General features: G+C 68.7%; 48 protein-coding genes (1 of these 48 cut by a window edge). 27 read left to right on the plus strand and 21 right to left on the minus strand.

Annotated features, from left to right (window positions below; genetic code table 11):
• Window positions 1-134: 134 nt before the first annotated feature.
• The 3 genes from ACYU7G_RS09885 to ACYU7G_RS09895 form a co-directional block, all read right to left on the minus strand.
• Window positions 135-4,943 (minus strand): Ig-like domain-containing protein, encoded by a 4,809-nt coding sequence (locus ACYU7G_RS09885; RefSeq protein ID WP_461107316.1) that lies wholly within the window; start codon window positions 4,941-4,943, stop codon window positions 135-137.
• 249 nt (window positions 4,944-5,192) lie between these two features.
• Complete coding sequence (locus ACYU7G_RS09890; protein WP_461107318.1) at window positions 5,193-5,969, minus strand: GTP pyrophosphokinase; 777 nt, start codon at window positions 5,967-5,969, stop codon at window positions 5,193-5,195.
• A gap of 78 nt (window positions 5,970-6,047) precedes the next feature.
• Complete coding sequence (locus tag ACYU7G_RS09895) at window positions 6,048-6,614, minus strand: dihydrofolate reductase family protein (RefSeq protein ID WP_461107320.1); 567 nt, start codon at window positions 6,612-6,614, stop codon at window positions 6,048-6,050.
• 139 nt (window positions 6,615-6,753) lie between these two features.
• On the opposite strand from ACYU7G_RS09895, the gene ACYU7G_RS09900 reads away from it, so the two are divergent.
• From ACYU7G_RS09900 to ACYU7G_RS09925, 6 genes are all read left to right on the plus strand, one after another.
• Entirely contained in the window at window positions 6,754-7,908 is a 1,155-nt protein-coding gene (locus ACYU7G_RS09900) for a PP2C family protein-serine/threonine phosphatase (RefSeq protein WP_461107322.1), read from the plus strand.
• Between the two features lies 1 nt (window position 7,909).
• Window positions 7,910-9,856, plus strand: coding sequence for a glycosyltransferase family 2 protein (locus ACYU7G_RS09905; protein ID WP_461107324.1), 1,947 nt, complete (start codon window positions 7,910-7,912; stop codon window positions 9,854-9,856).
• Window positions 9,853-10,185 carry an STAS domain-containing protein gene (locus ACYU7G_RS09910; RefSeq protein WP_461107326.1) on the plus strand — a complete coding sequence of 111 codons (333 nt, stop codon included), beginning with the start codon at window positions 9,853-9,855 and terminating at the stop codon, window positions 10,183-10,185. The genes ACYU7G_RS09905 and ACYU7G_RS09910 overlap by 4 nt, the downstream gene beginning before the upstream one ends.
• On the plus strand, window positions 10,175-10,582 hold the full coding sequence (locus ACYU7G_RS09915) for an ATP-binding protein (protein WP_461107328.1): 408 nt from the start codon (window positions 10,175-10,177) through the stop codon (window positions 10,580-10,582). The genes ACYU7G_RS09910 and ACYU7G_RS09915 overlap by 11 nt, the downstream gene beginning before the upstream one ends.
• 64 nt (window positions 10,583-10,646) lie before the next feature.
• A complete protein-coding gene (locus tag ACYU7G_RS09920) occupies window positions 10,647-11,639 on the plus strand; it encodes a DUF4185 domain-containing protein (protein WP_461107330.1) in 993 nt (330 codons plus the stop codon).
• Between the two features lie 89 nt (window positions 11,640-11,728).
• On the plus strand, window positions 11,729-13,261 hold the full coding sequence (locus tag ACYU7G_RS09925) for an SIR2 family NAD-dependent protein deacylase (protein WP_461107332.1): 1,533 nt from the start codon (window positions 11,729-11,731) through the stop codon (window positions 13,259-13,261).
• On the opposite strand, the gene ACYU7G_RS09930 is transcribed toward ACYU7G_RS09925, so the two are convergent.
• On the minus strand, window positions 13,258-13,926 hold the full coding sequence (locus tag ACYU7G_RS09930; RefSeq protein ID WP_461107334.1) for a maleylpyruvate isomerase family mycothiol-dependent enzyme: 669 nt from the start codon (window positions 13,924-13,926) through the stop codon (window positions 13,258-13,260). The two genes, ACYU7G_RS09925 and ACYU7G_RS09930, sit on opposite strands and share 4 nt — an antisense overlap.
• A complete protein-coding gene (locus ACYU7G_RS09935; RefSeq protein WP_461107336.1) occupies window positions 13,923-14,564 on the minus strand; it encodes a maleylpyruvate isomerase family mycothiol-dependent enzyme in 642 nt (213 codons plus the stop codon). Before ACYU7G_RS09935 ends, ACYU7G_RS09930 begins: the two co-directional genes overlap by 4 nt.
• Before the next feature lie 63 nt (window positions 14,565-14,627).
• Here ACYU7G_RS09935 and ACYU7G_RS09940 point away from each other — a divergent pair, with 63 nt between their 5' ends.
• Window positions 14,628-15,326, plus strand: a complete 699-nt coding sequence (locus ACYU7G_RS09940) for a winged helix-turn-helix transcriptional regulator (protein ID WP_461107338.1) — start codon at window positions 14,628-14,630, stop codon at window positions 15,324-15,326.
• Window positions 15,327-15,381: 55 nt separating this feature from the next.
• Here ACYU7G_RS09940 and ACYU7G_RS09945 read toward each other — a convergent pair whose 3' ends face one another.
• Complete coding sequence (locus ACYU7G_RS09945) at window positions 15,382-16,257, minus strand: serine/threonine-protein kinase (protein WP_461107340.1); 876 nt, start codon at window positions 16,255-16,257, stop codon at window positions 15,382-15,384.
• Window positions 16,258-16,547: 290 nt separating this feature from the next.
• On the opposite strand from ACYU7G_RS09945, the gene ACYU7G_RS09950 reads away from it, so the two are divergent.
• From ACYU7G_RS09950 to ACYU7G_RS09960, 3 genes are all read left to right on the plus strand, one after another.
• The gene (locus ACYU7G_RS09950) at window positions 16,548-18,155 is read left to right on the plus strand and encodes an SIR2 family NAD-dependent protein deacylase (RefSeq protein ID WP_461107342.1); all 1,608 of its coding nucleotides are present in this window, start codon (window positions 16,548-16,550) and stop codon (window positions 18,153-18,155) included.
• Between the two features lie 47 nt (window positions 18,156-18,202).
• Window positions 18,203-18,835: a nuclease-related domain-containing protein gene (locus ACYU7G_RS09955; protein WP_461109557.1), complete on the plus strand. Its 633-nt coding sequence runs from the start codon at window positions 18,203-18,205 to the stop codon at window positions 18,833-18,835.
• A gap of 311 nt (window positions 18,836-19,146) precedes the next feature.
• Window positions 19,147-19,524 carry a PH domain-containing protein gene (locus ACYU7G_RS09960; RefSeq protein WP_461107344.1) on the plus strand — a complete coding sequence of 126 codons (378 nt, stop codon included), beginning with the start codon at window positions 19,147-19,149 and terminating at the stop codon, window positions 19,522-19,524.
• 35 nt (window positions 19,525-19,559) lie between these two features.
• Here ACYU7G_RS09960 and ACYU7G_RS09965 read toward each other — a convergent pair whose 3' ends face one another.
• Window positions 19,560-20,243 (minus strand): AMIN-like domain-containing (lipo)protein, encoded by a 684-nt coding sequence (locus tag ACYU7G_RS09965; RefSeq protein ID WP_461107346.1) that lies wholly within the window; start codon window positions 20,241-20,243, stop codon window positions 19,560-19,562.
• Window positions 20,244-20,364: 121 nt separating this feature from the next.
• On the opposite strand from ACYU7G_RS09965, the gene ACYU7G_RS09970 reads away from it, so the two are divergent.
• Window positions 20,365-23,556 carry a carbohydrate-binding protein gene (locus tag ACYU7G_RS09970; protein WP_461107348.1) on the plus strand — a complete coding sequence of 1,064 codons (3,192 nt, stop codon included), beginning with the start codon at window positions 20,365-20,367 and terminating at the stop codon, window positions 23,554-23,556.
• 174 nt (window positions 23,557-23,730) lie between these two features.
• Here ACYU7G_RS09970 and ACYU7G_RS09975 read toward each other — a convergent pair whose 3' ends face one another.
• Window positions 23,731-24,867 carry a LacI family DNA-binding transcriptional regulator gene (locus ACYU7G_RS09975; protein ID WP_461107350.1) on the minus strand — a complete coding sequence of 379 codons (1,137 nt, stop codon included), beginning with the start codon at window positions 24,865-24,867 and terminating at the stop codon, window positions 23,731-23,733.
• Window positions 24,868-25,031: 164 nt separating this feature from the next.
• Here ACYU7G_RS09975 and ACYU7G_RS09980 point away from each other — a divergent pair, with 164 nt between their 5' ends.
• Genes ACYU7G_RS09980 through ACYU7G_RS10000 form a run of 5 tightly spaced genes read left to right on the plus strand, consistent with a single transcriptional unit; the run spans window position 25,032 to window position 29,893 of the window.
• Window positions 25,032-26,801, plus strand: a complete 1,770-nt coding sequence (locus tag ACYU7G_RS09980) for a DNA/RNA helicase domain-containing protein (protein ID WP_461107352.1) — start codon at window positions 25,032-25,034, stop codon at window positions 26,799-26,801.
• Window positions 26,794-27,150, plus strand: a complete 357-nt coding sequence (locus ACYU7G_RS09985) for a nucleotide pyrophosphohydrolase (protein ID WP_461107354.1) — start codon at window positions 26,794-26,796, stop codon at window positions 27,148-27,150. Before ACYU7G_RS09980 ends, ACYU7G_RS09985 begins: the two co-directional genes overlap by 8 nt.
• A 35-nt stretch (window positions 27,151-27,185) precedes the next feature.
• Window positions 27,186-28,133, plus strand: a complete 948-nt coding sequence (gene arr, locus ACYU7G_RS09990; protein WP_461107356.1) for an NAD(+)--rifampin ADP-ribosyltransferase — start codon at window positions 27,186-27,188, stop codon at window positions 28,131-28,133.
• A 31-nt stretch (window positions 28,134-28,164) separates the two neighbouring features.
• Entirely contained in the window at window positions 28,165-29,214 is a 1,050-nt protein-coding gene (locus tag ACYU7G_RS09995; protein WP_461107358.1) for a DUF4185 domain-containing protein, read from the plus strand.
• 31 nt (window positions 29,215-29,245) lie between these two features.
• Window positions 29,246-29,893, plus strand: coding sequence for a DUF2461 domain-containing protein (locus ACYU7G_RS10000; RefSeq protein WP_461107360.1), 648 nt, complete (start codon window positions 29,246-29,248; stop codon window positions 29,891-29,893).
• Here ACYU7G_RS10000 and ACYU7G_RS10005 read toward each other — a convergent pair.
• Both ACYU7G_RS10005 and ACYU7G_RS10010 read right to left on the minus strand, forming a co-directional pair.
• Window positions 29,887-31,038, minus strand: a complete 1,152-nt coding sequence (locus tag ACYU7G_RS10005; protein WP_461107362.1) for a GDSL-type esterase/lipase family protein — start codon at window positions 31,036-31,038, stop codon at window positions 29,887-29,889. The genes ACYU7G_RS10000 and ACYU7G_RS10005 overlap by 7 nt on opposite strands.
• Window positions 31,035-31,919 carry an SMP-30/gluconolactonase/LRE family protein gene (locus ACYU7G_RS10010; protein WP_461107364.1) on the minus strand — a complete coding sequence of 295 codons (885 nt, stop codon included), beginning with the start codon at window positions 31,917-31,919 and terminating at the stop codon, window positions 31,035-31,037. The genes ACYU7G_RS10005 and ACYU7G_RS10010 overlap by 4 nt, the downstream gene beginning before the upstream one ends.
• Window positions 31,920-32,156: 237 nt before the next feature.
• Here ACYU7G_RS10010 and ACYU7G_RS10015 point away from each other — a divergent pair, with 237 nt between their 5' ends.
• Entirely contained in the window at window positions 32,157-32,969 is an 813-nt protein-coding gene (locus ACYU7G_RS10015) for an SDR family NAD(P)-dependent oxidoreductase (RefSeq protein ID WP_461107366.1), read from the plus strand.
• Window positions 32,970-32,974: 5 nt separating this feature from the next.
• Here ACYU7G_RS10015 and ACYU7G_RS10020 read toward each other — a convergent pair whose 3' ends face one another.
• The 3 genes from ACYU7G_RS10020 to ACYU7G_RS10030 all read right to left on the minus strand — a co-directional run bounded on the left by ACYU7G_RS10020 (window position 32,975) and on the right by ACYU7G_RS10030 (window position 36,736).
• Window positions 32,975-33,838 carry an ROK family protein gene (locus ACYU7G_RS10020; RefSeq protein WP_461107368.1) on the minus strand — a complete coding sequence of 288 codons (864 nt, stop codon included), beginning with the start codon at window positions 33,836-33,838 and terminating at the stop codon, window positions 32,975-32,977.
• Window positions 33,838-35,637, minus strand: a complete 1,800-nt coding sequence (locus ACYU7G_RS10025; RefSeq protein WP_461107370.1) for a class I mannose-6-phosphate isomerase — start codon at window positions 35,635-35,637, stop codon at window positions 33,838-33,840. Before ACYU7G_RS10025 ends, ACYU7G_RS10020 begins: the two co-directional genes overlap by 1 nt.
• A 70-nt stretch (window positions 35,638-35,707) precedes the next feature.
• Window positions 35,708-36,736, minus strand: a complete 1,029-nt coding sequence (locus tag ACYU7G_RS10030) for a LacI family DNA-binding transcriptional regulator (protein ID WP_461107372.1) — start codon at window positions 36,734-36,736, stop codon at window positions 35,708-35,710.
• 120 nt (window positions 36,737-36,856) lie between these two features.
• Between ACYU7G_RS10030 and ACYU7G_RS10035 the strand changes: the two genes are divergently transcribed.
• From ACYU7G_RS10035 to ACYU7G_RS10055, 5 genes are all read left to right on the plus strand, one after another.
• Window positions 36,857-38,014 carry a DUF4185 domain-containing protein gene (locus ACYU7G_RS10035; protein WP_461107374.1) on the plus strand — a complete coding sequence of 386 codons (1,158 nt, stop codon included), beginning with the start codon at window positions 36,857-36,859 and terminating at the stop codon, window positions 38,012-38,014.
• A gap of 34 nt (window positions 38,015-38,048) precedes the next feature.
• Window positions 38,049-39,338 (plus strand): ABC transporter substrate-binding protein, encoded by a 1,290-nt coding sequence (locus tag ACYU7G_RS10040; protein ID WP_461107376.1) that lies wholly within the window; start codon window positions 38,049-38,051, stop codon window positions 39,336-39,338.
• Between the two features lie 69 nt (window positions 39,339-39,407).
• Window positions 39,408-40,334 (plus strand): carbohydrate ABC transporter permease, encoded by a 927-nt coding sequence (locus tag ACYU7G_RS10045; protein ID WP_461107378.1) that lies wholly within the window; start codon window positions 39,408-39,410, stop codon window positions 40,332-40,334.
• Window position 40,335: 1 nt separating this feature from the next.
• Window positions 40,336-41,151, plus strand: coding sequence for a carbohydrate ABC transporter permease (locus ACYU7G_RS10050; protein ID WP_461107380.1), 816 nt, complete (start codon window positions 40,336-40,338; stop codon window positions 41,149-41,151).
• A 12-nt stretch (window positions 41,152-41,163) separates the two neighbouring features.
• Window positions 41,164-43,287 carry a hypothetical protein gene (locus tag ACYU7G_RS10055; protein WP_461107382.1) on the plus strand — a complete coding sequence of 708 codons (2,124 nt, stop codon included), beginning with the start codon at window positions 41,164-41,166 and terminating at the stop codon, window positions 43,285-43,287.
• A 42-nt stretch (window positions 43,288-43,329) separates the two neighbouring features.
• On the opposite strand, the gene ACYU7G_RS10060 is transcribed toward ACYU7G_RS10055, so the two are convergent.
• Window positions 43,330-43,812 (minus strand): hypothetical protein, encoded by a 483-nt coding sequence (locus ACYU7G_RS10060; RefSeq protein WP_461107384.1) that lies wholly within the window; start codon window positions 43,810-43,812, stop codon window positions 43,330-43,332.
• A gap of 92 nt (window positions 43,813-43,904) precedes the next feature.
• Between ACYU7G_RS10060 and ACYU7G_RS10065 the strand changes: the two genes are divergently transcribed.
• Both ACYU7G_RS10065 and ACYU7G_RS10070 read left to right on the plus strand, forming a co-directional pair.
• On the plus strand, window positions 43,905-44,159 hold the full coding sequence (locus tag ACYU7G_RS10065; RefSeq protein ID WP_461107386.1) for a type II toxin-antitoxin system VapB family antitoxin: 255 nt from the start codon (window positions 43,905-43,907) through the stop codon (window positions 44,157-44,159).
• Window positions 44,156-44,554, plus strand: a complete 399-nt coding sequence (locus tag ACYU7G_RS10070; RefSeq protein WP_461107388.1) for a type II toxin-antitoxin system VapC family toxin — start codon at window positions 44,156-44,158, stop codon at window positions 44,552-44,554. The genes ACYU7G_RS10065 and ACYU7G_RS10070 overlap by 4 nt, the downstream gene beginning before the upstream one ends.
• 90 nt (window positions 44,555-44,644) lie before the next feature.
• Here the strand turns inward: ACYU7G_RS10070 and ACYU7G_RS10075 are convergent, their stop codons facing one another.
• Together ACYU7G_RS10075 and ACYU7G_RS10080 are read right to left on the minus strand one after the other, a co-directional pair.
• A complete protein-coding gene (locus ACYU7G_RS10075) occupies window positions 44,645-46,525 on the minus strand; it encodes an Ig-like domain-containing protein (protein WP_461107390.1) in 1,881 nt (626 codons plus the stop codon).
• Between the two features lie 329 nt (window positions 46,526-46,854).
• Window positions 46,855-48,072 (minus strand): PQQ-dependent sugar dehydrogenase, encoded by a 1,218-nt coding sequence (locus ACYU7G_RS10080; RefSeq protein WP_461107392.1) that lies wholly within the window; start codon window positions 48,070-48,072, stop codon window positions 46,855-46,857.
• A gap of 58 nt (window positions 48,073-48,130) precedes the next feature.
• Between ACYU7G_RS10080 and ACYU7G_RS10085 the strand changes: the two genes are divergently transcribed.
• The gene (locus ACYU7G_RS10085) at window positions 48,131-48,982 is read left to right on the plus strand and encodes a hypothetical protein (protein ID WP_461107394.1); all 852 of its coding nucleotides are present in this window, start codon (window positions 48,131-48,133) and stop codon (window positions 48,980-48,982) included.
• Between the two features lie 98 nt (window positions 48,983-49,080).
• Window positions 49,081-49,590, plus strand: coding sequence for a hypothetical protein (locus tag ACYU7G_RS10090; protein ID WP_461107396.1), 510 nt, complete (start codon window positions 49,081-49,083; stop codon window positions 49,588-49,590).
• On the opposite strand, the gene ACYU7G_RS10095 is transcribed toward ACYU7G_RS10090, so the two are convergent.
• The 3 genes from ACYU7G_RS10095 to ACYU7G_RS10105 all read right to left on the minus strand — a co-directional run bounded on the left by ACYU7G_RS10095 (window position 49,587) and on the right by ACYU7G_RS10105 (window position 52,446).
• Complete coding sequence (locus ACYU7G_RS10095; RefSeq protein WP_461107398.1) at window positions 49,587-49,841, minus strand: hypothetical protein; 255 nt, start codon at window positions 49,839-49,841, stop codon at window positions 49,587-49,589. The genes ACYU7G_RS10090 and ACYU7G_RS10095 overlap by 4 nt on opposite strands.
• Before the next feature lie 108 nt (window positions 49,842-49,949).
• Complete coding sequence (locus ACYU7G_RS10100; RefSeq protein ID WP_461107400.1) at window positions 49,950-51,560, minus strand: phytoene desaturase family protein; 1,611 nt, start codon at window positions 51,558-51,560, stop codon at window positions 49,950-49,952.
• 58 nt (window positions 51,561-51,618) lie between these two features.
• Window positions 51,619-52,446 carry an aldo/keto reductase gene (locus ACYU7G_RS10105; protein ID WP_461107402.1) on the minus strand — a complete coding sequence of 276 codons (828 nt, stop codon included), beginning with the start codon at window positions 52,444-52,446 and terminating at the stop codon, window positions 51,619-51,621.
• 96 nt (window positions 52,447-52,542) lie between these two features.
• Here ACYU7G_RS10105 and clpB point away from each other — a divergent pair, with 96 nt between their 5' ends.
• On the plus strand, window positions 52,543-55,116 hold the full coding sequence (gene clpB, locus ACYU7G_RS10110; RefSeq protein WP_461107404.1) for an ATP-dependent chaperone ClpB: 2,574 nt from the start codon (window positions 52,543-52,545) through the stop codon (window positions 55,114-55,116).
• 157 nt (window positions 55,117-55,273) lie between these two features.
• Here the strand turns inward: clpB and ACYU7G_RS10115 are convergent, their stop codons facing one another.
• Together ACYU7G_RS10115 and ACYU7G_RS10120 are read right to left on the minus strand one after the other, a co-directional pair.
• On the minus strand, window positions 55,274-56,248 hold the full coding sequence (locus ACYU7G_RS10115) for a Gfo/Idh/MocA family protein (RefSeq protein WP_461107406.1): 975 nt from the start codon (window positions 56,246-56,248) through the stop codon (window positions 55,274-55,276).
• Window positions 56,249-56,389: 141 nt separating this feature from the next.
• A protein-coding gene (locus ACYU7G_RS10120; RefSeq protein WP_461107408.1) for a MarR family winged helix-turn-helix transcriptional regulator crosses the window boundary here: on the minus strand, window positions 56,390-56,554 show its end. It continues 282 nt past the right edge of the window; the window shows 165 of its 447 coding nt (coding positions 283-447); its start codon lies beyond the right edge, outside the window — the gene reads right to left on this strand; the stop codon is at window positions 56,390-56,392.

Genomic DNA, 56,554 nt, shown 5'->3' on the forward strand with positions numbered 1-56,554 from the left:
AGCAGTACTGGGACTTGCTGCCGTGACTTGGTGGGCATGGGAAGCGCACTCTCATGCCGCGGTGTGCGAGGGTACGAAGCGCACGGCACCAAGCGGCCCCCGCCGGATGGTGGGGGCCGCAAGGTTGGATTGGGTCAGTTCGTCCGGAAGCGGACGATGTTGTTGAACACCCAGCCCTCCGTTGCCCGGTGGGCGTAGGAGCCGTCCGGCTGCTTGTCCGAGGCGATGAATTTCACCCAGGCGTACGAGCGGCATCCGCTGCGGCCCGTGGCTGCTGTGTCGCACTCGGTCTTCCACAGCCGGCCGTCAGCTGCCGTCCACTGGCCCGCATGCCCCAGCGGGTTGTCTGCCCACTGCTGGCGGGTCATGTGGGGCAGGTAGGTGAGGTTGTTGAACTGCCACCCGGTCTGCTGGACGAACTGTCCGTTCGCCATGCCGACGGTCGTGCCCCAGATCTCCGTGCGGCACCTGGTGGTCTGCGAGTACGGCTTGCACTGCGTGTACCACCAGCGCCCGTTGACGTTGTGGAACCCGGGCGTCGTGTACAGGTCACCCGGCTTCGGGGAAGTGGTCGAAGTTGGCGAGGGCTTCGTCGTCGGCCCGGTCGTCGGGGTGCTAGTGGGCTCGCCCGTGGGTCCGGAAGTGGGTTCCTCGGTGGGCTCTTCCGTCGGCTCCTCGGTGGGTTCCTCGGTCGGCTCCTCCGTTGGTTCCTCAGTCGGTTCCTCGGTCGGCCCGCCTCCGCCGTCGCCCACCACCACGGTGGCCACAGCCGCCTTGATGCCCGGGTGCTGAGTATCCACCACGCCGTCCACCTCGAAGGTGGCGTCCGTGGCGTAGCTGGCGGGGTCGACGTCGTCCCAGGTCACCGGCAGGCTCTCGCGGGAGCCGTCGTTGTAGAGGACGACGACGTTGGCCGGCAGCGGCGGTGCCACCCCGACGGCGGTGGTGACCTCCACCGGATCCACCTGGTTCACCGTCACGGCGCTGCCGGAACGGACCCAGACGGTGGCCGTCGACAGCTGTGAGGTGCCCTCCACGATGCCGTTGACCGTGAAGCTGCCCTCCTGCGCGATGCTCGATTCGGCCACCGGCTCCCACGTCACCGGCAACATCGCGGCCCCACCGTCGGAGTAGGTGGCGGCCACCTGCTCGGGAAGCTCGGGCAGCTCACCCACGAGGGTGCGCACGTGCGGGCTCTCCACCGACGTCGGCGCCACGGCGAGCACGTCCCACTCGCTCACGCCCACGCCGGAGAAGGAGCCCCGGCCTGGGTAGGCGTTGAAGGTGGCGCGCAACGCGGTGGTCTGGATGGTGTCGAAGGAGGTCACGTTCGAACCGGTCCGCTCGGTCCCGTACCCCGACGGGTTGGGGACGTCGACCCACTCGTCGTCGACCAGGTACTGCAGCTTCCACGACTCCGGGACGGCGACGTTGTCGCCGGTGCCTGCCGCCGCGTCGGTCCAGAACGTGATCTCGGAGCCGTTGATCCGCACCGGGGACGGCCACGTGTACTGCAGCCACTGGCTTGCGGGACGGTCCCCGGACCAGGTGCCCCACAGGTTCTCCTGGTTGCCGTCGGAGTTGAACGCCACGCCGTCGTTGATGGCGGCGACGCGGTTCCAGCCGGCGGTGTAGGAGGCAGAAGGCGTGCCCAGCGGGCCGACGTCGACGCCGTCGTCGCTGGCCTGGCCGGTGAAGGTGACGTCCGCCGAGGTCTCGGCGGCGCCGTCGGAGGCCGTGAGCCGGAGCGTGTATTCGCCGGAGGCGTTGAACCGCACGGACGCGTTGGGGTTGGACGGGTCACTGATGATGGTGGCGGCACCGTCGGGGGCGGAGACGACGCTCCACGTGCTCGTCAGCTCGCCCCCGGGCAGCCCGTCGTCCTTAACGATCCCGGTGAGCTGCGCGAGGTTGGCGCTCAGCTGGGTGGGGTCGACGAACGCGGTGACCGTGGGGGCCTCGTTGGTCACCGACGGCGCCGCACTCCCGGTGCCGTAGGCCTGCAGTTCCTTGATGCCCGTGCGGGCACCCGCGGCGTGGGTGGCAACCAGGCGCAGCTTGGAGGTGGTGATGCTGGGGAAGCGCACCTCGTTGAGGTTGGCGCGCGGCGAGGCCGGGAACTTGGCCTGCGACGGCACCGGCAGCCACTGGTCACCCGAGAGGTACTCGACGCTGTACATCGCCGGCTCCTGGTAGCCGGCCGCGGTGCTGCGTGAGGTGGTGTCGTAGAAGTAGACGCGGACCGTGTCCACGGCCTGCTCCTCGCCCAGGTCCACCTCGAGCCAGTCGGAGGCGTTGGTGGAGCCCACGGTCCCCCAGAAGGGTTCGTTGACGGTGGAGCCGTTCACGGCCGCCGAGGCGGGGCGGTTCTGCGCGCTGAACGAGGCCTGCACGGCTGCACCCTCCGCCAGATTCGGCGTCGCGTCCGAAGAGACGTCCCGGCCGGCCTTGGCCAGCAGGTCCACCACGCGGGCGTCGTCGTCGTAGGCGACGTCGATGGCGGCGTCCAGGTCGGCGACTTGGGCCTCGACCACGGTGGGGGACTCGACGTCGTTGACGATGTCCTCGGCGAAGCTGACCTCACCGGTGGCCGGGTCGTAGACGAGGTGCGTCAGGGAGTCGACGGTGAACGCGAGCTCGCCGTCGAGGAAGGCTGAGTAGCCCTCGGGAACGACCTCACCGTAGGGGCGCTCGCCGTCGCCGGGCTCGTCCCAGTAGATGCTGAGGGTCTTGCCGCGGTATGGCAGGTCCACGGCGGCGAAGTGTGACCAGTTGACGTCGATGGGGTAGAGCTCGATCTTCGCGTCGGTGCGCGGGCGCAGGCCCACGACGTCCTCGATCATGGTGAAGTTCGTGGATCCCAGGATGGTGTGGTGGATCCAGGAGCGGTAGCCGATCTCCTGCGGGTCCGTCTGGCCGTCTGCCCAGAACTCGTTGGCGTCGGGGAGGCGGTTGTCACCGTCGTTCATGTAGTGGCTCCAGGCGTTCCAGTACAGGAGCTTCTTGTACCACTCGGCGTCGAAGGCCTCGCTGGGGTAGTCGCGCAGCGCGCGGGAGACCAGGCGGAACGTCACCGTCGAGTTGATGATGGAGAAGTTGTTGGTGCCCGGGTGACCCTCCGCGGCGGCGAGCGCCTTGTCGTGCTGGTTGGCCGTGGCGAACGGGAAGATCGGGTACTCGGCGGCGTCTGCGTAGAGGCGCAGGGCGTCCACGTAGTCATCGTCGTAGTCGGCGTCGCCCTCCTGGGGCACCAACCCGACCGAGAACGGGTAGTAGTTGTTGATCTCCTTCCAGGGGATGAGGTCTCCGGTCTGTAGGTCGCGGTGCTTGAACAGGTGGTCCTCGGGATCCCACAGGTCGGTCAGGATGCCCGTCTTCACCTTGTCCGCCACGGCGTCCATCTCGGCGGCCTTCTCCGTCTCGCCCAACAGGTTGTAGGCCTCGGAGGCCACCTGGGCACCGCTGTAGACGTAGGCCGATTCGGCACGCTCGTTGGTGCGGCCGTAGTAGTCGAAGGAGACGGCGTCGGCGTCGTTGCCGGTCCAGGCGTTCCAGTTGGTCTCCAGCACGCCGTTGCCGTTGGAGTCGTAGGACTCCAGTTGGCCCTTGGCGTCGCCGGCCGCGTAGCCGGCCAGGTTCGCGACGACCCCCTGCGGGCCGCCGTGGACCTGGTAGGAGCGCCAGGCCGCCTCGGAGATGTACTGGGTGTGGCTGGCGTTCCAGTTGGCCGGGTCACCGGGATTGTCGACGAACCGGCTGCCCTTGGCCACCTCACCGGCAGACAGCCAGCCGCCGAAGCTGTAGCTGGGATCTCGCAGATACTTCAGGTCGTCGATGAACATGCCGACGGTGAGGTCGATGGCGTTGTTGTAGCCGAAGACGCCCTCCATCGCCGTGGGGAACTGGTAGGTGTTGCCGGGCATGTCAGCGTCGAGGTAGTTGAAGCGCAGCAGCCACCAGCGGTAGAACAACGTCTTGTCGATGTTGTCCTCGGGCGTGTCGATGAACGGGATGTTGTCCGCCCACCACTGGTTGTATGCGGTGACGTGGTCCGTGTAGGCGGCGGCGCCGGACTTGGCACGGATGGCGTCGTACTCGGTGCGGGAGTCCTCGATCTCGTCGGTCACAAGGCCCAGCTGGACCTTGACCTGCTGGGACTCGGCGCCGACAGTGAGGGTGCGCTCCAGCCCGCCGTCGACGGCGGTGAAGCCGTCCGCCGAGAGGCGCGGGTGCACCAGCGTGACGTCGTTGAACGCGCGGACCGTGCCGGTCAGCTCGTCGCCGACGGCGGTGGTGGCGTGGGGCGAGGTGACGCGGAGGGTGACCTCGGTGGCCGCCGTGCCCGTGACGTCGAGCGTGGTGACGAGCACGTTGGCATTGGTGATGAACTTCGTCTGCGTGACCGTGATCCCGGAGTCGTTGTTGCTGTGGACACTGCGCCAGTAGCTGGGCGTCTGCTTGCGCTGCTGGGTGTCCTCGGTGAGTTGGAGCTCCTCACCCTCGACGAGGGCAGTGATGGCGTACGCGGCCTGGCCGCTGATGGATTCCCAGTAGGCCAGGTCACCGCCGAAGCCGAGGACGGCCGGATCGTGGGTCTTCATGAATGCGGCGCGACCCCTGGAGAACAGCCACTGGTTGTTGTCCCCCGAGCTGCCGGCCGTGCCGGTGCGGGCCAGCATCTCGTCCATCCAGAAGTCTGCTGCCGGGCTGCTGCCCGCGCCTGCCGCGACGTCGGCGTCGAAGATGGCCTGGAGCTGGTTCAGCGTCACATGCTGCGCGCCCAGGTCCGGGATGGGGTTCTCGCTGCCCGTGAACGTCGGGTATCCGATCAGCGTGTTGTCGGCCTGTGCCACCGGGGTCCCCAGCAACGGACTGAGGAGCGCGATGGCCCCGACGGCCGCAACGGCCCGACGCGTGCTTCGGGTTCTGGCGTTTCTCTGCATTGGTGTCTCCGACAGCCTTGGCGGTTGGAGCCCCAACTTAACCGGCGTCAGACGCCGACCGCAAACCTTTTCGATAACTTTCGGTCGCAAGGTGCAATTAGACGGGTAGCCGCGAGCTTGGCAGTTGCAGTCCTCGGTTGCAGCGACGTGTGCCTGGGTCAGGGAAGGTCGTGGCCCCGGAGGAGGAGTGTCCGGTTACGGCCGTGGCAGTGCCGCGCTGCGAAGGCAACTCCGCCTGCTCGGGCAGGATCAGCCTACGGCGTCCTCGCCGGAGCGCAGGAACAGCTTGGAGATCTGCAGCATGGTGTCGGCGTCCAGTTCTCCGGTGGTGTTGTCGTGGTGCTGGGCGCCGTGGATCTCCGAGTGCAGCCGTTCCATGCGGGAGTCGAGGTCGGCAGCTGTTGCTGCTGCGTCGCGGAGGTCCTCCACCAGGTGGGGCGGGACGTCGCCCTTGTACTTGTAGAAGATCTTGTGTTCGAGGCTGGCCCAGAAGTCCATGGCGATGGTACGGATCTGCACCTCGACGTTCACGAGCACCGGCCCGGTGGAGAGGAAGACCGGGATCTCCACGATGGCGTGCAGCGACTTGTAGCCGTTGGGCTTGGGGTTCTTGATGTAGTCCTCGACCTCGAGCACCCGAACGTCGTCCTGCGACGTCAGCGCATCGAGCATCTGGTAGGTGTCGGCAATGAAGCTGCAGGTGATGCGGATGCCCGCGATGTCTCGGATGTGCTCGCGGATGCACGAGATTGTGGGCTCGCACCCCACACGGACCACCTTCTCGAGGATGCTCGGCATGGTCTTGACCCGGGAGCCCACGTGCTCGATGGGGTTGTAGCGGTGCAGGCGCTTGAACTCCTCACGCAGGATGTTGACCTTGGTGAGCACTTCCTCCACGGCGAACTGGTGCTCCATCAGGAGGCGTTCCGCGTCGGCGCGGACCTTGCTTGCGAAGTCCAGCAGCTCTGGGTTGAGCGACTTCAGCCCGTCGGGCGTCGAGGCTGACGGTGCGGGCGAATCGAGCATTCTTCAAGTGTATGTGGGACTCACGACGTGCCATTGAGGGGGTCTGGCAACGACGTCCTGAGGTTGCTGGATTCCCTGTCAGGCACCGCTTCGTACCGCGTGGCGCACGTAGACCACACCGTTGCGGAATCGTCGGCTCTCGAGAAGTTCGAGGTCGAGGCGCAGGCCGCGGGGAAGCGCCGGTTTGCCACCGCCGACGATCACCGGACACAGGACCAGCACGCACTCGTCCACCAGCCCGTGGCGGAACGCCTCGGCGCCGATGGTGGCGCCACCGATGCTCAGGTCCGAGTCGGAAGTCTCCTTGAGTTGCCGCACCGCGTCGGGGTTGAACCGTCGCTCGATCCGCGTGCGCGCCGTCGACACCTCCTGGAGCGACGAGGAGTAGACGACCTTGTCCGCGGCCCGCCAGATCTCGGCGTACTCGCGGACGACCGCCGGTTCGTCCTGCAGCCAGTCGTCCTCCTCCCAGACGCGCATCGTCTCGTACATGCGGCGGCCGTAGAGCGAGGTGCCGATGTGGCGTTCGTGCTCGTTCCAGAATTCGTGCACGTTGTCGTCGGGCACGGACCAGTCGAAGGCGCCGGCCTCGTCCTCGAGGTAGCCATCCAGTGACATGTTGGCTGCGTAGATCAGTTTGCCCATGGTTGCCTCCGGCAGGATCAGGTGATTCAGGCTACCTCTCGAGCGGCCCCGGAAGCCGACGGCAGCTGCGAATTTCTTCTGGCAGACCCCGAAGCGAGACCATGTCCTCCTACGATGGTCACGACTGACAAGGAGTTCCGTGATCGACGAGCAGCGACGGCAGGCAGCACTGGACGCGATGCAGGTCCTCGACACTCCGCCCGACGAGCGCGTGGACCGCGTGACCCGTCTGGCGCAGGAGATCTTCGACGTACCGATGGTGAGCGTTTCGCTCCTGGACCGGGACCGGCAGTGGCGCAAGTCCCAGATCGGGCTGGGCGGCTCGGAAGCACCGCGGAAGGACTCCTTCTGTGACTACACGGTGGGCCAGGATGCCAGCGTCGTCATCGAGGACGCCCTGGATTCTGAGGAGTTCGCCGCCAACCCGTTCGTCATCGGTGACCCGCGCCTGCGGTTCTACGCGGGCCACCCCCTGCATGCCCCGGGCGGCGAGCCGGTCGGCACGTTGTGCATCGTCGACACCGCGCCCCGCCCCTTCAGCGACAAGCAACTCGCGATGTTGCGCGATCTGGCGTCGTGGGTAGAGTGCGAGCTCGCCCGCGACGTGGAACTGGACCACGCCGCCGTCGTGGAACAGTCGCTGCGCCCCCAGGAGCTTCCGGTCATCGACGGCTACACGCTCGCGGCCGGCACGACTCCCAGTGGCCGTGTCTCGGGCGACATGTTCGACTTCACCCTGCGGGACTCCGTGCTGCGGATCACCCTCGCCGACGCCATGGGCAAGGGCCTCGGTCCGGCGATGGCCGCCGTGTTCCTGCGGGCATCCCTGCGCACGGCACCCGAGCGCAGCGTGCTGCGCGCAGTCGAAGAGGCCGACGCCCTGCTTGAGTCTGCGCAGGAGTGCACCTCGATGTTCGTCACAGCTGTGCACGCCGACGTCGACACGGCCACGGGCGCGGTAGAGCTCGTGGACGCCGGCCACGGCCTCAACTACGTCCTGCGCGCTGACGGCTCCTGGGAAGAGCTGCGTTCCACCGGCCTCCCGCTGGGCATGGGGTCGTCCCTGGTGGGCGAGCGCGAGGTGACCCGCACACGCCTGCACCCCGGCGACAAGTTCATCAGCTGCAGCGACGGCCTGCTCGACGTCCTCGAGCTCGGTGATCCCTACGGCCACGTGGCCCGCGTGCTGCGCGAACGCGGTGCGAAGGGAGCGGTGGAGGAAGCCATGCGCCTGGCGCGAGGCAGCGCCGCCACCGATGACACCACCGTCATCGTCGTCGAGAGAAACCCCTGACATGCGCTTCGTCGTGATCCGCGTCCTCGCCGTCCTCACGGTGCTCGCCGGCACCAACTACGTCGTGTGGCGGTGGCTGGACTCGGTCAACTGGGAGGCCTGGTGGATCGCCGTCCCGCTCGTCCTCGCCGAGACCTACAGCCTCGTGGACACCATCCTCTTCGCCATGACGATGTGGCGCGCCAAGGACCGTCCCGGTCCGAAGTCGCCGCCGCAGGGCACCGTCGACGTACTGATCACCACCTACAACGAGCCCATCGAAATGGTCATGGACACCGCCCGCGCCGCCGAGCGGATCGCCTATCCACACACCACCTGGATCCTCGACGACGGCGCCCGACCCGAGCTGGAGGAGCGGGCCCGCGCGGCCGGCCTCGGGTACATCACCCGCTCGGCCGACTGGGTCGGCAAACCCCGCCACGCCAAGGCCGGCAACCTCAACGGTGCCCTCTTCCAGACCGACGGCGAGTTCCTCCTCATCCTCGACACCGACCAGGTGCCCGACCCGCTCATCCTCCACCGCACCCTCGGCTACTTCGCCGACGACCCCGAGGTGGCGCTCGTCCAGACGCCCCAGTGGTTCGGCAACGTCGATGCCGCCGACCCCCTCGGAAGCCAGGCACCCCTCTTCTACGGACCCATCCAGCAGGGCAAGGACGGCTGGAACGCCGCCTTCTTCTGCGGCTCCAACGCAGTCCTGCGCCGCGAGGCGCTCATGCAACTCGGCATCGTCGGCTACGTCCGCAACGTCGAGGAGTCGACGAAGAAGGTCCTGCGCGCCTCCGAGAAGGTCCTGGCCAAGGAGACCCGCGGCCTCGAGGACCCCCAACTCCGCGAAGAGCTCACCGGCCTGCGGCAGGCCGTCGCCGCCGCCCGTCGACGCATCACAGCCGGAGAACCGCTCGCCGAGGTCACGTGGGAGCTGAGCGAACGCGTCGACGCCGCCTCGCGCCGGGTCTCCAACCGCGACATCGCCGCCATCACCGCCGATCTGGCAGCCATCGGTCACCTTCCCGTCGAGCGCGATGCAGAGCTCGACGCCATCGTCATCGACGAGGCCGGGCTCCAACACCTTGCCGACGCAGACCTCTCGCCCGTGAGCTCCATCCACGCCGTCGGCCAGCTCCTGGAGGCGCTGCGCATAGATCGCGCCGACGAGGCCCAGCCCGTCCTGCCATTGGCGACCATCTCCGTCACCGAGGACATGGCCACCGCCATGCAACTCCACTCGCTGGGCTGGCGCAGTGTCTACCACCACGAGGTGCTCGCCACCGGCCTCGCCCCCGAGGACCTCCGCACCATGCTCACCCAACGCCTCCGCTGGGCGCAGGGGACGCTGCAGGTCCTGCTCCGCGACAACCCGCTCGTGAAGGCGGGCCTGTCCGTGGGGCAGCGGCTCATGTACTTCGCGACCATGTGGAGCTACCTGTCCGGGTTCGCCGCCATCGTCTACCTCGCCGCGCCGTTCATCTACCTCGTCTTCGGCGTCCTTCCGGTGACCGCGTGGAGCGTCGACTTCTTCGCCCGCTGGGTGCCGGCGTTCGTGATCAACCAAGTCCTCTTCCTGGTGGTCGCCCGCGGCGCGAAGACGTGGCGCGGTCAGCAGTACTCGCTGGCCATGTTCCCGGTGTGGATCAAGGCGTGCTGGACCGCATTCGCCAATGTCGTGCTCAAACGCCCGCTCGGCTTCGCCGTCACCCGCAAGGACGGCCGCGACGAGTCGGGCGTCCCGTGGCGCGAGATCTGGCCGCAACTCACCGCGATGGTGCTGCTCGTCGTCGCGCTGGTCATCGGCGTGGGCCGGGTCATCGTCGGCACCGGCGACGGCCTCGGGACCGCCGTCAACACCGCGTGGGTGCTCTACGACCTGGTGGTGCTGAGCGTCATCATCCAGGCCGCCCGCTACCGCGGCTACCAACCCCCAACCCCCATCGGAGGACCCAAGTGAACCTGACCACCGACCACCGGGACGGCTACGCGGTCGTCGCCGTCACCGGCCGCTTCACCGCCGCCGGCGCCCCCCAACTACGGCAGGCCGCCGGCGACGTCGTCGCAGCGGGGAAGTGCAGGATCGTCGTGGACCTGGCCGGGTGCACCTTCATCGACTCCTCGGGCCTCGGCGCCCTCATCAGCGCCCTCAAGGCGGCCCGTGTCGCCGGAGGCGACCTGAAGATCGCCGCCGCTCCCGACAACGTGCTGTCCGTCCTGCGCCTGACCAACCTGGACCGGGTGCTTCACAACCATCCGACGCCCGAGTCGGCCTTCGATGGACGATGAATCCCAGCGGGTGGTGATCGAGGGCGGCGCCACGCTCGCGCTGCTCGACGAGGTCCTGGACGCCCTTGAGACGCTCCTCGCGGGCGCTGCCGTCGGGAGTGACGAGGACCGCAACTTCTTCATGCTCGCGGTGAGCGAGGTGGTCACCAACGTCATCCAGCACGGCCCCGACGTGCCGCAGCCACACGTCGTCGTCGAGCTTTCGGCGGACCCGTCCGCACTCAGAGCGACCGTGAGCGACGACGCCCCGCCGGCGCAGATCCCCTGGGGTGAGGGGGCCACGGACGAACTGAGCGACTCGGGGCGCGGTCTGGCCATCGCAAGGGCGGTGCTGACCGAACTCAGCCACGTCGCCACCACAGCCGGCAACGTCTGGCGCCTGGCCCGGCGCTTCTGACGAGAGCGAGCGCCTCCCCCGCGTCGCCACCGACCGCGGCGGGTGCGTCCTGTTACGTTGGGGCATGGCACTTCGAGACAGCCCGCTGATCGCATCCGTGCGAGACCTGGGCGTGCAGTTCCTGGACAACGACGTCGACATCTCCGGGCAGGACGCGGTCACCTCCGTCGAACTGCCGAACGACGAGACGTTCTGGATCTTCGGTGACACGCTCGAGGGCCCGTTCGAGACGGTCCGGTACTTGTCGCTGACCGAGGTGCTCTCCAACACCGGCGCCATCGTGCCCAAGCAGGACATCTCCGAAGGGATCAAGCAGTTCACCTACCTCACCGAGCCTGACGGTCGGCGGGCGCGACAACTGATCCGGTTCGTGCCACCCGAGCACAAGTCCACCCAACGCTTGTGGGCCATCCACGGCAGCCACCAGGGCGGCCACCTCGACCTCTACTACCACCGCATCACCATGGACCAGAAGCTCGACGTCTTCGAGACCTTCCAGCTCGACGGCATGGGCATCGCGAGGGCAGACGAGAACTACCAGTTTGAGCGCCTCGTCGCGCCGGACGGCACGCACATGTTCTGGAAGGGTGACGAGCCCGGCTTCGGTGTCTTCATCCAGGAGGTCGACGGCTGGCTCTACCTGTGGGGCTCGGTCCAGCCGGAGGAGAAGTCCAGCGGGGAGATGTACCTCGCTCGCGTGCGCCCGGACCGGCTCGAGGACCTCGAGGCGTACGAGTACCTCGTCGCCGCACCCACGCTCGCCGATCCTGACGTCAAACCCGAGTGGGCGCGGACCTGGGCACCCACCGCCTGCCTGTTCGACGACGTCCCCAACGAGATGTCGGCCGCCTGGAACGACCACCTCGGCTGCTACGTCTCGCTCACCACCTACCGCCGTGACAACATCCTCGTGATCCGCACCGCACCGCAGATGTGGGGGCCTTGGAGCCAACCCGAAGTGGTCCACCGGCCCGAGATGACCAACGAGAAGTCCCTGTTCAACGCCGGCAAGGAGCATCCCGAGTTGCCCGCGACGGCGGCAGGGTCACCTACATGACGTTCATTGACTCCGAGGTCTACGTGCCACACCTGATCGAGATCACCTACGCCTGAGTCGGCCGCTGCCCAGAGCGATAGCGTTCGGCCATGGGAACCGGACACGTCTTCGTCGCACGTGGCGACATCAGGAATCTCAACGTTGATGCCTGGTTGCTGCCCACCGACAGACAACTCACCATCACCGACAAATGGCGGTCACCAGCGATTGATGCCGTGGTGGCCCGCCTGAAGCTCTCCGGTGTGCCCGACGAGTTCACGAATGAGGGCCGCTTTGCGGTGGCCGCACCCAATCCATCGGGGCCGACGCCGGTCCTCACGGCGGTGCCATTCGAGGGAGCCGAGGGCTTCGAGGGCCTCGAGGATCGGCTGCGGGCGGGACTCGGAGAAGCGGCCTCTGTCGCCAAGTCCGCTGACGCCTGGAAGGCGACGAATGGCAGGTCCCGCAGGCTCATCGCCACCCCAGTGTTCGGAGTCTCCGGCGGTGGGGCCGACGCTGCGCGTGGTGATGTGATCGCCGGCATTCTGCGAGTCGCCGGGGAGGTTGCCGAGCGCGAAGGCGTCGATGTCGTCGTGTGCGTGTGGCGAGGAGTGGATCACGCGCTGGCCCAGTCGCTTCGCGTGAGGGCATGGCTGGACGAGCTTCCGGTGGCCCAGGACAAGTGGGATCGGGTGAATGAGCTGGCGGCCAAGAGCAGGGCCGGGAAGCTGGTCCCGTTCATGGGTGCTGGCGTCTCCGCATCGGCAGGGCTGCCCACATGGCGCGCTCTGCTCGTCGGGCTTTCCCAGGGTCGGATCACGGAAGAGGACGCCTCGGGCTGGTTCCAGAAGCTCTCTGCGCTCGACCAAGCCCAAGTGGTGCGTGGCGATCGAGACCGAGAAGAGTTCGGGAAGTCAGTCAGGGAACATACCTCCGCCGAGCGGTATGGGCTCGCGCCGCTCCTGTTGGCCGGACTGCCGGGTGATGAGGCAGTGACCCTGAATTACGACGACCTGTACGAACGGGCGTCCGCCGATGCCGGCCGCAGCGTCGCCGTGCTCCCGTTCGATGGCCTGGCAGACTCCGATCGCTGGCTGCTGAAGATGCACGGGTGTGTGACGAGGCCGAAGTCCATCGTGCTGACTCGTGCCGACTACATCGACTTCAGGTCACAGTCAGCCACAGCCGCATCCCTGGCGCGGGCAATGCTGATGACCAAGCACCTCCTGTTCGTCGGCTTCGGGCTGTCCGACGACCACTTCCACGACCTCGTGCATGACGTGGGCACCTCCCGTGAGGAGTCCACGACCTTCGGGACCGCGCTCGTGCTCGGCGACGGCCGGGGCCACCGGGCCGTGTGGGGAGAGCGCATCGAGTTCGTGACCTTCCAGGACGGAGCCTTTGCGGACCAGGCGCGCGAACTGGAGATCTTCCTGGACGTGCTCGGTGCCATGTCCACGGAGACGGATTCGTTCGTGTTGGACGGCAGGTTTGACTCACAGATCGACGAGGACGAACGCAAGGCGAAGGAACTCTTCCTCCAACTGCTCGCAGAACATCGCTCAACATTGGATGGAACGGTCGTGGGAAGGGCGCTGGATGAGGTGAGGCTGCGGCTCGCCGGTGGGCCAGCAGGCCGCTAGGCGGCTGCCGCGTGTCGTTCGAGGAGGATCGCGACGCCGGGCCCGGCCAGCTCGTCGAAGTAGCTCGACCTGCCCGCGAGGCTCATCACCAGCGCCAGAGTCGAGCCCGTCACCGCCTCACCGGCTCCCGCGCGGAACGGCCCGTCGTCGGCCCGTAGCGCCAGCCCGGAGGCCAACCGGCGGCTGTTGACGGTGAAATCCCTGCGGGCGAAGAACTCCGCCACGGGAGTCAGCGCCTCGATGGCCGGGACGCGTTCAAGTCCGAGTGGCCGTCGGATGTCCTGGGCGTGCACCACCACCTCGCCGAGGTAGGCCGCCACATGGTTCGACGGCAGGGTCCTGCTGTGGATCACGGCCCGGAACCGCTCGAGGGTCTCGGCGGGGCTCGCGCCGAGCTGCTCCTCGAGCCTGCGCTGGTTGTGCACGTCCGGCCGGAGGCGGGACCCGAGGATGCTGCGCAGCCACTGCCACTGGTTCAGGCTCGCGCCCGCCACCAGGTGGGCGACCACCTCCTCCACGTCCCAGCGGCCACAGAGCGTCGTGTGCCGCCACTGCTCCTCGGCGAGGTGCTCGAGGTCCTCGGCCAGTGCCGCCCGCTCGGTGTGGATGAGGGACATCAGTCCCTCGTCAGCCTGCTTGAGCGCACCCGCGCCTCCGCTGCTCACAGTTGCCCCGCGAGCGTGGCCACGAATCGCGCCGCGCCGTCGCAGCTGAACCGCTCCGACTCGACGCGCCTGCCCGAGACTGCCAGCAGCAGATCGATGGCCTCGCCCTCCACGACGGCGCCGTCACCCCAGGCGTCGCCGCTGCGCCGGTCCACGAGGCATAGCCCAGCCGCGCGCTCCTTGCCGCCGCCGAAGGAGACGGTGGTGCGGAGTTGGTGGGCGAGCGCCTCCGAGATTGCGTCATCCGGGTAATGGCCGACCATCCCCAGCGGCCGACGGATGTCCTCGCCGTGCACGATCGCCTCCACGAGCCGCGTCGCCAGACTGACCGGCGGGGAGAGCGTCAGCTGGACTGCCTCCCGGAGCGCCGCCAGCGTCTCGCGCGGATCCGGCCGCTTCTCGCGGGCGATCCCGTTCTCGTTGGCCCTGTCGAAGTCCATCCGCGCCTCCACCAGTGCCCGGACGAACCCGAGCCGACCCGTCCTGGCGGTGTCCACCAGGTGCGCGACCACGTCGTGGACGTCCCAGGCCGGGCACAGCGACGGGGTGACCCATTGGTCATCGGTCAATCCCTCCAGGTCGGCCACCAGCAGCCGTCGCTCCTCGTGCACCACCGGCCACACCGTCGTGAACTTCATCGGGCACCTCCCTCGTCGCTACTAATACAGAAGTAGAGGCTACTGGAATGATAGTCTGTGTCAATGGCTGGGCGAAGAACTTACGGCTCCTACAACGACGGTTGCGCGGCGGCGCACGCGCTGGACCTGGTGGGGGAGCGGTGGACGATGATCGTCGTGCGCGAACTCCTCCTGGGGCCCAAGCGGTTCTCCGACATCCAGCGCGACGTGATGGGCATCGGCCCCGCCGTCCTCACCCAGCGGTTGCAGGAACTCGAGGCCCACGGGATCCTGCAGCGCCGCCAACTCCCCGTTCCGGGCCGACCCGACGTCTATGAGCTGACCGCCTGGGGGCGACGACTCGAGGACGTCAACACCGCACTGTCCATGTGGGCCGTGGCCTCGCCCGAACTGCCACTCGATGCCGACATGAGCCCCGACACCGTGGTGCTCGCCATGCGCGCCCACGCCCGCCCCGTCCCCGGCGACCGGCGAGAGCGACGGGTGGCGCTCACCCTCACCGACTCCCGCCGAGCCGATTCCGAGCCCGTCAACTACCTGGCGGTGATGTCCGAGGCCGGAAGCAACGTCGAGAGGCTTGCAGAGCCGGGTGAGACCGATGCCACAGTGTCAGCCGTTACGCGGGACTGGAAGGCGTGCATCATCGGGGCAGTACCGCTGGAACAGTTGGCAGGCGTCCGGAGCGGCGGTGACGGCGAGGCCGTGGTTCGGCTGGTGCAGGCGTTTGCGCTGAAGGACCCCGGCGCAGGCCCGAGGAGATAGCCAGCGCCCCCGCGAAGCCGCTGACGTTGATCAGGAGGTTCGCGAGATGCGAGGGTCAGCCGTCGACGGCGGCGCGACGTGGGATCGTCGGGTCCTCGGCGTCCACGGGGGCGGCGTGGAACTCCCCGATTGATGCTTCGAGGAGTTCAGCGGCCAGCGCGGACGTGGGGCGCTCGTCGGGTTCCTTCGCCAGGGCGGCCGTGACCAGCGACTCGAGCACGGGCGGCAGACCCGGCGGCAGTGCGGGCGGGTCCTCCTGGACGTGCGCCAGCGCGGTGGCTATGGGGCTCCCCTTGTCGAAGACCTTGGTGCCCGTGAGGACCTCGTGGGCCAGCAGACCCCAGCCGTACATGTCGGTGGCGGGGCCGACGGGTTGCCCGAGGGCCTGCTCCGGGCTGATGTAGTAGGCGGTTCCGAGGAGTTGCCCGGGAACTGTGTGGGAGCCGCCCTCAATGGAGCGGGCGATGCCGAAGTCCGTCAGCTTCGCGCCGCTTTCGGCGACCAGCACGTTCGCAGGCTTGAGGTCGCGGTGGATGATTCCTGCGGCGTGCGCCTGGGCGAGCGCCGAGGCGAGTTGGTGCAGCATCGCGCGGGCCTCCTCCAGCGTCACCGGGCCGTCTGCCAGGAGCTCTGAGAGCGTCGGGCCCTCCACCAGTTCCATCACCAGGCACGACAGGCCCTCGTGATCAACGTAGTCGTGGACCGTCACGATGTTGGGGTGCGCGAGCTGTGCTGCGAACCGCGCCTCGTCGCGGAACCGCTCCGCCAGCGCGATCTCGTCGCGGGTGTGTGGGTGCATGATCTTCATGGCGACGCGTCGCTCGAGAATGCTGTCGGCAGCCTCCCACACCTGACCCATCCCGCCTGAGGCAATGTGGCCGACCAAACGGTAGCGATCGGCGAGCAGGAGCCCGGGCCGTAGACGTTCCATCCAACCTCCCAGCGGCAGGACGCGATCGCAGTGATCATGGCCCTCAGGAAACTATCTGGGATGCTAGCATGCGCCCTCCCGGAACCCCGCCCTGGACCGACAGGCCGTCGGGATTCCGGGACCCGAGGATCAGCCGAAGTCCCGGTTGAACCGGAACCGGTGAGCCCGCCGTCTCAGCAGCGCCCGACGTCCATGACGATCCGGGCCACCTGCTGCTGTGCCCAAGAGTGGCCTGTAGAGCCTTGGGTGTACTTGACTGTCTGCCACTGCTCAGGCGTTAGCGTTCGACCATGGGAACTGGACACGTCTTCGTCGCCCGTGGCGACATCAGGAGCCTCAACGTTGATGCCTGGTTGCTGCCGACGGACAAACAGCTGACCATCACCGAAACGTGGCGGTCGCCGGCGGTTGACGCTGTGGTGGACAGCCTGAAGATGTCCGGTGTGCCAGACGAGTTCACCAACGGTGACCGCTTTGCGGTGGCCGCGCCCAACCCGTCAGGACCGACGCCGATCCTCACAGCGGTGCCCTTCGAAGGAGCTGAGGGCTTCGAGGACCTCGAGGCTCGGTTGCGGTCGGGACTCAGAGAAGCAGCCTTGGTGGCCAAGACTGCTGACGCCTGGACGGCAACGAGTGCTCGGTCCCGCAGGCTCATCGCCACCCCTGCGTTCGGGGTCGGTGGCGGTGGGGCCGATGCTGCGCGTGGTGACGTCATTGCCGGAATCCTGCGAGTGGCCGGGGAGGTTGCAGAACGCGAAGGCGTCGACATCGTCCTGTGCCTCTGGCGAGGAGTGGACCATGCGCTGGCCCAATCGCTGCGTGTGAAGGTGTGGAAGGACGAGCCTCCGGTCGATCAGGAAAAGTGGGACCGGGTGAATGAGCTGGCGGCTAAGAGCAGGGCTGGAAAGCTGGTCCCGTTCATGGGCGCAGGTGTCTCCGCGTCGGCTGGGCTACCAACTTGGCGGGCACTGCTCGTTGGGCTTTCCCAGGGGCGGATCACGGATGACGACGCCTCGGGATGGTTCCAGAAGCTCTCTGCGCTCGACCAAGCTCAAGTGGTGCGCGGGGGTCGGGGTCGTGAGGAGTTCGGCGAGTCTGTCCGAGAGCACACCTCCGCCGAGCGTTACGGGCTCGCGCCGCTGCTGTTGGCTGGGCTGCCCGGTGATGAGGCCGTGACCCTGAACTACGACGACCTGTACGAGCGGGCGTCCGCTGATGCCGGTCGGAGTGTCGCGGTGCTTCCGTTCGACGGGCTCGCTGACTCGGATCGCTGGCTGCTGAAGATGCACGGCTGTGTGACGAGGCCCGAGAGCATCGTACTGACTCGTGCCGACTACATCGACTTCAGGTCCCAGTCGGCGACAGCTGCATCCCTGGCGCGGGCAATGCTGATGACCAAGCACCTCCTGTTCGTCGGCTTCGGGCTGTCCGACGACCACTTCCACGACCTCGTACATGAGGTGGGCACCTCCCGTGAGAAGTCCGCGACCTTCGGGACTGCGCTCGTGTTGGGCGACGCTAGGGGACACCGGGCCGTTTGGGGAGATCGCATCCAGTTCGTGACGTTCCAAGATGGACAGTTTGCGGACCAAGCCCGCGAGTTGGAGATCTACTTGGACGTGCTCGGTGCGCTGTCCACGGAGACGGATTCACTTGTGCTGGACGACAGGTTCGCATCAGTGATCCAGGAGGAAGAGCGCAATGCGAAGGAACTCTTCCTCAGACTGCTCAAGGAAAACGGCCCAGTACTGGATGGAACGGTTGTGGGCAGGGCGCTGCTTGAAGTGAAGGATCGGCTAACCGGCCAGTCGTGCAGTTCACCCGCTGGCAACGCTTCGGGCACGACCGGCTCTACGTCCGGGATGACCTCGGTGTGGAGCTGGGCTATTGGGAGATAGGGGAGGGCCGGGCGTATCCCAAGAATGCTGCGACTGCCCCGCTGCTGATGCAGACGATCGCAGCATGGCGTGCAGGGAACCCCATCCCGGATGTCCATGTGGCTCCTGCCCAAACACCTTCAGCGGTCCGAGGACCGGACTTTGTGGCCCCTGCGGCGACAGATCCTTTGTCTAGCAGCCACGATGTGTCAGAACCTGATGGGCAGCCCAAGGGACGAGTCGCCGACCTCATCTTCAACGCTCCGGGTCAACAGTTGAGCGGGCAGATCGCAGCGGCGCATGCGGCGGGGGAGCGGCCAACCTTGCTACGACGACTGTTTCTGGGAAAGCACGCCTACTCGACTTGGGAGCGGGGCGCGATTGGGGAACAGTTGGTGGCCGAAGAACTCAAAGGGCTTGTCCTGAAGGATTATCGATGGGGATTCTTGAACTTCATCCCGGTGGGCGACCACGGTGCAGACATCGATCATCTGGTGATCGGTCCAGGGGGTGTCTTCACCGTGAACTCGAAGTACCACAGGGGATCGAACCTTTTGGATCGCCGGCAACACCTTCATGGTCAACGGCCAGCGGCAGCCCTATGTCCGAAAGAGCAGGCACGAAGCCCAGCGGGCCTCGCGGCTACTGAGCCAGGCGTGTGGATTCGGGGTGCGGGTGACGGGGATGGTGGTTCCTGTTGATGCGCGGAACATTACGATCAAGGAACAGCCAGAAGGTGTCCTCGTCGTCAAACGTATGCGCCTCGCGCGCCATCTTCTTGACACTCCAAGCTTGCTGGGTCGTGAGCAGATCGAGCGTCTGTATGCATGTGCTCGGATCGAATCGACGTGGGTCCAATAGGACGCGCAACGGTGTTCGTGATCGCTGTCCATGTCCAGGCTTGTCATCGGGTCTCGCAAGTGGGTGAGGAGAGGGATGGCGACCCAGTGAGGTGGACTTTGCGATACCTTGGGCTCTGGCCACACGGACGTGGGTTTTCGAGGGGGAAGAGATGTCAATGGAGACCGAAGCGATCACAGCCTGGACATTCCAGGCCGAAGTGCCGGTTCCTCAGGATGTGTCACAATTGCTGGTGAGGAATGAAAGCGCGGTCGCCGCCTTCAAGACCTTCCGTGACGTTGCGATCTTCACAACAAGGCGCCTGATCGTCCGGGACGCACAGGGCCTCACGGGCAAGAAGGTCGAAGTCTATTCACTGCCCTACACAGCCATCAACATGTGGTCGTCGGAGAATGCGGGGACACTCGATTTCAATGCTGAGATCGAATTGTGGACGCGGGCGGGCCACATCAAGATCAAGCTTGGCAGAGGGGTGGACATCCGCCGATTGGACAACCTGATTGGGCACGCCGTCCTGGGCGTCCTGTAGGACGGATCACCGTCAGTCGTGGGCCCACGGCATGATCATCCATGCCGTACGTCTATGACGATCCGGGCAGGATCGGAAAGGGCGAAGACACGGTAGGCGCTCTGCTCACGAAGACCGAGCACCACCTGCTGCTGGCCCTCGAACAGGCCACCGAAGACCACCTCGGTGACGACGACGAGGCCATCGCCCGGGACGGTGTCGCCGGAGTAGCGCTCGGGTGACTCGTTCAGCCAGTCGATCCCGAAGACACCAAGTTGAAGGAAGGCCACACCGTCGACCTCGAGCGGCTCACCCGTGGGATCCTCCACCGCCTCGTCGGTGAAGCCGGCGAACCAACCAAGGACCGGTTCCTCGTCGGAGAGGTCCAGCACCACGCGGTCGAAACCGGGGTGCGCGCCAGTCCGGACGCCGATGATCTCCTGGCTGTCGTCGGGGATTGCAGCACCCGGCTCCTGACTGGAGGCGTCGGTCAGCCACGGCGCGCTCGACTCGTCGGGCACCGTCGCGGTGGGTGTTTCCGGTCGTGGGCTGGAGGTCGGGGCCTCGGTGGCAGAGGTCGTCGGCGCTGTGGGCTCGGGTTCGGCCGGGGAAGAGGTGCCCTCGGCGGTGGTCGGTCCCATCACGGTCGGAACCGGCGGTGTCTCGTCAGGTTCCGGCGCGCCGGTGCACGCGGTCAGCAGCAACGCTGCACCGACGATGGCCACCCCCGTGCGCCTCATCACCCAAGAATACGCTCAACGTAGGAACAGCGACAGATCCCGGGCGCCCGAGAATTGGGCCTTGAATGCTCTCTTCCGCCCGATCTACGGTTCCCCGGTAACTGACTAGATCGGAGAAACAATGAAGTCCTCCACCACCGGAACCGGCAGGCGCGCGACAGCGCTGCTGGGGGTCGTGGCGCTGCTGCTCAGCCTCCTGGCGATCAACCCAGCCCCTGCCGCAGCCGCGGAGAACCTCGTCACCAACGGCACGTTCGACGACGTCGACGCCACCACCGGCCTCCCCGCGGGCTGGACCACCTGGGCCCCCGCGGGCACCACCACGTTTGCCGTCGAGCCCACCGCCGGGCCGGTGGGGGACCGCGCGCTGCGGATCTCCGCGGAGCCCGCCTCCGACCTGACGGCGCGCCGCGCACTGGTGCAGCACATCGCCATCGACGACACCACGCCCCGCACCCTGCGCCTCACTGGCTACATCAAGGGTGAGGGCCTCGCGTCCACCAACTGGACCTCCATCCGGCTCCAGGGTCGCGACGCCGCGAACAGCGTCACCATCCCCGTCGCCTACCACGGCCGCTCCGCCGGTACCTTCGGCTGGACCGCCGTCGACGCGCTGATCGCCGTGCCCGAGGGCACCACCCGCCTCAGCATCGAGCCCATGCTGGACCGCTCCGGCGGCACCGTCTGGTTCGCCGACATCGCCTTGGAGGCAGTCGACGCGACCAACGCCGGGCTGCTGAACGGCTACCAGCAGCTGCGCGGTGCCTCCGCCGCGGTGCTCGAGTGGAACTTCGGCGACGTCGTCGCCGACAGCTACGCAATCCACCGCGCCGAGGGCGAGACCGAGCCCGCGCTCGACGGCAGCGCCGTCATTCGTACCTCCTTCGCCGACCGTCTGGCCGACGAGACCGTCGCCGCCGGCAGCACCCACACCTACGTCGTCGAGGCCCTCGCCGCCGACGGCACCTCGCTCGGCCGCTCCAACGCCGTCACCGTCACCATCTCCGACGAGGTGGTCAACCGCCAGCTCCTCAACGTCATCAGCGCCTTCGCCGGCGGTGACGGCGTGCGTCTGGACTGGTCCCTAAACGACGCAGCACTCGCCGGCGGCGACGTCACCGTCCGCGCAGGCGCATCCGAGGGCGCCGCGGTCACCGACGTCGCTACTGTCCCGGCGGCCGACGGCGGCATCACGCTTCCCGCTGGCACCGGCCCCTACCTGGAGCTCGTCCAGGCCGGCACCGTCCTGGACCGCACCGTCGCCGGCACCTCCGCACACCCCCGCGCCATGGTGACCGAGGACCAGCTGGCCGACGTGCGGGAGCGCATCGCCAACGACCCCACCACCAAGGCCGCGTGGGAGGACCTCCTGCGCCGGGTGGAGACCAACGACTACTCCGGCGGCGCTTCCCAGATGTACCGGGCGCGCGACGCCGCGTTCGCCTACGCCGTCACCGGTGAACAGTCTTACGCCCAGCAGGCCCACGAGTTCACCATGGCGGATGCCGACTGGGTCACCTGGCGGGCCACCAACAACGGCCTCGAGCTGGGCCGCGCGCAGCTGCTGCTGGCAGCCATCTACGACTGGGGCCACAACGGCTTCACCGAGGAGCAGCGCGCCGACGTGCGTCGCCTGATCTCCGAGGGCAGCGACATCATGACCGCCGACAACCACGACAACCTCGAGGGCGACGACAAGGCCAGCAACTGGGTCGCGGTCGCGTCCACCACGGAGCTGGCGGCGTTGCTGTCGGCCCGCGGCGACGCCGACTTCGGCCTCCACCACGAGCGCATCAACTACCTGTCCAACCTGGTGCGCCAGCACCTGCAGCAGGGCTACACCGACACCGGCTACACGCAGGAGGGTTGGGACTACTTCCACTACGCCGGCCTGTACATGCTGCCCTCGGCGCTCGCGGCCATCGGCTCCGGCCACGTCAGCCTCGCCGACGAACTGGAGCGGCCCGACTTCTGGAACCTCGCCCTGCACAGCCTCTCCGCACGCGAGAGCCTGGACATGGTCCAGTGGGGCGTGGGGACGCCGCGCAACCAGTCGCAGGGCATCATGCCGATGCTGTTCCCGATCACGCCCGACGAGGCCACCTCCGGCCTGCAGTGGCTCTACGACACCACCCGCGGTCTGGGCCGCAGCGACGCCCCGATCTTCGACGGCGCCCACAACGCCTACACGGTGCTGTTCTACCCGGGCGGCAAGGGCGACCCGGCCGAGCTCACCGCGCCCACGGCGCACCGGGCGATCATCGACGACGGCCCCGGCTTCTACGCCTTCCGCAACGGGTTCACCGGCGCCGACGACGTGATGGCCACCCTCAACAACCGCAACAGCCAGCACAAGGGCTGGTCCGGTTCTGAGACCTTCGGGCTGTCCCTGATGGGTTACGACACCACCTGGGCGCTGATGGCCGGCAAGGGTGCCAACCCGCTGGACTTCTCCATCACGCTGGTCGACGGCCAGATCCAGGAGCGCGGCCAGTACAGCACCACCGACGGCCGCGGCGTCACCCTCGACTCGAAGGCCTACGAGGGCCAGGGCGGCGGCTACGTCCACCTCGACGGCTCGCTGAACTACGGCGTCGAGTCCGCCATCCGGCAGGCCGTCGTCGACATGGGCAACCGTGACGTCACGGTGCTGGCCTTCAACGACACCTTCGCCGATGCCGAGTCCCACACCTGGGACTGGCAGGTCAACCCCGGCGACGACGTCACCATCCACCTGGCCCACCCCTCCGGCGCGGACTTCGTCCTGACGTCGGCCGGCGGGGCGGTCACCGGCTGCGTCGTCGGCGACGGCGAGGTCACCATCCACGAGGGCAACACGCTGCGCGTGACCCAGGTGGGCACCGAGGCGAACTTCCGGATCGTCATGGCGGTGGCCGCCGACGTCGTGGCCATCGACTGCGCCGACACCGGCGTCGTCACCGTCGACGGCAGGACGCTGGACCTCGCGGACCTGGGTTCCTACGACCCCGCGCCCGCACCCCAGCACCCCGCCTACGACGCGAACACCGTCTACGACGAGGGCGACGTCGTCAGCCACGACGGCAAGACCTGGGTGGCGCAGTGGTGGACCAAGGGAGCCGCCCCCGGCAGCAGCCTCTACGGCTCCTGGATGGAGCAGGGCGAACTGGTGCCGTCAGCCGGCGACGACGTCCGCGCCTGGACCGCGTCGTGGGTCTACACCGGCGGCGAGACCGTCGCCCACGACGGCCACTTGTGGCAGGCCAAGTGGTGGACCCGCAACCAAGTCCCGGGCACGCCGTACGGTCCGTGGCAGGACCTCGGCACCTACTGATCGCTGTCCTGAGTGCTCGTCCAGTCGCCCTGAGGTGCGAGCGGCAGCGAGCCTCGAAGGGCCGCCGGTTGAGTAGGTCCGCGCGAGGAACGAGCCGGACCGTGTCGAAACCACCGTGACGCCCCCGCGCACGGTGGTTTCGGCATTCCCTGCTGGCTCGCTCGTCGCCCCGGCTCAACCAGCGCTGGCACCGCCGCAGGACTCCCGGATCACCAGGGTGGGCCGCAGCTTCACCTGCTCCATGGGCGCTGACTCTCCGCCGCGCAGGCGTCGAACGATGATGTCGGCTGCCAGCTTCCCCAGCTGGTACTTCGCAGGCGCGACGGCAGTCAGCGGCACGGCGGCGAGGTCGGCGGTCTCGTCGTCGTAGGAGACCATGGCGATATCCGCGGGCACCCGCAGGCCGCGGCGGTGGAGCTCGTTCTGCAGCGAGATCGCCTCGCGGTCGCCGAAGACGAGGATGGCGGTGATGCCGTCGCTGGCCATGGCGTCAGCGAGCGCGTGGACGTCGTCGGGGGAGACGTTGCGGCCGTGCTCGGACGGCAGTTCCCGCTCCCAGGGCTCCAGACCCAGGTCCTCGCAGGCGAACTTGTAGCCGTCGACGATGGCGTCGGTGGTGTTGGTGCCCAGCCGGTAAGCCAGCGCGACCCGATTGCGGCCGAGCCGGTGAAGGTGGGCGATCGCGTCGTAGGCGCCGCCGGAGTGGTCGCTGATGACATGTTCCATGGTCAGGCCAGGGCCGGCCCAGGGGACGCCGCGTTCGGCGAGGACCACGGGAACCGGCAGGGCGCGCAGTTCCCGGAGCAGGACGCGGGACTGCTCGCTCTCGGGGAGGTGAGGCGTGAGCACCAGGCCGTCGACCGCCGCGTCGAGCAGGGTGCGCAGCGCCTCGGCCTCGCGGTCCGGGTCCCACTCGTAGGTGGCCAGCAGTGTGGAGCCTGCGCGGGTTGCGGCGAGTTGGTCCTGCACGCCTTGGATCACGCGGTCGTAGTAGAGCCTCGTCTCCGGCACCATCACGCCGATCAGGAAGGTGGAGCGCTCCCGCTTGTCCACCCAGGGCTCGACGAAGCTGCCGGCCCCCACCTGCCGCCGGATCCAGCCCTCCTCGGCCAGCTGCTGCAGGGCGCGGCGCACCGTGGTGAGCGACAGCCCCGAGGTGGCCATCAGCTCCTTCTCCGTCGGGATCTTCTCGCCGACCGCCCACGTCCCCGCACGGATGTCCCGCCGGATGGTCGCGGCAAGGCCCGCGTACTTCAACTCGTGGGCGGGCACGCGAAGGGAGTCATCGCCGCCACCGACCTGCGGATCCATGCGCACCCCTCCCAGCTTCAATGATGGAAGCCCAAGGTAGCCCCTTTCGGAGGCCGAGTTGCAGGTGCAGGACCCACACGGGCAGGCGGGATCGATAGCCTTGGGGCGCGAGGGCTTCCGGCAGGTGGCCCGATGACACCGAACGGAACCCGAGGAGGAGCGGAATGCCAGGTGCGGGGCAGGCGCGCATCGAGCGGTTCGACTTCACCAAGGACGGCATCGGATCCTGGACCGACGACGCGGGTCGCCACCGGAACTGGCCCGTCGTCTACACCCTCAACAACACCAGGGAGGTCTACGTCGGGGAGTCCCTCAACGCTCTGGGCCGGATGAAGCAGCACCTCGAATCGCCCGACAAGAAGAGCCTCGAGGCTGTGCGCATCGTCATCGACGACACCTACAACAAGTCCGTGTGTCTGGACCTCGAGTCGTTCCTGATCAGGATGTTCTCCGGCGACGGGAAGTTGCAGGTGTTGAACCGCAACGACGGTGTGACCAACGCCGACTACTACAACCGGCAGGACTACCAGGCGAAGTTCAAGCAGATCTTCGACGAACTCCGTGACCAGGGCCTGTTCGCCAAACGCATTCCCGAGATCGAGAACTCGGACCTGTTCAAGCTGTCCCCGTTCAAGGCGCTCAACAGGGACCAGGAGGCGGTCATCGAGGACCTCCTCGACGGCCTCTTCAGCGACCTCACGGCGGCCAACGAGAGCACCGCCGTCGTGGAGGGTGGTCCGGGCACGGGGAAGACCATCGTCGCCATCTACTTCATCAAGCTGCTCCAGGACATCGCCCGCCGCACCGACCAGGACAACCCCGAGGCCGAGTCGGTGTTCAGCGACTTCTTCCTGCCCGGGCATGCGGAACTGCTGGCGGGAGCGAGAATCGGGTTGGTGGTGCCGCAACAGTCGCTGCGAAAGTCCATCCAGAAGGTGTTCGCCAAGACCCCCGGCCTCACCAAGGACATGGTTGTCACGCCCTACGACGTGGCCAAGTCCGGGGCCGACTACGACGTCCTGGTGGTGGACGAGACCCACCGGCTCACCCAGTACGGGGCGCAGGCACACGGCAGTCTGACGGCTCGCTTCAAGCAGCACAGCCAGGAGCTGGTCCGCGACGGTGAGGACTGGCGAGACCTCACGCAACTCGACTGGATCATGCGCAGGAGCCGCCACCAGGTGTTCCTCCTCGACGAGGGCCAGGGCGTGCGGCCGATCGACGTCCCGGAACTCGACCTGCTGCGGTTGAGGGAGAGGGCAGGGGAGGATCGGAGCTACCGCCTGCGGTCGCAGATGCGGGTCAGCGCGGGCGACGACTACGTGGCGCACGTGCGCGAGGCGCTGAGCGGGATCGGGCCCTTCACGGGCCGGGACTTCGGCGACTACGACCTCCGCTTCTACGGCGACTTCTCCGCCATGCGCCGCGCCATCCTCGCCCGGAACCGCGAGGAGGGCCTCGCCAGGCTGGTTGCCGGATACGCCTGGAAGTGGGTGAGCAACAAGGGGGCGGGGCACGACATCGAGATCGACGGTGTGGAGCTCTGCTGGAACCGGACGGCCACGGACTGGATCAACAGCGCCACCTCCGCGGAGGAGGTGGGCTCGATCCACACCGTCCAGGGCTACGACCTCAACTACGCGGGCGTCATCATCGGTCCGGACCTGTTCTACGACACCGCCGCGAACTCCATCCGGTTCGACCGCGACAACTACTTCGATGCCAAGGGCAAGGCGCAGGCCAACAACCTGCGCGGCGTCACCTACGGCGACGACGAGATCCTCGAGATGGTGAAGAACGTCTACGCCGTCCTGCTGACCCGAGGCATCCGCGGCACCTACGTCTACGTCTGCGACGACGCCCTGCGCGAGCACCTGCGCCCTTTCTTCACACCAGCCGCAGGACCCACCAGCGAGGAGTTCCAAGATGCATGATGACGACTCCCTCCGGAGCCTGACCGCCGATGTCCGCGAGTTCGCGAAGGAGCGGGACTGGGAGCAGTTCCACGACCCGAAGTCGCTGATCCTCGCGCTCACCGGTGAGGTCGGAGAGCTGGCCGAGCTGTTCCAGTGGATCAGGGCAGACGACGCCGTGGCCGAGTTCTCGGACCTGGCGCGCAAGCAGCGAGCCGCCGAGGAGATCAGCGACGTGCTGATCTACCTCGTGCGGCTGGCCGACGTGCTGGGCATCGACGTCGCCACCGCGGCCGCCGCCAAGCTCCAGGCGTCGCGTACCCGGTTCGACCCCGACGAGGTCAACGGCATCGCCCCCACCAAGGAATGACTCGGGAAGCGGCCAGTCCGGGTGATAATCGACGGATGAGCTCAGCGCCTGACTTCGAACTCACCCTTGACGAACTACGAGAAGTGACGCGATTCGCGGTGGACTGCGCCAGGCCGGTGCTGCGCATCTTCCACGATGCGGCACCCGACGACCAACGTCCGGCCGAGGCCCTCGCAGCGGCAGCTGCCTTCGCAGACGGCGGCCCACGCTCCCAGCGGCAACGCACGGCGGCCACCGACGCGCACCGCGCAGGCAAGGAGGCGCCGGACGACGCGGCCAGGCACGCGGCCACGGCGGCGGGCGACGCGGCGGCGTCGGCCTACCTGCACCCCTTGGGCAAGGCCACCCAGGTCCGCCACATCCTGGGCGCGGCCGCCCACGCTGCGCGGGCGGGAGAGTTGTGGCGCGGGGACGACCCGGTGGTGGCCGAGTACATGCTGCACGCCGCCGAACTCCGGATCACGCCCACGGTGCGCGACGTGCTGGAGCGCTACCCCAGAGCCGCCGGCGGCCAGTCCCGGGTGGACGAACTGATGCGCAAGCTCGACGGTCTCATCCGGGACCCGGCCCCCGAGCCCGTGCCCGCCGACGACCCGGGCCCGTTCTTCCATGGAACCAAGGCCGACGTCGCACCCGGCGAGCTGCTCACGCCCGGCTGGGACACCAACTACGGCTCGGGCAAGAAGTCGCGCCACATCTACCTCACCGCCACCCGGGCCGGTGCCCCGCTCGCCGCGGTGATGGCGTCGGGGGAGGGTCGCCCGAGGGTGTACAAGGTTGAGCCGCTCGGCCCCATCCACGACGACCCGAACGTCACCGACAAGAAGTTCCCCGGCAACCCCACGCGCTCCTACCGCACCACCGAGGCGCTGCGCGTGGTGGAGGAGGTGCTGGACTTCGAACTGCCGGATCCCAGCATCGTCGAGCACCTCAAACGGAGCTCGGATGAACTGAAGGTGCTGGGCATCGAGGCCATGGACTGAGCGGCTGGACCGTGGGCTGTTACGTTGAGGCATGGCTCTCAACGACAGCCCGCTGGTCGCATCGGTGCGAGACCTGGGCGTGCAGTTCCTGGACAACGACGTGAACATCTCGGGGCAGGACGCGGTGACGTCGGTCGAACTGCCTAACGACGAGACGTTCTGGATCTTCGGCGACACCCTCGAGGGGGCGTTCGAGACGGTCCGATACCTCTCGCTCACCGACGTCCTGTCCAACACCGGCGCGATTGTCCCGAAGCAGGACATCAGCGACGGCATCAAGGACTTCGCCTACCTGACGGAGGCCGACGGCAGCAGGGCACGGCAGCTGATCCGGTTCGAGCCGCCGGAGCACAAGTCCACCCAGCGGCTTTGGGCCATCCACGGAACGCACCAGGGCGGCCACCTCTACCTCTACTACCACCGCATCACCATGGACCAGAAGCTCGACGTGTTCGAGACCTTCCAACTCGACGGCATGGGCATCGCGAAGGCCGACGACGACTACAACTTCGAACGCCTCGTCGCGCCCGACGGCACGCACGAGTTCTGGAAGGGCGACCAGCCCGGGTTCGGCGTCTTCATCCAGGAGGTCGACGGCTGGCTCTACCTGTGGGGATCGGTGCAGCCGGAGGAGAAGTCCAGCGGCGAGATGTACCTCGCACGGGTCCTCCCCGCAGAACTCGAGGACCTCGCCGCCTACGAGTACCTCGTCGCCGCACCGACGCTCACCGATCCAGACGTCGAGCCCGAGTGGTCCCGAACGTGGGCGCCGACGGCGTGCCTGTTCGATGAAGTCCCCAACGAGATGTCCGCGGCCTGGAACGACCACCTCGGCTGCTACGTCTCGCTGACCACCTACCGCCGCGAGAACATCCTCGTGATCCGCACCGCACCCCAGATGTGGGGGCCGTGGAGCGCCCCGGAGGTGGTCCACCGGCCGGAGAAGACCAATGAGCGGTCGCTGTTCAACGCCGGCAAGGAGCACCCCGAGTTCGCCCGCGACGGCGGCAGGGTCACCTACATGACCTTCATCGACTCCGAGGTCTACGTGCCACACCTGATCGAGATCACCTACGCCTGACCGGCCACGCCCCCGACGTAACGTGGGAGCCATGACTGCATTCACCGGTATCCCGCTGGAGGCCATCGACTTCTACGAAGACCTGGAACGCGACAACTCCCGCGACTGGTGGCTGGCCAACCGGCACCGCTACGACGACGGTGTCCGCGCCCCGATGGAGGCGCTGGCCGTCGCACTGGAGGACGAGTTCGGCACGGCGAAGGTGTTCCGGCCCAACCGCGACGTCCGCTTCTCCGCGGACAAGACCCCCTACAAGACCCACCAGGGCTTCGTGGTGCCGACGACGGAGGGCGTCGGCTGGTACGTCCAGGTCAGCGCCGAGGGCCTGATGACCTCGGCCGGTTGGTGGCGCGGCACCCCGCAGCTGGTGGCCGGCTACCGGGCCGCGCTCGACGACGAGGACACCGGCGCGGAACTGGAGCGCATCGTGTCAGACCTCCGGGACGCCGGCTACACCGTCGGCGGGGACCGGCTGCAGACCAGGCCTCGCGGCGCCGCGCCGGACCACCCGTTCCTCGACCTCCTGAAGCACCGCAGCCTGACCGCGGTGCGCCAGCACGGCGAACCGAAGTGGCTGCCGACGCCGGAGGCGGCAGAGCACATCGCCGCCGACTGGCGCGCCTACCGGCCCCTGATGAAGTGGCTCGGCAGGCACCTGGTCCCCATCCAGCTTCAGTGACCTGACTCCTGTCCCGGCCAGCGCACCAGCTCGGCGAACCGGGACGCGATCAGGGCTGACACGGAGTCGTCGGGGTGGAGGTTGTCGGGCATCGGCAGCCGCTCGGCGTCGGCCGATCCGTAGAGCAGTGAGCCGTCCAGGTAGCCTATGAACGGGTCCTCCTCCGAGCGCTGAGCCACCACCTCGGCCAACTCCTCCCGGACCACCGCGAGGCTGAGCTTGCCCTCGGCCAACTCCTCGGCCCGGCCGGCTGTGGTCACCCACAGCGGCTCGCGGCCCTCCTCGAAGACGGTCGGGCCCGGCAGGTCCTCCACGGGCGGGCAACACACCGGCGAGACCACCAACAGCGGAGTGGTGGGGTGGCCGTCGCGGATGGTGTCCAGGAACCCCTGCACGGCCGAACGGAACACGCGCCGTCGCATGTGGTCCCCGTTGACGACGTTGATCCCCAACTTCACGCTGATCAGGTCCGCCGCCGTGTCCCGGATGGTGCGGGCCGTGAGCTGGTCCAGCATGGCGTTGCCGGAGAACCCGAGACTGGTCAGGTCCAGCCCCAGCCGGTTCGCCGCCACCACCGGCCACGTGGTGGTGGTGCGCGAGGAGAGGTAGCCGTGGCTGATGGAACTGCCGTGGTGCAGCCACCGCAACCGAGAGCCCTGCCCGGGAGCCATGACGGGCCGGTCCGCCCGCAGCCCCAGCACCTCCACCTCGTCGGTGTAGGGCAGCCAGATCTCCAGCTCGCGCTCGCCGCCGGCCGGGAGCGTGAACTCCAGCTCCGCGTCCGGCCCGGCCACGATCCCGTCCACTGGGCCGTCGAACGAGAACAGGTACCGGGAGCCGACGGCGGAGGCGGCCGACGCCACCACCCGGCCGTCGACCGTGACTTCGTACCAGGCCTCCGGCAGCGGCAGCTCGGCGTCCTCGATCATCTTCATCGCGTGCACCCGCAGCCGCAGCGTCGTCGCGTCGGTGCGCAGCGCCAGCCTGATTCCGGCGGACTGGCCCACCGAGGCCCGCATGAACCTGTCGGGCAGCCGACGGAACGCCTCCGCGGTGAGGCGGCGGGGCAGCAGCCCGCGCTCGGTGCGCTCCACCCGGACCGCGCCCCTGATCTCGACCTCGCGCAGCAGGTCCACCTCGATCATCGGGCCTCCTCCACTCCTCCGAACGCCGGGACGGGCACCCCGGTGGCGCCGTGCCCCGTGACCAGGAACACCGAACCGGCCTCGGGATGCGCGTCGGCTCCCAGCCCGTCGGCGGCCGACGTCACCCACAGCTGGTCCAGCCCGGGGCCGACGAAGGCGCAACTCGTGGGCTGCGGCGTGGGGATGTTGATCCGCTGCACCAGGGCGCCGTCAGCGGTGAACTCGCTCAGTGCCGAGCCTCCGAACTCCGCCACCCAGAGGTGGCCACGGGTGTCGACGGCCAGCCCGTCGGGCACGCCCCTGAACACGTCCGACCCAACCAGCACCTCGGGATCCGAGCCCAGCCCGGAGGTGGTCGGGTCGAACCGGAAGCGCAGCACCTGCCGGTCCTGGGTCTCCACGAGGTAGAAGACGGAGCCGTCGGGGCTCCACCCCAGCCCGTTGGGCTGCCGCAGCCCGGAGAGCACCTGCCGGGCCCGCCAGTGCTCGTCGAGCACCCACAATCCACCCCGCCCCGGCGCGAAGTCGTAGGCGCAGCTGCCCGCCCAGAACCGCCCGGCCGGGTCCACCTTCGCGTCGTTCATGCGGACCCCGTCCGGCAGGCAGTCCACGCGACGCGTCACCGTGCCGTCCTCGTCCAGCCCTACGAAGCCGGACTCCACTGCGGCCACCAGCCCGTCGTCGGTGCGGGGGCTGACCGCGCCCACCATCCACGGCAGCGAGACGGCGCCGGTGGTGGCGGGACGCCCGCCGTCGAGCCCGGTCCGCAGCACCTCGCCGGCGATGATGTCCACCCAGAACACGGATCCGCTCGGTGCGTGCCACACGGGTCCCTCACCACACTCGGCACGCCTCGGAACCAGCACGTCGACGTGCACCACCACGATTTCCCTCCCGGCTGTTCGATCGGGGCCCACCAGGCTCTGCGTCCGAATCCGGACTGCCGCCGCTCGCCCTCGATTCAGGTCCGTGCCCTAGTATGCAGGAGTCGAAAGTGGCCGGTGCAGGATCGGCGGGTGACAGTGGAGTCCGACGACGAACCGGCCTTGACCCGCGCCGCGGCGGGACCATCCCGCGGCCGCCGGACCCGGCGCAGCGGACGAGGACAGGAGAGCAGCGTGCAGGACAGTCGACGACACTTCGGCAAGGTGGTGGTGGTCACCGGGGGCTCCGCCGGCATCGGCAGGGGAGCGGTGCAGGCCTTCGCCGAGCAGGGCGCCGCCGTGGTGGTGCACGGCCTGGACGAGGCCGGCGTCGCCCGGACCGTCGCCGAGGTGACGGATGCGGGCGGCACCGCCGTCGGCGTCTGGGGCGACGTGGTCTCCGAGGACACCCACACCGAGGTGGTGGAGACCGCCCTGCGCGAGTACGGCCGCATCGACCACGTGGTCACCTCCGCCGGGATCCAGACCTACGGCGACGCCCTGACAACCACTCCCGAGGACTTCGACAAGGTCTACCGCGTCAACGTGCGCGGAGTGTTTCTGGCCGTCCATGCCGCCATCGAGGAGATCCGCCGCGCCTCGGGCACCATCACCGTCATCTCGTCGGTGCAGGGCGTGGCCAACCAGAACAACGTGGTGGGCTACGCCATGACCAAGGGCGCGCTCAACGCCATGTGCCGGGCGCTGGCCGTGGACGAGGCCCCGCACGGCGTGCGCGTGAACGCGGTGCTGCCCGGCTCCGTCGACACCCCCATGCTCCGCACCGCCGCCGGCCAGTGGTCCGACGGCACCCCCGAGGGCATCGACGCGCTGGTGGCCGAGTGGGGCCTGGTGCACCCGCTCGGACGGGTGGCGCAGCCGCGGGAGGTGGGCAACGTGTGCGCGTTCCTGGCCAGCGACGAGGCCTCCTTCGTCACGGGCGCGGAGATCCGCGTCGACGGCGGCCTGCTCGCCCGCAGCGCCAACGCCATCCCCACCAAGGACTGAGCGCCCTACCGGTGGCTGGCGAAGTGCGCGGCACCGATCAGGGCAGCATCCTCGTTGGCGGCACCACCCAGCACGGGAACCCCGTGGTCCTGCGGCAGCAACGCGCCCAGCCGTGGGGTGAACCAGCGTTCCACCAGATCCCAGGAACCGACGATGGAGCCGCCCACCACCACGAGCTCGGCACCGAACCGGGCCACCCATGGCGCCAGCGTCTCGGCGAGGACCCGGAAGGCCGCCTCCATCACCGCTGAGGCCGTGGCGTCCCGGGCCCGGGCGCGGCTGGCGATCTCCCGCACGTCCAGGTGTGTGCCGGTGGCGCGTTCGTAGGCGTCCACGATGGCGCGCCGGGAGAAGCTGTCCTCGATGGGCCGGCCCTCGTGCTCCAGCAGGTACACCCAGCCGTTGGGCGGCACCCGGTCCCCGTCGCGCACGGGCCTTCCGTCCTCGAGGAACACCGATCCCACGCCCGTCCCCAGCGTCAGGGCCAGCAGCCGGTGTGGGCGGCGGAGCAGGAGGTACTGGCCCAACCCGAACGCCGTGACGTCGTTGACGAAGTGCACGTGGCAGCCCAGCCGACCGGTCAAGAACGCGTGCAGGTCCACGCCGTGGAGGCTGCCGAACTTGGCCACGCCGTCGAAGTCCCCGATGCCGCGGGCGTAGTCGAAGGGTCCCGGGATGGCCACCACCAGCGGCAGGCCACGCGCCCGGGCGCCGAGGCCCTCCACGGCCTCGGCGAAAGTGTCGAGGATCTCCTCCGAGCTGCCCTGGCTGTCCAGTTCCAAACGGTGGGCGGTGACCACCCTGCGCCGCGCGGCGTCCACGACGGCGGCGACGACGTGGGTGCCGCCCACCTCCAGGGCAGCGTGCATCAGCCGGAGGCCCGGTCCTCGAAGCGCAGGCGGGGCCCGGCGACGGCGCGGGGGAACTCCGTCCCCCTCACGAAAGCAGTCATCGTTGCGCACTCTGCCACACCGTCGGCCGGTCTGACCACGTATTTGCCGACGGCGGCCGGGACGATGAAGGTCTCGGCGTAGTGCACCTCGAACGGTTCGAAGGCGTCGTCGGGGCTCTCCACCACGGCCGCCGCTCCCTCCACCAGGTTCAGCACGTGCACCGTGGAGAACGTGTCGCGCTCCGTGGGGACCCGGAACCAGTGCCGGACCGTGTTGATGAACTCCAGCTCGTGCAGGCCGGTGCGCTCCACCCGGTAGCCGTCGCCCTCCTCGAGGACATCCACCCGGTTGATCAGGTTGCTCCGCACCCACTCGGTGTCCCGCTCCCACTGGACGTTGCGGCGGGCGTGCTCCAGATGTGTGGGGCGGGGCAGCCCGTCCAACCCCACCCGGTCCCAGTCCCACATCTTGAACGTGAAGATGAAGGAGGTGGCCGAGATCTCCAGCACCATCGTGTTGCGCGACGAGCAGTGCACGGTCCCGGCGGGGATCAGCACGTGGTCGTGCTTGCGGGCGGGGAACCGGTTCACGAACCGCTCCGCCGGGAACGAGCCCTCGCCCCGGTTGGCGCGCTCCAGCTCGGTGAACATCTCGTCGGCGTCCACACCCTCCTTGAGGCCCAGATAGACGCCGCCGTCCTCCCCGACGTCGAGCAGGTAGTAGCTCTCGTCCTGGGTGTACTTCATGCCGAACTGCTCCTGGATGTAGCCGGTCAGCGGGTGCACCTGCAGGGACAGGTTGCCGCCGCCCATCGTGTCCAGGAAGTCGAACCGGATCGGGAAGTCCGCGCCGAACCGGGCGAAGTTGCCGGGGCCCAGCAGCTCCACCGGGCGGTGCAGCACCAGGTTCAGCGACGGCATCTCCACGCGCACGCCGTCGAAGTCCAGGGCGAGGGAGTTCTCCTCGGGCACGCAGTCGAAGGCCCACGCGTAGTTCGGCACCTCCCCGCCGATCCCGAGCCTCTCCTGCATCCAGTGCCCGCCCCACACGCCCGGGTCGAAGTAGGGCACCACCCGGAACGGTCGCCGCACCGCGTCGTCGAGCGCCCGCCGGAACGCGTCGCCGGTGATCAGCCGTGCGTGGGCAACGGAGACGGTGGTGTCCAGGAAGAAGTCCAGGGCGTCGAACAGCTGCCGCTTGTGGCGGTCTGCCATCCGCCACTCGACGAAGAAGCCACGCTTGTACTTGCGCAGGATGTCCTCCCCGCCGTTGTCACAGCGCCAGTTGGGCATGCCCGCCCGCATCCGCTGCTGGATCTCCCAGCGCGGCAGGTCCGCCAGCACCAGCAGGTCCGGCTCGTCCGCGGCCAGCGACGCGCCCCAGCCCACCAGCACCATCGGGCCGGTGCGCCCGGCCACCCGCGCCCGCAGTTCCGTCAGGCGTTCCGGCCGGTACAGGTCACCCAACTCGTGCCGGGTGACGTGGCCGAAGACCCTGTCCTCGCCCAGGTCATCGGCCAGCAGGCGGTCGATCTCCGCGACGGGACGGGCGGCGGCATCGGGCACGTTGATCACCTCGCCGAACCGCGGCGCCAGCGCGGCGCAGAGCGCGACCTCGTCGACGCCCGGATAGCAGTCCACCACCACGACGGGCCGCTCGAGGTGGGCCACCGCACTGGCCAGCTCGTCCCACACCTCGGCGCCCACCGCCGCCCGGGTCCCGGGGGGCTGCCGCAGGCGCGGGTCGACGTCGTAGTTCGGCTCTGAACGGCGCATGGCGGCTCCTCGTTGACGCTCTGTGCGTGGTAACGATACCTCGTAGTCCGTCGAAAAGTCGACGGGGTGCCTAGCTCGCGGAGCCGCTGACCACCCTCGTGGACGGGAGGGTGGTGGTGACGGGCGGGGTGTGGTCGCCGCCGTCGATCCGACGGATCGCCAGCTCCGCGGCGAGCCTGCCCAGGGCGTTGGCGTCGTGGTCGATCAGGCGCAGGGGGTACGGGACCAGGTCCGAGAGCTCGAACGTGTCGAACCCCACCAGTGGCGGCCTGTCGCCGGCCGCCGGGAACTCCTCCAGCAGCACCCGGAGCACCGCGATCGTGTAGCGGTTGTTCGTGGTGAAGAACGCCTTAGGGGGTTCCGGCAGTGCGAGCAGCGCGCGGGCGGCCTCGGCCACCTCCCGTGGGTCCGGCGAGAGGCGCAGCACCAACTCGGGCCGCAGTCCCACGCCCGCCCGGGTGTGGGCCAGGGCGAAGCCGTCGTAGCGGCGCGCGGCCGTGGCGATCGCGTCCGGGCCGCCGACGAACGCCACCGGGGCCCGGCCCTCGTGGAGCAGTTCCGCCACCGCCCGGCTGGCGCCGCCGACGTCGTCGACGAGGATGGTGTCCGCGCCCCCCTGCGTGATGGAGCGGGAGGCGAGCACCAGGGGCACGCCCTGCGCAGCGGCGGCCGCGAGGTGGGGTGCGTCGGCGCTGGCCGGCACCACGATCAGCCCGTCGATGTGCCGCGCGACCAGGTCCCGCACCAGTTGGGCCTCGAGCTCCGGGTCATTGTGCGAGATGCCGGTGATGATCAGGCGGCCGGCGTCGTGTGCCGCGGACTCGATGCCGAGCAGGACCTGGGCGTAGTACGGGTTGTCGATGTTGGTGATGATCACGCCCAGCAGTCCGGAGCGCTGCCCCGGACGCATCAGCCTGGCCGCCTCGTTGCGGGAGTAGCCGAGCCGCTTGATGGCTGACCGGACGCGCTTGGCGAGGTCCGCGGACACGCCGGGAGAGCCCGCCACCACCCGCGACGCGGTCATGGGGGAGACCCCCGCCAGTTCCGCAACGTCCTTGAGTGTGGGCTTCCTCGACGTGCTGCTGGTGCCCCGATTCATGGGCTCATAGTAACCACGAGATGCCCTGCGGAATGATGCTGGTGGGCGGGTCGAATGCGTGGTAGCGTTACCAGCACCGGACCCCGGGTCCACCAAAATCACAGCGAGGTGAGGATGGACATGTTCACGAGAAGACCAATCCGGGTGGCGCTGGCCGCCACCGCCACGACGCTGCTCGCCACGGCAGTGGTGAATCCCGCGCCCACCGTCGCGGCCCCACCGGGCCACAGCGGGAACCAGTGCTCCCTGGTGGCCGACGGACTGTCGGTGACCTCGGCCCAGCCCGACGCGCGCACCCAGCAGTTCGCCGACTACGGCAATACCTCGGGCCAGTGGGTGGGTGGCGACTCCACCTACTCCGTGCCCCTCAAGGACGGCACCACTGCATGGCTGTTCTCGGACACCATCCTCGGCACCGTCGAGGACGGGGCGGTGGACATGGACACGATGGGATTCATCAACAACTCCTTCGTGCTGGAGGACGACGGGGTGCTCACCCAGACCGTGACCGGTGGCACGCAGGCCGCACCGGAGGCCATCTTCGGCCCGCCCGCACAGGACGCCTGGTACTGGCTCGGTGCGGGCTACGTCGCACTCAACGGCAAGCTCCACGTCGGACTGAACCGCTACGACCGGTTCGGCCCAGGCCTGTGGGACTGGGCCTGGCAGCACTCCGCCATCGCCACCGTCAACCCGAAGACCTGGCAGGTCACCGACGTCACGCCCGTGCCGGCGGAGACCGACGTCCAGTGGGCCTCCTGGTACGAGCGGACCAGCGGCAAGACCTACATCTACGGCGTCGACGACCAGGGTGCGCTGAAGCAGGCGCACGTCGCCCGGGTCCCCGGCCACGACATCTCGCGGGTGGACAAGTGGCAGTTCTGGGACGGCACCGGCTGGAGCCGCGACGCCGAGGACTCGGTGCCCATCGCGGCCCACGTCGCCAACGAGTACTCCGTCACCGAGTTCCGCGACGGCTACCTCCTGGTGACGCAGGACACCTCCGAGGCGTTCTCCAGTTCCGTGGTGGCCTACACCTCCTGCTCGCCCACGGGCCCGTTCACGAACAAGACCGAACTGTTCCGGACCCCGGAGACCGGCGCCCTCGGCTCCTACGGGGACCCGAACATCTTCACCTACAACGCCCACCTGCACCCCGAGTTCAGCGATGACTCGGAGATCCTGGTCAGCTACAACGTCAACACCTTCGACAACGAGCACGTCTTCGACGACGTGACCATCTACCGGCCCCGGTTCTGGACCGTGGAACTGGGCTGATCCCCAAACCCCGACAACCCTTGGAAGGACAAAGATGTCGATCAAGAAGACCCTGGCAGTGACGGGGCTGGTCTCAGCACTCATGCTGGCCGCCTGCAGCAGCGGCGGCGAAGACCCGACCAACGACCCGGACAGCACCGGCGGGGAGAACCCGCCCGCAGCGTCGGGCCCCATCTCCTTCGTCACGGACAAGGCGGCCTGGGAGCCGTCGTTCGAGGAGATGAACGCCGTCTCCGGCGACATCACGCTGGACTTCACCGGATACTCGGACCCGGTGGCCTACGACACCTACGTGCGGCAGGCCTTCCGCACCAACGACAAGCCGGACCTGTTCACCTGGCACACCGGCGGCCAGCTGCAGGAACTGGTGGAGCAGGGGCTCGTCGCCGAGACCACGGACATCTGGACCGAGGCAGAGAGCGAGGGCTTCGTCCCCGAGGGGCTCAAGGACCAGTACACCTTCGACGGCAAGCAGTACTGCGTGCCGCTCAACGTCGTCTACTGGGCCGTCTACTACAACAAGCAGATCTTCTCCGACCTGGGGCTCGAGCCGCCGAGCACGTGGGAGGAGCTCGAGACCATCATGGCCACCCTTAAGGAGAACGACACCACGCCCTTCCACCAGATGAACTTCATCTTCGAGTTCGTCTACTTCATGGCACTGCTCGCCGGCCAGAACCCGGACACGTACCTGGGGATCCTCGACGGCAGCGCGTCCTACCTCGACGAGGACGTCAACGTCGTGATGGACAAGTGGCAGGCCATGATCCAGGGCGGCGACTTCATCGACCCGGGTGTCACGGGTGACCCCCAGGCGCTGCTGATGAACGGCGACGTCGCGATGGCCTACTTCGGCACGTTCTTCACCGGCCAGCTCACCGGCATCGACGCCGTCTCCGGCGAGGACTACGGCATCTTCCTGATGCCCAACCTGAACCCGGACACCGCCGAGCAGCCGATGGTGCTGGAGACCGGCCCGCTGTGCGTGGGTGCCGGGGCCGAGAACGAGGCGGCCGCGCTCGAGTACTCCAAGTGGTGGCTCACCACAGACGCCCAGACCACCTGGTCCAACAGCCGCGGCGACGTCAGCTTCAACCCGCTGGTGCCGATCGACGACCCGGAGCTCAGCTCCCTCGTGGAGGCCGTGACGGGTGAGGGCTCTGACAACGTGCGGATCGTGCCGCGCTTCCTCGAGGGCAGCCCGCAGCCCGTCTACCAGCTCTCCACCGAACTGTTCGGAGCCTTCGTCACCAACGCGGAGGACCCGCGCGGGATCCAGGAGCAACTGCAGGCCGAGGCCGAGGCCTACTGGGCCGGCCAGTAGGGCACACCTGAGCGGACGGGGCGGCCCAGCGCGGCCGCCCCGTCCGACCGGCACCCGGAAGGACCAACGATGACCACCGTCGCCACCCGCACGTCCACCCCCGCCCCGCCGCGGCACAGGAGCAGGCGCGCCCTGCAGGAACGGCTCACCGCCGCGGCGTTCCTGCTGCCCGCGCTGCTGCTGTGCGTGGTCCTGCTCTACGTCCCGTTCGTCTACACCTCGTTCCTTTCCCTGACCGAGTTCAACGGACTGGGTGAGCCGGAGTTCGTGGGCCTTGACAAGTACCGGGAGATGTTCGCCGACGCGCGCATCCTCGGCTCGATGGGCAACACCCTGATCTGGGTGGTGGGAACGCTCGTGCTCCCGGTGGGGCTGGGCCTGTTCATCGCGGTGCTGGCGCACGGCCTGCGCGGGTCGTTCTGGTACCGGCTGCCGTTCCTGCTGCCGTACGCCATCTCGGGCATCGCCGTCGGCGTCATCTTCTCCTTCATCCTGCAGACCGGGGGAGCGCTGACCCAGGCCCTGGAGTTCCTCCGGCTGCCGTTCGCCGACGCCCGCTGGCTGCTGGACGCGCCCCTGAACACGTTCGTGATGATCTTCGCCGCCACCTGGCAGGGCGCCGGCGTGAACGCGCTCCTGTTCGGGGTGGGGCTGCAGTCCATCCCGAAGGAACCGGTCGAGGCCGCCATGGTGGACGGCGCGACGGGCTGGAACCTGTTCAAGAACATCACCTGGCCGATGCTGGCACCCATGACCACGGTGGTGGTTGGGCTGAGCATCGTGGGCTCGCTGAAGACCTTCGACATCGTCTGGGGCATGACCCAGGGCGGCCCCGGCCGCGTCTCCGAGACCCTCGCCATCACGATGTACAAGGCCAGCTTCATGCTCAACGACTACGGACTGGGTGCGGCCGTCGCGCTGCTGCTCACCGTCGTCACCGTGACCGCCTCGCTGCTGTACCTGAGGCGCCAGCTCGCACCCGCGAAGGAGTTCTGACATGCAGTTGGTACGCAAGAGCGTGCTCGTGGTGCTCGGCGTGATCTGGCTGATCCCCATCTACCTGATGCTCGTCAACGCGGCGAAGGTCTCCTCCAACTACGGCAACGCCACGGTCTGGGTCCCCTCGGACCTCACCGGCCTGTTCGAGAACTTCCTGCTGGCCCTGGACCGCGGCCGGATCGCGGAGGGCCTGCTGTCCACCCTCATCTACTCGGTGGTCTCGCCGACGGTGGCGGTGGTGATCGGCGCCATGGCCGGGTTCGCCATCGTCGCGCTCAAGCTGCGGCGGCCCTTCATGTGGTTCGTCATCATCTTCTGCGCCACCGTGTTCCCCATCCAGATGGTGCTGATGCCGCTGTTCATGGGCTACGTCGGCGCCGGCATCTTCGACACCCGCATCGGCATGCTGCTGATCTACACGGTGATCTCCGTTCCGTTCTCGGCGTTCGTGCTGCGCAACTTCTTCTCCGGCATCGCCCACAGCGTCTACGAGGCCGCGGAGCTCGATGGCGCCACACCCTGGAAGATCTTCTTCCGGATCTACCTGCCGATGTCCAAGTCCGCGCTGTTCGCCGTGTTCATCCTGCAGGCCACGTTCGTGTGGAACGACCTGCTGCTCGGCCTGTCCCTCTCGCAGAGCAGCGAGGTACGCCCTGTCATGACCACCCTAGCCGCGATGCAGTCCACGTACGGCGGCTCCACCATGCCCGTCGTGCTCGCGGGCGGCCTGCTCGTGTCCCTGCCCACCATCGCCCTGTTCCTGCTGACCCAGCGCTACTTCACGCAGGGTCTCTCCCTCGGCCAGTACAACTAGAGAAAGCGTGAGATGTCAGTTCCCACCGTCGCAGACTTCACCAGCGCCACCGTCGTCGACCGCTACGACGACATGGTCAACCCGCCCGGGCTGACCAACCACGTGCTGGTGGCGCAGGTCGACCACGACGTGCTCGCCGTTCGCTCGGTCAACATGCCGCCCCTGTCCCAGGGGGACTGCGTCACCGGCCGGTTGCTCATCGACGGCGTGTTGGCGCAGAGCCTCGGGCAGCCGGTGGAGCACGTGTGGCGCCCGGACCGGGTGACCCGCGCCACGCGCATCCGCGGCTGGCTGGTGCAGACCACCACCGTGGTGCCGCCGGGCGCGCCCGGGGTGCTGGTGCGGATCTCCGTCACCAACGAGACCGGAGACGCGCGGGACCTGGACCTGGGTGCGTGGGTGGACTCCCAACTGGTCAGGGCCGTGCCGTGGCGCCGGGCCGAGCCCCCGCGCGGCCACAACGAGCAGGTCCCCGAAGGGGCGCGACGGCGCGGGCGCCCGGCCACGCCGCCCAAGGGCATGGCCTACTTCGGGGCACTCGAACCCGACGCGCAGGTCTCCACGCTGCAGGGCCTGGTCAACCTGGACGGTACCGACGTCGAGGACGTCTCGGAGGACGCCAACGTGGTCCGGATGCGCACCCCGGTGGCGGCCGGCGGCCGTTGGGAGGGTGCCTTCGTGCTGGTGCTCGGCGACGAGGGTGCCGACCTCGCCGCGGCCTTCGACGCCCTGGCCGGCGACGTCGAGGGCGCGGTGGCCGCCTCCGAGGAGGCGTGGGACGCGGCGCTGGCGGACCTGTTCGACCCGGCCGGTGGGCTGACCAGCGGGGCGCTGCCGCTGCTGGAGACGAGCAACGAGGCGCTGCGCCGCCTGTACTGGTGGGGCGCGATGGGGGTGCTGTGGTTCCGCCGCGAGAACCCCGCCGGCGTCCGGCCCCGCCACTACGACACCCTGATGCCCCGCTACTGGCAGACCACGACCTTCATCTGGGACTACTCGCTGTCCTCGATGGTGCACGCGTTGAGCGACCCGGAGGAGATGCGGGAGCAGATCCTGCACTGGATCGGGCTCGACATCAACGAGCACTTCGGCACTGAGTGGCTCACCGGCGGGCCGGCGGGCAACTGGTACTCGGTCAACCAGTACGCGATGGTGCGGCTGGTCAACGACTACGTCACCCTCACGGGCGACACGGCCTTCCTGGACGAGGACGTCGAACTGGACGGCGCCACCAGCACCGTCGGCGACCACGTCCGGCAGTGGTCACTCGAGTGGCGCGACAAGCGCGTCGGCTCGGCGTTGGCCGACTACGGCGAGATCGACAACCTGCTCGAGTGCGTGTCCACCTACGTGCACGAGGTGGCCTCCCTGAACGCCGCCAACGTCTGGTGCATGCGCACCGCCGCCACCCTGTCTCGGCTGCAGGGCCTGGCCGACGAGGCGGCCGAGTTGGAGCGACTGGCGGACGAACTCGTGCCCGAGATCATGCGCCTCTACCGCGGTGGGGAGGGCTTCTTCAACGCCCGCCACCCCGACGGCTCACTGGTGCCCGTGCGCCACTGCTACGACTTCTCCACCGTCGGCACCACCATCGCCGACGACCTCCCCGCCGATGTGCGCAGCGAGATGCTCGAGTTCTTCGAGGCCGAACTCCGCACGCCCACATGGCTGCGGGCGCTCTCGGCCTCGGACCCCAATGCCGGTTTCTCTGTGCGGCCGGACCACCAGTGGAACGGCGCCTACCCGGCCTGGCCCGCGGACTCCGCCCGGGCCGCCATCCAGTTGGGCGGCGCCGATCGGGTGGCCGAATGGCTCCCCGGGCTGGCGGCGTCCGCCAACCAGGGCCCGCCGGGGCAGGCGCACATGGTGGAGGAGGCCGTGCCCGGCATCGACGGCGGCGCTCGCAAGGCCCCGCCGCAGTTCCCCTACCTCATCGACTGGGCCTGCTCCTCGGCCGGGGCGTGGTGCGAGCTGGTCATCGAGTCCGTGTTCGGGGTGCGCGCCGCCGCGGACGGGTCGGTGACGGTGCGCTCCGCCCTCGAGCATGTGGACCCCGACGCCAGGCTCGTCGGCCTGCGCATCGGTGGCGCCACCTACGACGTCGACGCCGCCGGGGCACACCGCAGGCAGGGGTGAGTGCTCGGGAGACCGTCTTCCCGCGCGGCGCGGGGCCCGTTGTCAGTCCTCGACAGGCAGGAGCGCGAACCAGGTCTCGTCCGTGGGCAGGTACCCCGGGTCGATGCCGTAGCGCCCCTTGATAACCGCCTGGACGTAGGACTCGTCCAGTTCCCACCGGGGCTCCTCCGGCAGACGGTCGCCCCGCTCGTGGAGTTGAGGATTCTCGTCCTGGCCCTCGAAGGACAGGGACCTGTCGGCATCAGGGCCGACGACGCTCAGTGCGTAGGAGGAAACGGAGTCCCACACCGTGGCCTTCGCCGCCTCCACGCCGAGTTCGCGGCTGAGGCCAGTGCCCACGCCCCAGGGCATCCTCCCGGGCGGTGCGGCGACGGCGACGTGCGGGCCGATCTGGGCCGCTGCCGTGCTCTTCCGGTCTGACCAGGGGGTGGTCTGCTCCCCGAGGACGAAGCGGCCCTGGAGCGCAGCCGTGAACTGCTCCAGCGTGGTGTTGGCGAGAACGAGGATGTCGTAGCGGGAACCCATGCGCGGAAGTCTAGGAGGACGAGAGGGCAAGTCAGTGGGCGCTGGGCGCCAATCTTCCTGCCATGGTTGATTTCTTCCTCTAAACTCTGAACATGGCGTTGAACATCAAGGACCCGGCCACCGATGATCTTGCGCGCCGCCTGGCGGCCGCCACGGGGGAGAGCATCACCGTCGCGATCCGCGTCGCGATGGAGGAGCGGATGGAGCGGATCGAACGAGGGCGACGCGTCTCGAGGCGCCGCCCGAGTTTGGCGCGCTACATCGAGCGTGCCCGGGCGAGGCCCGTCCGCGATGACAGGTCCGCAGACGAGATCCTCGGGTACGACCGATTCGGCCTGCCACGATGATCGTCGACACATCTGCCTTGATGACCGTGATCCTCGGCGAGGCGGAAGCGGAACTCTTCTTGGCGCAGATGAGTGGGGTCACGGAACTCAGCGTGTCTGCGGCGACGAGGGTGGAAGCCGGAATCGTTGCGGAGGCCAAGGGTGGGCGCGAGGCAGCGGATGATCTCGAGGCGCTCCTGGCCGAACTCGAATGCGAGGTTGTGCCGCTGGATCCCGAGCAGGCCACCGTGGCCGTCGAGGCGTGGCGTCGCTTCGGAAAGGGGCGCCATCCCGCGGGGCTGAACCTCGGAGACTGTTTCGCCTACGCTGCCGCGAAGGTTTCCGGGAGGCCCCTGCTGTTCAAAGGTGACGACTTCACCCAGACGGACATCTCTGCTGCCGCAGGGCTGGTCTAGCCGCTACTCCACGCCCTGTAGCGCCTCGCTTGCCCAGGAGTGAAGCGGGGCCGGTCCTCGCGGACCGGCCCCCATTCACTCAATCGGGGATCAGGCCTTGAACCTCACGATGTTGTTGAACACCCAGTCCTGGGTCTTCGCGTGGGTCCAGACGCCGTCGGTGCCCTGGGTGGAGGACACGATGTCGCTCCAGATGAACGAGCGGCAGCCGTTGCCGCCGGTCTGGGCGGTGTCGCACTCGGTCTTCCAACTGCGACCCTCCTCCGACGTCCAGCTGCCCGCGTGCCCGAGGGGGTTGGCAGACCACTGCGCGCGCGTCATGAACGGCAGGTAGGTCAGGTTGTTGAAGTGCCAGCCGGTGGTCCCGACGAAGCGGCCGTCCACGACGGCCACCTGCGTGGCCCAGATCTGGGTGGTGCACCGGATGGTCTGGGAGTACGGCTCGCACTCGGTGTACCAGCGGCGGCCGTTCACGTTGTGGAACCCGGGCGTGGAGTAGACGTCCACCGCGGGAGTGGTGGGCGTTGGCGTGGGCTCCGGCGTCGGGTCATCGGTGATGGCCACGGTCACGGTCGCGACGGCCTTCTCGACGACTCCCTCGATGGTGCCCTCGACCGTGAAGAGGCCGGGTCCGTCGTTGCCGTACGCGGCGGGATCGACGTCGTCCCAGACCACTGGGCGTGCCTCTGTGACGATGCCGGAGGAGTTGTGGTGCACGTCCACGGTGACCGTGTCGGGCAGTGCCGGGGCAACGCCAGCGGCGGTGTCCACGGCGACGTCCTCGATGCCCCGGATTTTGCTGATGCCGAAGAACCAGTCGAAGACCGTGCCGCGCTCGTCGTCGACGTACTCGTTGTACGCCACCAGCCACGAGGAGTGGCCGTCGAAGGTCCAGCCGTTGTAGGGGTAGTCGTGGAGGGTGACCTCGGGCAGGATCGTCAGCTTGTAGTCGGTCAGGTGCTCCGCCCAGGCCTCGTGCCGCTCCATGACACCCGGGTAGGCGAAATCCAGCTCATCCACCCACTCCCACAAGGGCATGTGGTCCACCTCGTCAACCAACTCGGCAGTGGCCGGTCCGGTGCCGGCGCCGTAGACGGCCGCGGCGACGTAGTCCGGGTAGGCCGTGACGAAGGCCCACGTGGAGGCCGAGCCCATGGAGTAGCCCGTCATGTAGACGCGGTTCGGGTCCACCAAGCCGTCGGCGATCCAGCCGTCGATGACGTTCTTGACAGCGGCCACGTCAGTCTCGCGGCCAGGAGTGCGCGGCACCAGGACGTGTGCGGGGAAATCGGCCTGGTTCTCGGGCTCGGCCCAGACGGAGCCGCCGTTGCTGAACCTGACGGGGTTGTAGTTGTCGCCGCCCTGTCCGCCGCCGTGGAAGTAGACGACGAGCGGCAACGGCTCGTCGGCATCGTCGTTGAGGAAGTAGGCGTAGTCCAGGCCGTCGGGGCTGGTGGCGTACTCGTACTGGTCCAGCACCGGGCTCACGACGCCGGTCTGCTCGAATCCGGTCGGCGTGATCGTGGAGCCGTCGACGGTGGCGATCGGGTCCCCGTTGTACGTCACGGTGTACTGGGCCTCGAGGTAGTAGCCGGAGTCGCCGGTGGTGCCACCGTCACCCCAGCCGACGTGCGCGAAGTCCAGCACGATGTAGCGGCCCTCGTCAGCGGGGAAGCCCCAGTCCTCGACCTCGCTGGTGTAGACGCCGGTGACCTCGCGGGGGCCGTCGTAGACGACGACTTCCGGGTCCACCATCCTGGTGGAGACCACGTGGACGTCGAAGTCGTCCGCGGACAGCGACGAGTCGGCGACGGTGTGGCCGGTGTCGATGATCACTGCGGCAACGCGCTCCTCGAACGCGAAGTTCTCGTTCCTGAGGATGAAGGGGAGGGTGCTGGCCTCGTCCCCCGCAGCCGGAACCACAGACAGGTTGATGGCCAACAAGGCACCGATGAGGGGGAGGAACCCCAATCTTCTCCTAAGCATGTGCATCTCTTTTCTGGTTGGAATGGGTTGTGCAGAACTTCCCGGTGCCCACCAAAGACCCCTGACTCACTTTCCTCTCCAATTGGCGACGGCTGGTTCAGAGCCGCTGGTGGTCCGCGGGTGCAAACGATGGCATCGCTCGCGCAGTACGTTGGCGGTACTGACGGTGTGGCAGCGCCCGATGCCGTGGGGCCGACCATTTGCAACGTTGTAGAGGCAGCCCGTGGTGCCACGTTAACCGAACTTGTTCTGCAGCGCAACGAATTACGGGAAGAAAGTTTCTGCGTATCACAAATTGGTCGTGGCGGGGATGCTTACTCGGCCGGGCGCAGCTCCAGCAGGTGTCCGCCGTTGCCGTCCTGCAGCAGCCAGATGGCGCCGTCGGGACCCTGCTCGACGGCCCGGATGCGGGCGCCCATGGGCCAGTTCTCCGCCTCGGTGGCGGTCTCGCCCTCCAAGTCCACACGTTGCAGTGCCTCGCCGGACAGCGCGCCCAGGAACGCGTCGCCCTTCCAACCGGGGAAAAGGTCTCCGGAGTAGACCAGCAGTGAGCCGGGGGAGATGCTGGGGTTCCAGAACACCTTGGGGGCGATGAACCCGTCACCTTCCGCGTGGTCGGGGATCTCGCGGCCGTTGTAGTGGTTGCCGTTGGAGGCCGCGGGCCAGCCGTAGTTGCCGCCGGGCTCGACGAGGTTCAGCTCGTCGCCGCCCTCGGGGCCCATCTCGGAGGACCAGAGCCGGCCCTCGGCGTCGAAGTCGATGCCGAGCGGGTTGCGGTGCCCCATCGAGTAGAACTGGTGCGCCACCGGCGAGTCCTCACCGGCCCAGGGGTTGTCCGGCGCGGGTTGCCCGTCGAGGGTGAGGCGCAGGATCTTGCCCAAGTTGTTGTCGAACTCCTGCGCGGGCTCCATCTCCTGCCGGTCACCGGAGGAGACGAACAGGTAGCCGTCGTGGATGGCGAGGCGGTGCGAGAAGTGCCCGCGGCCGTCCATCTTGGGCGTCTGCTCCCAGATCACCTGGAGGTCCGTGAGGGTGGCGGCGTCCACGTCGAGGATGGCGGTGCCCACCACCGCGCCGACGTCCCCGGTGACGCCCTCGGCCCAGCTCAGGTAGATCTTGCCGTCGTCGGCGAACGACGGTGCCGGCAGCACGTCGCCCAGGCCGCCCTGGCCGCCGACCACCACGTCCGGGACGCCGGAGACCTCGCGCACGGTGCCGTCCGGGTGGCGCAGCAACATGTTGCCGACGCGCTCGGTGACCACCATCAGCTCCGAGTCCGGCAGGAACGCCATCGCCCAGGGCTCCTCGTAGCTCTCGTGCTCGGTGACGGTGAACTCGTGGGTCTCCGGCACTGGCTCCGAAGGCGCCTCGGACGTCTCGGCCGGGGCCGACGTCGCGGGCACCGTGTCAGTGGCGGTGGGCGCGGCCGCGGTGGTCTGGGAGGTCGCGGGGCTCTCGGTGGGTGCGGGCGGTTCAGCCGGGCCGGAGCAGGCAACCAGGCCCAGCAGTGCGAGGACAGCCAGTCGTCTCATGCATCGACGGTACCCGGTGGGCGTCGCTAGGGTGAGCCCAACGACGGGAGGAGTCGACATGGAGGTCCAGATCGCCGAGGAGCGGATCATCGTCCTCGAGGACCGCTTCACCATGGAGATCGCCGAGGAGCGGGCATGGGCCCGCCGCTCGGACGCCTTCGGCGCGGTCGCGAAGCTCGGGGGACTGTTCGGCCGGACCGCCGACGACTACGAGTGCGTCTACCGCGAACGCCGCCTCCAGCCGTTCTGGTACGTGCGCGCCGACTCCGTGATCGCCTACGAACGCACCCGCGACTACACCATCGAGGTGGGGCCGGGGGTCCGGACGGTGGAGACCGGCGGCGAGCAGTTCCAGGTCGAGGACGGCCGGTTCAGCATCAGCGGCTTCGAGTCCTGCCGCGACGAGACCAGCCGCTCGCACCACTTCGACGGCCTGACCCGTGCGGACAACCCGTCCCTGGACCGGTACCTGCAGTACTCGTGGACCACCACCGACGCAGCCGGCCTGGCCGAGGCCGCCGAGTCCGGCACCGTCGTCGTGCCGCCGCAGCACCGGGCCTCGATGCTGGTGCGCGAGGTGGTCTCCGCCATGATCGGCCGCGTGGAGGCCGACCGCGTCCTGGAGGAGCGGGTGAGCGTGGACCGCGTGGACCTCGTCTACCGGCCCGTCTACGCCTTCCGCTTCCGCCGCGGTGGCAAGGAGGGCGTGCTCGAGTTCGACGGCCTCACCGGCGACGTGCGCGCCGACGGCGCCACGTTCGAGCAGTACTTCGGCAAGGTCCTGGAGCCCAAGTTCCTGCTCGACGTGGGCGTGGAGGCCGTCAACATGTTCGTCCCCGGCACCCAGCTGGTCCGGCTGGTCGTGGAGCAGGGCGCCCGCCGCATGGGCGAGGGCAAGCGCGAGCGCTGACGCGTCCCACGGATCAGTCCGCGTGCTCCGGTGGGGCGAATCCCGCAGGATCGAACCCCTCGCGGCTTAGGTTGGGATCCCGGCACCAGGAGGCACCGATGACCCCAGAACTGGACCACGACAAGTACTCCGCCTACCTCAACCAGCACCTCGTCGCAGCCGACGCGGGTGTCCAGGCCTTCCGCGCAGCGGCCGACACCTGGGCGGACACCGAGTGGGAGGCAACCTTCCGCCAACTCCACGACGAGCTCGAGGAGTCGCACGAGAAGCTCAAGGCGCTCATCGAGCGCCTCGGCTACGAGATCAGCAAGCTCCGCAACCTCGTCTCCGGGGCGGCGGCCGTGGCCGGCCGCCTCAACCCGCTCAACCCCACCCGCAACCGCGACGGCCTCATGACCCAGCCCGAGTTCGACGCCCTGGCCGCCGCGATCCGGGGCCAGCAGATGATGTGGGAGACGCTGGGCGTGCTCGCCGAGATCGATGACCGCCTGGACGCCGACGACTGCCGGGCCATGGTGGACAGGTGCGAGGACCAGCGACGTCGCGTCCTGGAGGTCAACGCGGCGACGGCGAAGTCCCGCTTCACCGTGACACCCGGCGACGACTAGCGACTCCGGCGGCGGCGCAGGCGGCTCGCCGCCAGTGCCCCCAGCGCGCCGATGCCGATCAGGCTGCTCGTGCGCGGGTGGAGGCGCAACCAGGTGTACGTGCTGAACCTGCGTTCCTGCCCGTCGCCACGTGCACCGGCGCGGTCACTGTGTGACTCGCCCAGTGAGCCGTCGTCGCCGCTGCCGTTCCCGGTGGACCGCTGCAGCGGCTGGAGCCGCACGACGACGGCGTCCAGCAGGCGTGGCGCCACCACGCCGTGCCAGGAGCAAGGCGCTCGCCCGCCCGATGCCGCTCGAGGCGCCGAGCACCACCACCACCTGCTCGGACAGGGGCTTCAGTTCGATGGCCATGCGGCCTCCTAGTAGTCGGGTTCCCGACGCTGCAGCATCAGTTGGGCCCGCGTCGTCGCGCTGCCGATGGGGCGGGACCACCACCTGGAGTCGCGCAGGGCCGCCCGGGCCGCGTTGAAGCCCGCGCCGCCGTGCACCGCGCCGCCGGGGTGGGTGGCGGCGGAGGCCAGGTAGAGCCCGGGCACGTGCGTCACCGGCCCGCCCAGCCCGGCCACCGGACGCCACGGACCCTGCTGGAACAGCTGCGTGGTGCCGCCGCCGACGGCGCCCCCGACGAGGCTGGGGTTGGCGCCCTCCAGGTCCGCCGGGGACTGCAGCCAACGGTTGCGCTCCAGGTCCCGCCAGCCCGGGGCCAGCCTGTCGAACATCTCCTCCACGCTGGCCAGGGACTCCGCCGCAGCCCCGGCCGCGGCGTCGTCGGGGACGCGGGGCAGGTGCGTGTACGCCCACAGCGACTCGGTCCCGGCGGGGGAGCGGCTGGGGTCCGCCGTGGACATCTGGCCCACCAGGCAGAACGCCCGCTCCGGGACCCGGCCGGTGGCGATGTCGGAGTGCCACCGGATCAGGTCGTCGGACGAAAGGCCTGCGTGCACCACCGCCGCCCCGTGCGCGCGCTCGGCCCGCCAGGGCATCGGCGCGTCCAGCAGGAGGTTCAGCTTCAGGGTGGGCGGGTCCCACTCGAACCGCTCGAGGCGCGTCCGCAGCCCGGCGGGCACCGAGTCGTCGGGCAGCAGGTCGCCGTAGAGCGACGTCGCGGCCACGTCGGCCACCACCGCCCGGCGCGCCAGCACCTCCGTGCCGTCGGCCAGCCGCACGCCGCTGGCGCGGCCCTCGGACACCTTGACGCCCGCGACGGGGGAGTCGAGGTGGATTACGGCGCCGCCCTGCCTGGCGCGGGAGGCCAGCGCCTGCGCCAGCATCCCGGCGCCGCCCTCGGGGACGGGGAACCCGACGTCCTGGGCGAGCATCGCCAGCAGGTAGCCCATCAGGCCGCTGATCGGGGCCAGGGGGGACACGTCGGCGTGGGCGGTGTTGCCGGCCAGGATCTCCCGGGCCCGGCGCCCGCCGAACCGCTCCTGTCCCATCCGCTCGGACGGCAACAGCGCGAACCGGGCGAAGTCGAGGAGTCCCGCCGCGCCCAGCGTGCGCGCCAGCCTGCCGCCGGCGCGCACCGGCGGCCAGCCGCGGATCAGGGCGTCGAGCAGCGGGTCGCGGACCCGACGCCAGCCCGAGACCATCTTCAGCCAGGCCTCACCGTCTCCGGGGTGGTCCTCGTCCAGGGTGGCGGCGGTGGCCTCGGGGGAGTCCAGCACCGCGGAGCCCAGCGCGTCGTCGTGGTCGGAGACGTGGGTCAGCGAGGGCCTGCGGTCCAGCCACTTCAGGCCGTGGGCCTCGAGGTCCAGCGACTGCAGCACCGGCGAGGCCTGGCCCAACGGGTAGCAGGACGAGAACTCGTCGACGACGAACCCGTCGATGCTCCGGGAGGCGACGGCCCCGCCCGGCACGCTGCGTCCGTCGAAGACCGCGACGTCCCAGCCGGCGTCGGCCAGCATCGCGGCCGCGACGAGGCCGTGGTTGCCCGCGCCGATGACGATTGCGTCCACACTGCGGCTGCTCATGCCCTCGAGCCTACGAGCATCCGGTCCCATCCCCGGGCGAAAAGCCCGGAGGCAGGTGTCAGTGGCCGAACTCGTCGGAGTCGCTGAGCTTGTAGTCCGGGTTGGTGAGGGCGGACAGTCGGGCGATCTCGTCGTCGGTCAGGCGCAGTTCGGCGGCGGCCAGGTTCTGGGCGAGACGGTCCCGGTTGGACGACTTCGGGATGGGCAGCAGCCCCTGTCCGACGTGCCAGGCGAGCACCACCTGGCCGGCGGTGGCGTCGTGTGCCGCGGCGATCTCCTCGACGACGGGGTTGCCGGTCAGCCCGTTGCCGGCGGCCAGCGGTGCCCAGGACTCGGTGACGATGCCGTGGGTGGCGTGAAACTCGCGCTCTGCCGGGCGGTCCGTGAACGGGTTGCACTGGATCTGGTTCACCTCGGGGGCCACGCCGGTGGCGTCGATGATGCGCTGCAGGTGCGTCGGCTTGAAGTTCGAGGTGCCGATGGCGCGCACCAGGCCGCGCTCCCTGGCGGTGATGAGGCCCTCCCAGGCCTTGACGTAGAGGTCCTGGTCCGGGTTGGGCCAGTGGATGAGGACGAGGTCCGCGTACTCGAGGCCCAGCGTGGCGAGGTTGTTCTCCACGCCCGCGACGGCGTCGCCGTGCCACAACCGGTTGAACTTCGTGGTGACGAAGAGGTCCTCGCGCGGCAGGCCCGAGTTGCGCACCGCGTTCCCGACGCCGGCCTCGTTGCGGTAGTTCTCGGCTGTGTCGATGAGGCGGTAGCCGAGTTCGAAGGCGGTCAGCGCCATGGTCTCGACCTCCGTGTCGTCGAGCGGCCAGGTGCCGGCGCCGATGGCTGGGATCGATGTGCCGCCGGACAGGGCGATGGTGGGGGCGATGTCAGTCATGCACCCATTCATACCCGAGGGAGGGGGAAGAAAACGGTGGCAAGCAGGGTTGAGTGTAGTAGACTCAACTTGAATTCCTGACTAGGAGGACCTCCCTTGAACACTGAGAAGCTGACCACCAAGAGCCGTGACGCCATCACCTCGGCGGTGCGGCAGGCACTCACCAACGGAAACCCCAACGCCGAGCCGGAGCACCTCCTGCACGGCATGCTCATGGTGCCCGACAACACCGTCGGCCCCCTGCTCGAATCGCTCGGGGCAAGCGCCGACGCCGTCGACGAGGCCGCCGAGGACGCCATCGCCAAGCTGCCGTCGAGCACCGGCTCGTCCGTGACCCAGCCTGCGTTGTCAGGCGCACTCGCGCGTGTCATGGCGTCGGCCGAAACCCTCGCGCACGAGCTGGGGGACCAGTTCGTCGCCACGGAGCACCTCCTCATCGGACTCGCCAGCATCGAGTCGCCGGCCAAGAAGATCCTCACGGCCGCCGGCGTCGACACCGCCAGCCTCACCACCGCCTTCAATGACTCCCGGGGCGGCAAGCGCGTCACCTCCGCCGAGTCCGAGGGCGGGGAGTCCGCGCTCGAGAAGTACTCCGTCGACCTCACCGAGGCCGCCCGCTCCGGCAAGCTGGACCCCGTCATCGGCAGGGACGCCGAGATCCGGCGCGTCAGCCAGGTGCTGGCCCGTCGCACCAAGAACAACCCCGTCCTGATCGGTGAGCCCGGCGTCGGCAAGACCGCCGTCGTCGAGGGCCTCGCACTGCGGCTGGTGGAGGGCGACGTCCCGGACTCCCTCAAGGGGCGACGTCTGGTGTCGCTGGACCTGGCCTCCATGGTGGCCGGCGCCAAGTACCGCGGCGAGTTCGAGGAACGCCTCAAGGCCGTCCTGAACGAGATCCGCGACGCCGAGGGTCAGGTCATCACCTTCATCGACGAACTCCACACCGTCGTCGGTGCCGGCGCATCCGGCGAGGGCGCGATGGATGCCGGCAACATGCTCAAGCCCATGCTGGCCCGCGGTGAGCTCCGCATGATCGGCGCCACGACGCTCGACGAGTTCCGCGAGCGCATCGAGAAGGACCCGGCGCTGGAGCGTCGTTTCCAGCAGGTGTTCGTCGGTGAGCCGACGGTGGAGGACACGATCGCCATCCTCCGCGGCCTACGCGAACGCTACGAGGCGCACCACAAGGTGCGCATCACCGACGCCGCCCTCGTGGCCGCGGCAGCCCTCTCGGACCGCTACATCACCTCGCGACAGCTGCCCGACAAGGCCATCGACCTGATCGACGAGGCCGCCTCGCGCCTGCGGATGGAGATCGACTCCTCGCCGGAGGAGATCGACATGCTGCGCCGCGACGTCGACCGCATGACCATGCAGGTGTTCCACCTGGAGAAGGAGAACGACGAGGCGTCCAAGGAGCGGCTCGCCGCGCTGCGCACCGAGCTGGCCGACGAACAGGAGAAGCTCCGCGGCCTGGAGCAGCGCTGGGAGGCCGAGAAGGCCGGGCTGAACCGGGTGGGTGACGTCAAGAAGCGCATCGACCAGTTGCGCGTCGAGGCCGACAAGGCCCAGCGCGCCGGTGACCTGACCAAGGCCTCGCAGATCCTCTACGGCGACATCCCCGCCGCCGAGCGGGAGCTGGAGGAGGCCGAGGCCAACGACCAGACGCCGTCGATGGTCTCGGAGGAGGTCTCCGACACCGACATCGCCGAGGTGATCGCCGCCTGGACCGGCATCCCCGTCGGCCGGCTGCTGCAGGGCGAGAGCGAGAAGCTGCTGGAGATGGAGCAGCGGCTGGCCGCCCGCCTCATCGGCCAGGAGGAGGCCGTGAAGGCGGTCTCCGATGCGGTCCGCCGCTCGCGCGCCGGCATCTCGGACCCCAACCGGCCCACCGGCTCGTTCATGTTCCTCGGCCCCACGGGAGTGGGCAAGACCGAGCTGGCCAAGTCCCTCGCGGACTTCCTGTTCGACGACGAGACCGCGCTGGTGCGCATCGACATGAGCGAGTACTCGGAGAAGCACTCCGTAGCCCGCCTCGTCGGTGCCCCTCCCGGCTACGTCGGTTTCGAGGAGGGCGGCCAGCTCACCGAGGCCGTGCGCCGTCGCCCCTACTCCGTCGTCCTGCTCGACGAGGTGGAGAAGGCCCACCCGGACCTGTTCAACATCCTGCTGCAGGTGCTCGACGACGGCCGCCTCACCGACGGCCAGGGCCGCACGGTGGACTTCCGCAACACCATCCTGATCCTGACCTCGAACCTCGGCTCGCAGTTCCTCGCGGACCCGCTGCTGGATGCCGAGGCCAAGCGCGAACAGGTGATGGGTGTGGTGCGGCAGGCGTTCCGGCCCGAGTTCCTGAACCGGCTCGACGACATCGTCCTGTTCGAGCCGCTCACGCAGGAGCAGCTCGGCCGCATCGTCGAGATCCAGCTGGACAAGCTGAACCGCCGCCTGGCGCCGCGCCGGATCCATGTCGAGGTCAGCGCGGCTGCCGAGGAGTGGCTGGCCCGGACCGGGTTCGACCCCATCTACGGTGCCCGACCGCTGCGCCGCCTGGTGCAGAGCACGGTGGAGGACGGCCTGGCCCGCAAGCTGCTGGCCGGCGAGATCCACGACGGCCAGACCGTGGCGGTGGACCTCGACGAGACCGGCGACGGCATCACCGTCGCCTGACGCGACCCCAGTTGCCCTGAGGTGCTCGAGCTCCCCAGTTGCCCTGAGGTGCGAGCGCCAGCGAGCCTCGAAGGGTGTGGGTCGGATGCCCTTCGAGGCTCGCTGCCACTCGCGCCTCAGGGCGACTGTTGGGGGCGCTCGTGCCGCAGGGCGACTGCTACCGGGCGGCGGCCCGGATGGCCTCCAGCAGGCGCAGGGTGCCGAGCGTGCGCTCCTGGTCCGGGGCGGCGTCGGCACGTCCCTCCACGAGGTCCACGAAGCGTTCGATCTCGTGGTGCATGTTGCCGATGAAGGCGCCGGTCTCGTCGCTGCCCTCGACGTCGTGCACCACGGGGTCCTCGCCCAAGAGGTGGAGGCCCACCTGGCGGGGCTCGCCGATCTTGTCGATGGTGATGGTGCCCAGCTCGCCCTCGATCTGGCTCGCACGGCTCGAGGCGGTGATCTTCGACCACGACACGTCCGCCACGAAGCCGGGGTAGCGCAGCAGCGCGACGCCGGAGCCGTCGGCGCCCGAGGCCACCAGGACCTGCTCCGCGCTGACCCGCTCGGGTGCTCCGAACAGGTCCACGAGCGCGGAGACGCAGTAGACGCCCAGGTCGTTCAGTGCACCGCCGGCCAGTGCCGGGTCGAAGATGTTGACCTGCTCGCCGGCGAGCACCAGGTCGTAGCGGGAGGAGCGTTGGGCGTACTCGAACGAGACGCGCCGCACGGTGCCCACCTGGGGGAGCAGCTCGCGCACCAGCGCGAAGCCGGGGTCGTGGGCGTTGCGCATGCCCTCGAACACCACCAGCCCCCGCTCCCGGGCCAGCTCGACGAGCTGCTCGAACTCGGCGGCCGTCGGCACGGCGGGCTTCTCCACGAACACGTGCTTGCCGGCCTGCACTGCGGCCAGGCACTGTCCGTGGTGCAGCGAGTTGGGGCTGGCGACGTAGACCGCGTCCACCTCCGGTGAGGCCAGCAGTTCGGCGAGGTCCGACCAGCCGCGACGCGCGCCCAGTTCAGCGGCCACCGCGGTGGCGCGCTCGGCGTCGCGGGAGTACACGCCCGCGAGTTCCAGACCCTCGACGCGGCGGGAGGCCTCGGCGAACTGGTGGGAGATCATGCTGGTGCCAATCAAGGCGACGCGGATCATGGGTTTCACCTCTCGGGCGGCGGGACGTGGCTCGCCCAGCCTAGGGTCCCGCCGTGATTGAATGGTTCAACTCTGGGTTCTTGGACCATAGACGGGCCAACAATCCAGAGTTGATTCGTTTCAGCGCTCGCGGACGGCCGGTCAGTGGTCGCCAGCGTCCCCCAGGCGGGCCAGCAGTCCGGCCAGTTGGTCCTGCTCGGCGGGGGAGAGGATGCCGAAGTACTCGTCGGCGCGCTCGCGGCGCTCGGCCAGCACGGCGTCGTGCAGGTCCAGGCCCCTGGCGGTGGCGGCGACGATGACCGCTCG

This window comes from Tessaracoccus terricola, from assembly GCF_054776555.1.

Excerpts from the sequence above, each read along its gene's own strand:
- ACYU7G_RS09885 (WP_461107316.1), bottom strand. The coding sequence starts at position 4,943 with ATGCAGAGAAACGCCAGAACCCGAAGCACGCGTCGGGCCGTTGCGGCC.
- ACYU7G_RS09890 (WP_461107318.1), bottom strand. The coding sequence starts at position 5,969 with ATGCTCGATTCGCCCGCACCGTCAGCCTCGACGCCCGACGGGCTGAAG.
- ACYU7G_RS09895 (WP_461107320.1), bottom strand. The coding sequence starts at position 6,614 with ATGGGCAAACTGATCTACGCAGCCAACATGTCACTGGATGGCTACCTC.
- ACYU7G_RS09905 (WP_461107324.1), top strand. The coding sequence starts at position 7,910 with ATGCGCTTCGTCGTGATCCGCGTCCTCGCCGTCCTCACGGTGCTCGCC.
- ACYU7G_RS09915 (WP_461107328.1), top strand. The coding sequence starts at position 10,175 with ATGGACGATGAATCCCAGCGGGTGGTGATCGAGGGCGGCGCCACGCTC.
- ACYU7G_RS09920 (WP_461107330.1), top strand. The coding sequence starts at position 10,647 with ATGGCACTTCGAGACAGCCCGCTGATCGCATCCGTGCGAGACCTGGGC.
- ACYU7G_RS09925 (WP_461107332.1), top strand. The coding sequence starts at position 11,729 with ATGGGAACCGGACACGTCTTCGTCGCACGTGGCGACATCAGGAATCTC.
- ACYU7G_RS09935 (WP_461107336.1), bottom strand. The coding sequence starts at position 14,564 with ATGAAGTTCACGACGGTGTGGCCGGTGGTGCACGAGGAGCGACGGCTG.
- ACYU7G_RS09940 (WP_461107338.1), top strand. The coding sequence starts at position 14,628 with ATGGCTGGGCGAAGAACTTACGGCTCCTACAACGACGGTTGCGCGGCG.
- ACYU7G_RS09945 (WP_461107340.1), bottom strand. The coding sequence starts at position 16,257 with ATGGAACGTCTACGGCCCGGGCTCCTGCTCGCCGATCGCTACCGTTTG.
- ACYU7G_RS09950 (WP_461107342.1), top strand. The coding sequence starts at position 16,548 with ATGGGAACTGGACACGTCTTCGTCGCCCGTGGCGACATCAGGAGCCTC.
- ACYU7G_RS09955 (WP_461109557.1), top strand. The coding sequence starts at position 18,203 with ATGCAGACGATCGCAGCATGGCGTGCAGGGAACCCCATCCCGGATGTC.
- ACYU7G_RS09960 (WP_461107344.1), top strand. The coding sequence starts at position 19,147 with ATGTCAATGGAGACCGAAGCGATCACAGCCTGGACATTCCAGGCCGAA.
- ACYU7G_RS09965 (WP_461107346.1), bottom strand. The coding sequence starts at position 20,243 with ATGAGGCGCACGGGGGTGGCCATCGTCGGTGCAGCGTTGCTGCTGACC.
- ACYU7G_RS09970 (WP_461107348.1), top strand. The coding sequence starts at position 20,365 with ATGAAGTCCTCCACCACCGGAACCGGCAGGCGCGCGACAGCGCTGCTG.
- ACYU7G_RS09975 (WP_461107350.1), bottom strand. The coding sequence starts at position 24,867 with ATGGATCCGCAGGTCGGTGGCGGCGATGACTCCCTTCGCGTGCCCGCC.
- ACYU7G_RS09980 (WP_461107352.1), top strand. The coding sequence starts at position 25,032 with ATGCCAGGTGCGGGGCAGGCGCGCATCGAGCGGTTCGACTTCACCAAG.
- ACYU7G_RS09985 (WP_461107354.1), top strand. The coding sequence starts at position 26,794 with ATGCATGATGACGACTCCCTCCGGAGCCTGACCGCCGATGTCCGCGAG.
- arr (WP_461107356.1), top strand. The coding sequence starts at position 27,186 with ATGAGCTCAGCGCCTGACTTCGAACTCACCCTTGACGAACTACGAGAA.
- ACYU7G_RS09995 (WP_461107358.1), top strand. The coding sequence starts at position 28,165 with ATGGCTCTCAACGACAGCCCGCTGGTCGCATCGGTGCGAGACCTGGGC.
- ACYU7G_RS10000 (WP_461107360.1), top strand. The coding sequence starts at position 29,246 with ATGACTGCATTCACCGGTATCCCGCTGGAGGCCATCGACTTCTACGAA.
- ACYU7G_RS10005 (WP_461107362.1), bottom strand. The coding sequence starts at position 31,038 with ATGATCGAGGTGGACCTGCTGCGCGAGGTCGAGATCAGGGGCGCGGTC.
- ACYU7G_RS10020 (WP_461107368.1), bottom strand. The coding sequence starts at position 33,838 with ATGCACGCTGCCCTGGAGGTGGGCGGCACCCACGTCGTCGCCGCCGTC.
- ACYU7G_RS10025 (WP_461107370.1), bottom strand. The coding sequence starts at position 35,637 with ATGCGCCGTTCAGAGCCGAACTACGACGTCGACCCGCGCCTGCGGCAG.
- ACYU7G_RS10030 (WP_461107372.1), bottom strand. The coding sequence starts at position 36,736 with ATGAATCGGGGCACCAGCAGCACGTCGAGGAAGCCCACACTCAAGGAC.
- ACYU7G_RS10035 (WP_461107374.1), top strand. The coding sequence starts at position 36,857 with ATGTTCACGAGAAGACCAATCCGGGTGGCGCTGGCCGCCACCGCCACG.
- ACYU7G_RS10040 (WP_461107376.1), top strand. The coding sequence starts at position 38,049 with ATGTCGATCAAGAAGACCCTGGCAGTGACGGGGCTGGTCTCAGCACTC.
- ACYU7G_RS10045 (WP_461107378.1), top strand. The coding sequence starts at position 39,408 with ATGACCACCGTCGCCACCCGCACGTCCACCCCCGCCCCGCCGCGGCAC.
- ACYU7G_RS10050 (WP_461107380.1), top strand. The coding sequence starts at position 40,336 with ATGCAGTTGGTACGCAAGAGCGTGCTCGTGGTGCTCGGCGTGATCTGG.
- ACYU7G_RS10055 (WP_461107382.1), top strand. The coding sequence starts at position 41,164 with ATGTCAGTTCCCACCGTCGCAGACTTCACCAGCGCCACCGTCGTCGAC.
- ACYU7G_RS10060 (WP_461107384.1), bottom strand. The coding sequence starts at position 43,812 with ATGGGTTCCCGCTACGACATCCTCGTTCTCGCCAACACCACGCTGGAG.
- ACYU7G_RS10065 (WP_461107386.1), top strand. The coding sequence starts at position 43,905 with ATGGCGTTGAACATCAAGGACCCGGCCACCGATGATCTTGCGCGCCGC.
- ACYU7G_RS10070 (WP_461107388.1), top strand. The coding sequence starts at position 44,156 with ATGATCGTCGACACATCTGCCTTGATGACCGTGATCCTCGGCGAGGCG.
- ACYU7G_RS10080 (WP_461107392.1), bottom strand. The coding sequence starts at position 48,072 with ATGAGACGACTGGCTGTCCTCGCACTGCTGGGCCTGGTTGCCTGCTCC.
- ACYU7G_RS10085 (WP_461107394.1), top strand. The coding sequence starts at position 48,131 with ATGGAGGTCCAGATCGCCGAGGAGCGGATCATCGTCCTCGAGGACCGC.
- ACYU7G_RS10090 (WP_461107396.1), top strand. The coding sequence starts at position 49,081 with ATGACCCCAGAACTGGACCACGACAAGTACTCCGCCTACCTCAACCAG.
- ACYU7G_RS10100 (WP_461107400.1), bottom strand. The coding sequence starts at position 51,560 with ATGAGCAGCCGCAGTGTGGACGCAATCGTCATCGGCGCGGGCAACCAC.
- ACYU7G_RS10105 (WP_461107402.1), bottom strand. The coding sequence starts at position 52,446 with ATGACTGACATCGCCCCCACCATCGCCCTGTCCGGCGGCACATCGATC.
- ACYU7G_RS10115 (WP_461107406.1), bottom strand. The coding sequence starts at position 56,248 with ATGATCCGCGTCGCCTTGATTGGCACCAGCATGATCTCCCACCAGTTC.